Genomic DNA, 57671 nt, shown 5'->3' on the forward strand with positions numbered 1-57671 from the left:
CAGAAAAGCCGACGATAAGTATGGTATGTGCAAACCTTCCTCAACCTGATCGATCATTCCCGCGTCCTGTGAGCAGTCTTCCTGTTGACTTACGTATCAAAACCTACTTTTCCAAAGCCGAATCGTCTTCCTGATCCGAATACTCCCAAGCTAGATCAGCTCGTATTTGGTCGAAAAGAGACTCAAGGTCTTGGTACGGCGATTCTTCCAAATAGCTTCCAATGATGAGGCTTGCTGGGTGAACGCTCATGACAGCGGCGAGATCCCCAACTTTATCAAGCGTAGGTGACCTCATCCCACGCTCAAGCTGACTCATATATCCCCGGCTGGTCACCGTCACAAAATCTTCTTGAGTGAGCTTGCGCCGCTTTCGTAAATTTTTGAGCGCTTCCGCGAACGCGGCGTTCAGTTCCATTTTCTCATCCCGCAAAAGGGATGATGAAGCATGAAATGAGCAGTATAATGCCACGCACTATACTGCTCATTTTCACTTTTAGAGAAATTATATGTTCGAAACATATGAGGCCGCGAGGCTACCGATGCTGCCGTCTTTCGGGCAGAACACCGCACGCTGGGCATTTGTAGCTCAGTCCGCAAACCGGGAATGGTTTTATGTGACGCACGAATATTTCCAGGATGGAGATCCCGATCACGTGTGCGCACAGCAGTTTCTGATCCCGGATGTTCTTGGCCTGATGACCCTGGTGCAGTCGGATTCGGAAAGCGCTTATGTGAGTGCGGTCCAGCTCGTATCGCCGGGATGGTTGAACGGTACGGATGAGTGGCGGATGGAGCCGCTCAAGAGGCTGCTGGCAAGTGCAGGAGAGGACGGCAGCAAATACGTCTACGAGGTCGTGAGTGGCAGCGTTTATCCCGTTTCTCTAGGGAGCGCATCCCAAGCCGGTGGAAAAATCATCTGGCCAATCCAATAGGGGGTATTTCAAGTGAGTCCAGCTCTAGAGCATTTGCTTTGCAAGCCCAACCTCTCTCTCTTTCCGAACGCTACGATTGTCGACGATCACTTCTTTTGGGGCTTTGAGTGTGGGGACGGCTGGTTCGATATCCTCAATCACGCCTTCGCGCTCGTGTCTGCCAGGACGGATATCAGCCCAGGATGCGGTGAGGTCACAGTGGAGGAAGTAAAAGAAAAATTCGGCGGTTTGCGGATTTATTACCGAGGCGGCGACGATTTTGTAGAAGGTGTTTTCAATCTTGCGGAATCAGCGTCGGTCCATATCTGCGCTATCTGCGGTAACCGGGCTCCCAACCGACGCATGCATTACCACCATCCGAGATGTGAGATTCACTATGGGTCGTAACCAATGAAATACAGCATGGCCAACCGCGAAAAACTAATCGAGGATCTGCGTGAGTGGCTCAAAGATGGTGATTCGTTGATTGATTTGGATGACGTAAGGGACGTCGTTTCGTCCCCTAGGTTGTTCGACGTTACCGTTCGAGATCTGAAGGAATCACTGGTTAGCGTAGGTGACACCTTTTTGGACCAAAGAACGATGCTAGCGGATTGGCCGCAACGAACGTATGGAGTGTCTTTGGAGAGTTGGAGAATCTTGTCCTCGAAGACTCAACTGATCGGGGCGTTCCACCACAACGACGCCAGCGTATCGAAGATTCAGGTGTGGTCGTTCGAGCCAGGCAGTCTCACGGAAATGCAGATGCGCCTCGCTGTAGCGTTGACCTACACAAATGCTGAGTTGCGCGCGGAATCCAGAATCGTGGGAGCGTTGAACCACGTACTCAATGATCTCGGGTTTTGTCTGGATGGGGATAGATACTGAGTGACGTGGACGGGCAGGTAGACACGCCAGGAGTAGGTAGTTCTAAGATAAGTCCGCTATGTACTTAGCTAGCTTCGCCTTGCCTTCGTCGCTGAGCCGAAAAAACCGTATTAAAAGATCTGCTTCAGCATCATCCACTGAATAAAAGTATGCGGCGGGAAGATCCAGTTCCGCTGCAATACGCTCGACGAGTTCGGGATCAGGCATCCTCTTACCCAGCTCGTACCTGTTCATTCGGGCACTAGCAGACGCTGGCTCTAACCCAATACGTATACCCAATTCTTCCTGAGAAAAAGTGGTGCACAGCCGTGCCATCTTGAGTCTTCGGGAGAGCGTGTTCGTCTTCATGACGTCTTCTAGGTGCGGAAGGCTGCCATCGTGCTATTTTCGACTTTTCGAAATACTACCGATTTGGTAGTTTGCGGTGTTGGATGAGGAATCCAGGGTGCCCAGGGCTAATTGGCCTGTCGCGGTAGGAAAACAATCAGGAGCAACGCATGAAATTGAGATCGACCTGCGCACCGCGCGGATCTGTGGTGGCAACCGCTATTCTTTTGGGTTGTGTTGGATTAAGTGCATGTGGTGATGGGGCGGGAGAGAAGGGCACCAAGCCTAGTACGGCAAACCACGAATCCGAAATCAAAACCGGTGATGCTCAAAAGGTGGAAAATGAGGCAGTACTCAAGCAAATTGAGGACGAGAACAAACCTCAAAGCGTGATGTTCGCGAACCCAGGTATTGGAGACTTTCGTGAATATCTGGACATGAGAAACCCCATGATTGCCTTCAATTTCTATAACGCAAAACGAGATTGGGAAGAGGGCGCGGATGACATTTCGGATTCTGTCGGGGACGCATTCAATGCGCGTAAAACGAATCCGGAATTGGCGCGTTTGGGAAGTGAACGGCTTTCTAGCTCAGATAATTTCAAGAAAAAAGATCTTGCCGATAAAATCAACGCTATTGCTATAAGTGAAGCGAGTAAATTGAAAGGGAAATCATTGGTGAAATTCACCTCTGATGAATGGGTGCCCGTTAGCCTGTCTGGCTATGATTTCGAAAGAAAAGGCTTTGCTCTGGACAACTGTCTTTTTTCGGACAAGGTGAGTTACACCGATGAGGAGTCACGCAACGCAACGACGCTAGCTCAGGCGCCGAAACTACGCTGCTACCTCAATCCAGGTCCCGTTCCCTACTACATAGGTTTCTCCGGTGGATCAAAGATTTTTTTTGAAATTAAAGATGACGCGAAAGCGAGGCAAATAGAATCGGTTCGGCAGAACGTAAAAATAGAAGTTTATGGATACGTCCAGTCTGTAGAACGTGAGCGTCTAGGTGGAAATCTTGGCCCCCAGCGCTGGGTCCTGATCGCGCCCCAGCGCATAGATGTCATAGACATTACGAGCGGCTCTGTGCTGTTAACGAAAACCATCTGACACGTTCTGACAAGTCACCTAGGAGTTGCGATTGTGGGAATTCTGATTCTCGACGGCGTTGTTGAGGAGATAGGTTTTGGCTCATATTCAGATGGCGAGCGAACGCTCTCGTTTGTGAAGGTCAACGGAACGCGCGTTAAAAACGTCGTCTGCGATGACTATATGAGATCGTTCATAAAAGTGGGACGTACCGTTAAATTAGCTATGGTTCCACGCATTCTGGGCACTCACACGTTGTACGCAGCGCAATTAGCGGACGGGGAGGTCGTGAAGCTATCAGCGGTCAAGCCCGTGGCAATGACGATTGCGATGGCAGTCGGGATTATTGCCCTGCTTAGTCCACTTTTCATTGGGGTTTTGAAAGCAACCCACTCGATAGGATTCGCCCTTTTGATATTCGGGCTCATAGGCTGGAGCCTGGCTTATTTCCTATTGCGTAGCCATTTCAAGGCTCGCCGAGTGTTTGATAAACCTTAAATCTTGCAGGTTCTTCCGGAGAGGCTTCAGTAGGGTTTATGGAGCCTCATCGCTTCCTTTCTACGTTTTGAAATGATTTGTAGGGTCATGAAGACGATCTGAAACACTATAATTTCGAACGACATCATTAGAGTCGCTCGCTATGCAAAATTCCTGTTCTAGTATGAATACTACGCAGTGCATCGCAATTTGGAATCTTTTAACGCTGTCCAGTGTTGGCGAAAAATCACTCGATGCTTTTCAGAGTAGGCAAAAAAAGTGAGTTCCATCACGGACAGGGTTGTCACAGTAGAGACTACAAGCTTCACGGTATCCATTCTCAACCTGAGTAGGGCTATTCCATGTCACGACTTGCCGAGTACAGAAAGCTGGAGCAGCAACTAGCGTCGCAGATGGCGGAGCTGGAAAGCATGAAAAACGATTCGGGCCTTCAGAAGGAGATCGAGTTCGAAACCAAGCTTCGAAAACTCTTAAGTGAATACGGCCGGAGCCTGCCCGATGTAATTTCGTTGTTAGATCCTCAGGCGGGACGTCGCAAAGGAAAAGGCGTCGAACCTGCTCGTGCTACACGCCGGCCGCGGGAGGTTAAGGTCTATAAGCACCCTGAAACGGGGGAGACGGTCGAGACCAAAGGTGGCAATCATCGTCTACTGAAACAGTGGAAGCAGAAGCATGGAGCAGACAAAGTTGAGACGTGGCGTACAAAGTAGCCATTAAGTGTTGAGGGCCCCGCGAGGGGCCTTTTTCATTTATGGTACCTATCAATTCGTTCTCAATTTGAGCAGTGGATGCCCAGTCAGTTGTCATCACTAGTGGGTCTCATCTCATAATCGACTTCACAGACGGATCTCCAAAAGGAAAATTCTGTGTACGATCCTCGTACCTCAAATGTCGTGGAATTCTCACTTTGACCGTCGAGCAAATTTTCAAATACGAAGTTGCACTCTCGTTTGCCGGCGAACAGCGTGCGTACGTCCAGCGCGTCTCAAGATCCTTGAAAGGCTTGGGGGTCAGTTGCTTCTACGACTCAGACGAAATCCCGACGCTGTGGGGAACCAATGGCGTAGAGACGCTAAGCGAAATCTACGGAGCAAGTGCTCGCTACGTGGTTATGTTCACCTCCAAAGAATATGTGGACAAACCTTGGTGCAAGATCGAGCGACGTGCTGCCCTGGCATCACGCATGGATCGAAAAGAGGACTCCGTCCTTCAGGTGGCGTTCGACCGAGTTAAGGTTCCCGGGATGCGGCCCGGCGAGATGTTTGTAGAAGCAAAGAATTTCGAGCCAGAGCAGCTCGCGTTGTTGATATGTAAGAAAATCGGCGTAGACCTCTCGACTCGAAAAGCGAGTCTTGTGGCATCACCGTCTAACGTTGAAGACGCCAGTACTGTGCGGTTCGGGTATGGCACCTACGGAGGACGCACAACGATTGGCGTCGGTGATTGGAGTTTTGAGCTTCATTTCACAAGAGCCGACAGCCAATCCATCCATCTTTACAGCGACACACCATCCGTTCGGGGTATTGCGCTAGTAGATAGTGCGCGTGAGTGCTCAGACGTCCGGGATGCGGACGTGCTTGATTTTTTATCACCCAATCTCACTCCGCACATTGGCTGTCTTGTCGTTTTGCAAAATCATTTCGGGTTTTATGCGTTGATTCGAATTGAATACGTCGCCGACAAGTCGAGAGGTTCGGAAACAGACGAGCTGATATTCAGCTATCGGATTCTGCGGAACCGCGATTCCGATTTCAGGCAGGCGCTGCCGTTTGAACCATTGTTACCCACCATCGCGTTAAAGTTTGACGTAGCCAACGAGGCTCTGAGCATTCAAAACACCTTCAGTGAGCCGATTAAATGGTACCTGACGGCCACCGATAGCTCCGGATTTCCTCCACCTCCGAATGATTATTATCGGGACCAGGTGCCTGTCATTCTGGCCCCCGGAAAATGGACGCAATCCGTCGAACAAAAATTTGAGATGACTGCCATGCCACCGCGGTCGGTTCAAGTCAGCCATCTTCATATGGACGTGTACATCTCAGACATGATGGACGATTTCTATCGTATTCGATTCATTCTCAAGATGACGTGCAGGGGAAAGACATCTGGTGAATCTGTACTGATCAGTGTTGAAAATCGGTGGGACAGCGTGGAAACGCTCTAGCGCTTGCATGGAAAGCCTCGCCGGGGTGCAGGGGGCTATCGCAGCTAAATGATCGGGTAAAAATATCTTTCACAATAACTGCCTGCGGGGTCAAGATAGTCTTGGTAACGACAGCTTTTATCGAAAAAGCGACGAGTTTTGAATCGAGGGTGTTGATTTTATCCCGGCATCTGTCATTGTGGCATTACGAGTGTCATGCTTGGCTAAGAGTTGGCTAAGAGTTGGCTAAGAGTTGGCTAAGAACCGGTTTTCGGTACTTCGTAGTTTTTTGCAATCATTATGCTCGTACTCAAATTAGCTTCCGTAATTCATTTACTGTGACTGTTTTATTACAGTGATCACATGAAATTCTGTGCATGATCTTTTGAGGTGACGGAACTGTCCGCTCTGTCTGGGGACTCCTATCCATACAAAAACAATTAGAGGTGTCAGTACCAATGGCAAAGCATAAGGTTTTTATTAGTTACGACCACTCGGAAGATGCTCATTACAAATGGCTGCTTCAAGCTTGGGATGCAAATGAAGATTTCGAATTTGAGTTTGACAGTCGCGGGCCAGATGTAGCAATTAACAGCACGAATGCAGCAGTTGTTAAAGCTGCTTTGACAAAAAAAATGATGGAGGCGACCCACATCCTCGTGCTTGTTGGTGAAAAGACTCACGAAAGCGATTGGATGGAGTGGGAGATTGACAGAGCGAAAGAGCCTGATCTTAAGCTGAAATTTGCAGCAATTAAGCTCGCTAAGGGAAATATTTCGCCTTATGGAATACTCAACATCGGCACCTCTTGGGCCACTAGCTTTGAAAGAGATCGCATAGTAGATGCTCTTAATGACGCCATAGTCGGATATTGATCACCCAAGTCTGTTGGCCGGATTTTGAGCAAAATGTATTCATAAAACGTTTTGTCTAACTGAACATGCATCGAACCCATGGATAATTTCGAAGTGCTGAGGGCGCTTCGGGATTCTCCATGCTCGCGGATCAAGAGTGTCGTCATGTCTGTAATAGATTTACATCCAGACTCGCAGAAAATGAAAGTTTGTTTCGTCATCATGGGTTTCGGTAAGAAGACCGATTTTGAAAGTGGTCGTACCTTGGATCTGGACGCTACTTACGAATCGATCATTCAGCCAGCTGTCGCAGCACAGAATATGAGATGCATCCGTGCGGATGAAATCGTGCATTCAGGGATAATCGATACCGAAATGTACGAAATGCTGCTGCGCGCTGACTTAGTCATTGCCGATATTTCAACGGGTAACGTCAACGCCGTCTATGAGCTGGGTGTCCGGCACGCTCTGCGGCCGAATTCGACCATTATCATGGTAGAGGATGAAGGGCGCTTATACTTCGACTTGAACCATGTCAGCACCTTCCGATACAACCACATCGGGTTCGATATCGCAGCAAGGGAGGCTAGAAGGGCCAGTACTGCACTGGGCGAATTGATCGCGGCTGTGATGGTTTCGAAGAAGCCAGATAGCCCGGTGTATACCTATCTTCCCCGCCTCCAGCGGCCCCTTCTGACAGATGAGCAATACGCAGAGTTACTTGACGACGCTGAGGCTGCGCAGACCAAGCTTGCGGGACTCATGCACAGGGCGCAGATGTTTACAAACGCGAGCCGGCATGCCGACGCTAAAGAAATGCTGAAGCTTGCAGCGAAGATGAAGCCAGGCGAACCATTTATTCTTCAGCAACTAGCTCTTGCAACCTACAAGGCCCAGGTGCCAACGGTTTTGGTGGCATTGTTTGAAGCGATGGATGTCTTGGATATCCTTACTCCTGAGCTGTCCAATGATCCAGAGACATTGGGCATCGCTGGAGCGATCTGTAGGCGGCTTTGGTTGGAGCTACGCGAGCCGGTATATCTCGATTTGGCAATCAAGCACTATGGCCGCGGTTTTGAGGTTCGTCGAGATTACTACAACGGCGAAAATTTAGCCCTTTGCTACGAGTACCGAGGGGAAAGGCAGACGAACCCCGATGAAATGAAATTTGATTTCATGTTCGCACGAAAAGTCAGAGTTGCTGTTGTAGAGGGATTAGATGACATCCTATCCATGGATGACGCTGGAGATCGTTCCGACATCAAGTGGGTCTATGCGTCACTTTCAAACTGCTTATTAGCACTTGGTCGAGTGGAGGAGGCCGCTGCTTATGAGGCGGAGTTTATGTTCAACATGTCTACCGTCTGGATGATTGAAACGTTTCAGAAGGGCAAGAGCGAAATTTTCAACCTGCAACCTAACAGGAGATCAAACGCTTAGGTTTATGTGAGATATGGCTGGGTGTTACGTTAACACCCTTGACGTGTAAAAGGATTTTTCATGGCTGGCTCCAAAATTATTGTTGCGTTTAGCAACAGTGATCGGCATATGTTTTGCTCTATGCTTAATTGGAAAGATAGCGGGCATAACGGTTTCAATCATGCAATTTGTCAAATTGGCGATGAGTTTGATGCTGATGATGAAGTAACGGTAAAGTTAAAATGTAGCGAACTCATGAGAGCCACCGATACTTTGGTGGTGCTTGTAGGGCGAGATACACGATACAAACACAAACATGTGTGCTGGCAAGTCGAGGTTGCAATCGAGATGGGGTGTCGCATCATTGCGGTAAATCTCGATGGCGCGCGGACGATGACCGAACATACTTGTCCAGCGTTGCTCATCCAGGCAGGAGCAATTTTTGTACCTTTCTCAGAAAAAATCGTCAACTACGCGTTCGAAAATTTCTCAAAAATGTCGAGCAAGAACTACTACTATGGCGACGAAATTTACAAGAAATTAGGTTACTAGGGAGTAGTCGTCGTGCAGGAAAAAGATTTTCCGGCGTTGTACCAGTCAACTGATGAGTTATCTAAAGATCGACAGGGAGATTTTTACAGAGCGTTGGGGGCAAACCTTTTTTTGTTGGTGTGCGCGGCTCTGCTTTCGGTGATCAATTTTCCGCACTGGGCTATGGCTGTCGTCCAGGCAATTGCGCTGCTCGGTGCGTTGGGCTGTTCAATCTTCCTGGCGATTCAGCGCCCTGAGAAATTCTGGTACGCCGGACGGGCTGTAGCGGAATCGATAAAAACACTGACCTGGCGTTATGTCTCGAAGGCGGAACCCTTCAACGTGGACGATGATGCAGCAACAGCTATGTTTCAACGGAAAATGAAAGCGGTTTTTGATCAGAATCGGGATTTAGCTAGCGTACTGACCACGCACGTGGATAGCCCTCAGATCAGTGAAAAGATGATTGAACTCCGCGCTCAGACGCTGAGCGAGCGCAGGGCTGTATATCTGAAAAATCGAATCGAGAATCAGCTTGCATGGTACAAGGCGAAGGCGTCCTTCAACTCTAGCGCCGCCAAGTGGTTTTTCAGGTTATTGATCGCCGTGAACCTAATTGCCGTCATCTTGGCAATCGTCAGGATTGCCTTTTTGACTGTCCCTTACTGGCCCACCGATGTGATGGTTGCGCTCGCTGCGAGTCTACTCAGTTGGATGCAGGCCAAAAGATTCACCGAGCTAGCAGCGTCCTACGCTCTAACGGCCTATGAGATTCAGTTCATCAAGGAGCAGGCTCGGGCCGAAATGGACGAGCAAAGATTTTCTTCGTTTGTTGGAGACGCGGAAAACGCTTTCTCTAGAGAACACACACAGTGGGTTGCACGCAAAGACAACTGATTGGATGGGCTGTGGCTCTGTGCGCCACAGCTATGCTCGGTGCTTAATTATTATCTGCCCCGTCGTTAATCTGGGTGCATCACTTGCATTCCCTTTTTCACGCGCCGTTTCTACGTGGCGTTAGCTAACGTCCTGAGATATCTAGACCAACACCAAACCCCCTCGAATTTGCCGCGGCAATATGGGTATTCAGCGTGCTAGCTTAAGCTCGCCCGGCTATCATGCTGGCCTTTTGATTGGGGGGCTTAGAATGAAGGCAGTTTTTGCGTCTTTGATAGTCGTAGGGCTGACGGGGTGTGGAAGTCACTCATCGAATTTGCAGATTGGAAATGAGCAGAGTTACGCCAATATCAAAGACCAGCGTGAAGCGGTGCGGACGGTGCAGCAATACGAAACGATGCCTGCCGGCGCCCAAGTCTTGACCGAAGTTTCAGCAGGCCGTTGCCATCGCAGCTTTGTCGAGGAGGCTCCCCAGGAGTCGACAGTACTGATCGATCTGAAGGTTGCAGCTTTTGCTCAAGGTGCCGATGGGATCACAGGCGTAACCATTACCAAAGAGTCTGGCTTGAACCGAAACTGCTGGTACGTGCTCACCGGACGCGCTCAAGCGTTTATGTTGAAGCAGGCGCAATAAGAGAGACGGCGTCACTGGTCCGCTGCGGCAGAAGGGCCCAACTGAACACTTCCGATCGTTTCGATTCGAAGCTGGCCACCAGAGTCAGCATACGTTTGATAATGACCTTTCCATATTGGAACTCAGCCGTGGACTGGTCAAACGCATCGTTTGAAGGCGCCATAAAAAAGCCCGGCATATAGCCGGGCAAGTAGGGAGCATCATAACGTTTGAAGCAAGCATTCAGGTTCTGAGAACACTGTAGCTCAAGCGGTACGGTTCTGGATGAGCCGATCAGACCCACCTTCAGCGAGACGGCGCTCTGCTAGGCGATCAGCACCGCCCTCTGCGACACGATTCTGTTGAAGGTGGTCAGAGCCACCCTCTGCAACACGGTTCTGAATCAGGCGATCGGAGCCGCCTTCAGCGAGACGGCGCTCTGCTAGGCGATCAGAACCACCTTCAGCGACACGATTCTGGATCAGGCGATCGGAACCACCCTCAGCGAGACGGCGCTCTGCCAAGCGATCTGCACCGCCTTCAGCGACACGATTTTCGATGAGGCGATCCGAGCCGCCCTCGGCCAAGCGGCGTTCCATCAAACGATCAGAACCACCTTCAGCAACACGACTTTCAATCAAGCGATCGGAACCGCCTTCAGCGACAACCGGCTTCACCGACGTGGCTGCGAAAGCGTTTACTGCGAATACCGAGAAAGCAATGCTGAGGATGATTTGGCGTTTCATGGCTGCGTGCTCCGGGTGTTATTGGTTGGTATGGAGCTGATGTTACGCGGCGGATTTTTTTTGAGAACTTCATTGGGTCGATGGTGACTATCGATGCCAGGAATAACTACTGGTAGTGAAAACCTTCGACGAGAACAGACGCTTTCGTATCAAGCACTGCTAGACACACCAGTGAGCTGCTGAAAATAGTCAATGATCTGTTGGTAATGCGTGTCGCCAATACTCCCATGCATCAGCGTTGAGAACTCCTCGTTCAAATCCAGGCCACCCATTGTCAGATTTGCAGAGCCGATGACCACCGAATAGGTGGTTTCGTACCCAAAATAGTAGAGCTTGGTGTGCAGCCGTTTTTTGTCAGAGACTTCAGTGTGTATCAGCCTCTGCATTCTATCTAGCAAGCGTCGACACCGGGATGGAGTGCGCCTGGCGTCCGTGAAAACTGTAATTGCGGCTCCCCTGTGCAGTGCAGACGCAAGGCTTGGCTTGAGAAGCGTCAACCCACCCAGATCGATCCACCCAGAGCAGAGAATGACTTCTTGCGCTTCAGTAACTAGGTGAGAGAGCACGGAAAAGTGATTTCTTTCACCGCGGTTTGAAATGAATTCCATCCGGGTCAATAGCTCCAAAAAACCAAATTATACAGACCTATCCAGGCGAGAGATTGGGGCTTAATGGTGTCAGTTGAATTTTGAACAAACGAGTAACGAGTCCAGTTCTAAACCACGCACCTTGGTTCCATTCGACGTAGTCGGTTTCGTTGATATTACATTTTAGTCTCTGCGTTGCTTGTTGCTTGTTGCATGTTCTGATTCGAAAAGGACTCGTGATCTGATGCTTCCATTTCACTACATGAAGCCCTTCAATGTAGGCACCTACTGTTCGGTCACTCTTTTTTAGAGCGCTCTTGCGATGGAGTCATACCCTTGACCTGTTTAAACGCTCTATTAAACGCTTGTTCAGAGGCATACCCAACCTGTGACGCGATTTCGCTGATGGTCAGATCTGTCTGTGCTAAAAGCCTAGATGCTATTCCGAATCTCCATCTGGTTAAATAATTGTGTGGTGTCTCGCCCACGGAATCACGAAATTGTTTTGCGAAAGAAGATCTGGAAAGGCCTGCTTGCTGGGCTAGTGCTTCTAAACTCCAATCCTTGGAAGGATCTTCGTGGATGCATGCTAGTGCTTTCGCAATGTTCGGATTCTGCATGGCAAAGAACCAAGTATTAACCTTCGCAGGTGCGGATTCTGCCCACTCGCGTAGAACATAAATAAAAAGCGCGGATAGCAAGTGTCTCGCAAGAATTTGACTGCCGAGTTGTGCGTTCTCAATTTCGCTGCGTAGCTGTTTCAAGGTGGCACTCACAGGAGAGTCATCATCATCCGAGCTTGCCTTTAAGTGAAGTACCGCAGGAAGAGATTGCAGTGCAGGAAGTAGCATAAAGCGATCGACACCAAAAGCCCCACAAATTAAATTAGTTGCGATCGGTTCTTTGCTAAATTGGCCGTTGTGATTCGATAGAAACTGATTCAGGCCTGAAGCAGGGCTTTCTGGAGAATGTGCGATCTTGTGTCCAGAACCTTGGGGCATCAGTACGATGTCCCCAGGTAATAGCTTGATCGGATCCATCCCTTCAACGTCCACAAATGCGTGGCCTTCTACAACGAAGTGAAAATAGGTTCCGTCTCGGTCAAAGAATTGGATCCCCCAGTCACCCGCGATTCGCGTTTGAGCAAGGATCACGCCTTCGGCACTCAGAAATCTCAGCCAGTGGCTTGCATCACTCATCGAACGCTCCAAGAGTGAGACGATTGGTTATTTTTAAGAGACATTTTGTTCAAACCTAAGTCTTCCAACTGTTAAGGATACAAAGCTCGCTATCTATTCCATAAGGGTAGAATCAAGTAGGTATCTCGTAAAGCTACACCGGCTAATCATCCGCACATCCTATCAGTGAGAGCGGAATGAAAGGCGCTGTAAGCGCCGTTTAGCTGTGCAGATGGGTAAGGAGCTTGAACCGTTTTTTCCGAGGCGCGACTGCGCTGGTGATTTGGTGCCGGCTTAGCTGCCCCACCCGAGAATGGATAGGGCAGCGGTTTGCCAAACTAAACATAAAAGGAATATCAATTTTATCGCGTATTATGTCTCGACCAATAACTCTCAGCAGCAGCTGCACCTTGCTTTAAAAAATCCTGCAAAGCTGATTCGTTCACTTCTCCTGTTGGATTAAGTATGATCGTGTCAATAACGTTTTGGAAAATGTCTTTGCCTTGCGAATTATTTGATTTAATGCCTTGTGCAAATTCATCAATTGTAAGGCTGTTTTTATTCATTGTGTCGAATGTTGAGAATAGCTCTTTAGCTTGATCAGATGGCATTCCGATTCGATTCATCAATTCAGCAAATTCTGAATCGTTTAAGTCTTTATCTCCATTCTTATCAGCTAGTACAAATAATTGTGGCCCCCACGCCTCACTTAACGGCATAGAAGATTTCATTGTTCCAGGTTGCACAGAACTCGTTGTTCCATCACTTAAGGTAACTATTGTGGACGGGCGTTCTTTAGCGCTAGTGGAGTTTGATTTAACTGCTGATTCTGTTTCTTGTGAGATTTTACCTGATTGAGCCGCATAGGTTTGGGTGGCGTTGTTAATACCCGAGATAGACATAAAACCGCCTTCTGTTGTAAGTGGATGATCAACTACTATTTTTGGAATTGCTCCGCTGGTTGTCGGCCGCTTGTGAAGAATCTTAAAAATATTTCTCCGTAGCATAAATCGTCTTCGAAACATGACATTTCATCCGCCTTATACGATTATTGATGGTTCCTATTTTGGTTATTCAAAAAAAGCCTTACAAAATGCTGAAATATTTTGTGGCAAGCATTACGGTCGTACGGATCGCCGCTAGCATTAAGCAACAGGGTCAATGGAGTTTTCCGCTTAATTCATTTTTAAGGTGCGGTCATGCTCTAGTGGCTAAACTTCTAGGATTCAATTAAGTGGAGCGACTTTGTAATTAGTTGGTTAAATGATTGCAGGTCGCGTGATCATATCTATTAATCCTCGGTCGCAAGTTAGGTCATCCTAACTTGTGGAAAATACGCGGATTATTGGTATCCGCGCCTATAAAAGCTCAAGAGAGCTGTGAAGGAGCGAAAATGACACGCATCACTCCAAAGCGCTTGACCGCCACTCACTGGGGTAACTATTTCATTCACAGTGATGAAAACGGCGCGATAATCGTTGACCCGGTTCCCAACGATTCTGAGCCTTCCCCAATTGGCCAGTCCCTGGCATCTACCCAGGATTCCAACTGCCGCATATCGCAACCCATGGTGCGTAAGGGTTATTACGAAAATCGCCGAGCCAGCGACACTCAGCAGCGAGGAAAAGAACCTTTTATCGCTGTGAGTTGGGATGAAGCACATGAACTCGTTGCTGAAGCCATACAGGCCGCACAGGCGAAAGGTAATAACTCGATTTACGGCGGTTCCTACGGCTGGGCAAGCGCCGGCCGGTTCCATCATGCGCAGAGCCAAGTCCATCGTTTTTTACGATGCTGTGGTGGCTATACCGATTCTGTAGACACTTACTCGTACGCGGCAGCTGAAGTTCTCATCCCTCACATTCTTGGATTGAACGCCTTCCAAGCAGGCATGGAGGTTTCCACGACCGAGGAAGTTGCCGCCCACTGCAAACGCATTGTGTATTTTGGCGGTGCTGCAACTCGAAATATGCAGGTTAATCCCGGCGGTACCGGGCAACATGACGCCCGTTCTCACTTCAATGCAATTGCGGAAGCAGGCATCGATGTCGTGAACGTGAGCCCTATGAGAGACGACGTTGCAGGCAACCTGAATGCACGCTGGATTCAGTGTCGTCCTAACAGTGACGTAGCCATCATGCTCGGCCTGACACACACCCTGATCCAAGAAGGCTTGGTCGATAAGGCATTCGTAGATAAATACTGCGTTGGCTTCGACGTCTTCTCTGACTACGTGATGGGTATTGGTGACGGCCAGCCCAAAGACGCAGAGTGGGCCCAGAGTAAGTCAGAAATAGACGCGGAAGAGATACGCAAATTGGCACGTCTGATGGCGGCTGAACGCTGCATGATTGGCCTCTCGTTCTCTGTTCAGCGTGCCGAGCACGGAGAGCAAACATATTGGGCTGGGATCGCGCTCGCTTCAGCACTCGGCTACATCGGATTACTGGGCGGTGGTGTTGTAATGGGGGCGGGCGTGGGCAAGATGAGCACCATGCAGCGCCGCATCATTCCGTTCTCGGTAGGATCGCTTCCTCAGGGGAAAAACGCAGTGTCGGATTACATCCCCCTGGCGCGCGTGACTGACATGCTGGAGAACCCGGGCGGGGCATTTACCTATAACGGGCAACATCTTATTTATCCGGATATCGATTTGATTTACTGGGTGGGTGGTAATCCATTCCATCATCACCAGGATATCAATCGACTCCGTAAAGCTTGGACTTGCCCTAAAACCATCGTTACCCATGAAATCAATTGGACCACTACGGCTCGCTTGGCTGACATCGTTCTTCCGTCGACGTCGCATCTGGAGCGGGAAGACTTTGCGGGCGGTAGTCTGGACAACTGGCTCACGCCAATGCGCCAGTCGCTCAAGCCTTATCTTGATGCCCGGAATGACTACGATATTTTTTCTGGCATTGCGGAAAAGCTGGGCTTCAAAGATCAGTTCACCGAGGGACGCGACGCCGCTCAGTGGGTCAAACATTTGTACGGTGTCACTCAGCAGAATGCGAAAGCTGTTGGCATCACGTTGCCTAGCTACGAAGAGTTCAATGATGGGCCACCGATAGATCTGCGCCCCATGTTCTCGGATAGCAAACAGACGCTTGAGCGCTTCCGTGAGGATCCAGTAGGCAATCCACTGAACACGCCTTCAGGAAAAATCGAGATTTTCTCAGAAACTATTGCGGGCTTCGGGTATGACGACTGTGTGGGGCATCCAGCGTGGTACGAAAAGGTCGAATATCTTGGAAGTCCGTTAGCAAAAACGTTCCCTTATCATCTGTTATCCAATCAGCCTGCCACGCGACTCCACAGTCAATTGGACCACGGGATCACGAGTCAGCTTTCCAAGATTCAGGACCGTGAGCCAATCCGATTAAATCCGGATGATGCGATGGAAATCGGGGTTACTGATGGCGATATCGTTCGGGTCTTCAACAATCGAGGTTCCTTCCTCGCCGGAGTGATTGTGTCCGACGCATTAAGACGAAACGTTTTGCAGATTGCTACCGGCGCCTGGTACGACATGTTGGATGTGCACGATCCTATGAGCTTGGAAATCCATGGCAATCCCAACGCCGTAACGAACGACGTAGGAACGTCATCGTTAGCCCAAGGACCATCAGCCAACAGCTGCCTCGTGGACATTGAAAAATTCACCGGGGAATTGCCGCCGCTGACCGTGTTTACACCGCCTGAGATTTTGTACAAGCAATAGGTCTCCAGGCTGTAAGCAAGGGTGACGAGTGCAGGGTGGTGAGCCTGCACTCAGATCCCACCAAAACAAATGTGCGACTTCGGTCTATGGCGATATCGGTGGAGACGATCCGAAGCATCGAATCATGCTGATGCTTTCAAATGCCACCTGTTTGCCGAGTTGTCCGTCCTTCTTCGCAGAGGGATTCATGCGGAGGGTGCTTAGACCGTAGCCCGATGCTTGGCTGAATTTAAAAATATGCACACACCTCTCTCTCTTATCCCGACGGTCGACCTCCTACGGCGGCAGGTGATCAACGCCGTTCCTTCCACGGGCCTACTCGCCGACCAGTTTGCGCGAGAGCTACGCGACCTTCGAATTTCAGTAACGGACCGGTGTAATTTTCGCTGTGTCTATTGCATGCCTAAAGCGGCGTTCGGCCGGGATCATGCGTTCATGGCGCAAAGCTCATTACTCACGTTTGAAGAGATTGAACGCCTCGCACGGATTTTTATCAGGCTTGGTGTCGAGAAGATTCGGCTCACTGGCGGAGAGCCTCTACTCAGGAAGGACATTGAGCGATTGATAGAGCGATTGGCTTCAATGACCACCGCCAAAGGACAGCCACTCGACATCAGCCTCACCACCAATGGTTCTCTTCTCGCGCAGAAGGCGCGAGCCCTTAAAGACGCCGGATTATCCAGGGTGACGGTAAGCCTCGATGCCTTGAACGACTCACTGTTCAAACAAATGAATGATGTCGGATTTCCGGTAGCGGATGTTCTTAAAGGTATTGATGCGGCGCACTCCGTCGGACTCGCCCCAATCAAAATCAACATGGTTGTTAAACGAGGGACTAACGACCAAGAAATATTGCCCCTGGCCAGTCTCTTTAGGGGAAGCGGAATCACGTTGCGCTTCATCGAATTCATGGATGTAGGCACATCAAATCAATGGAAGATGAGTGAAGTCATGCCATCAGATGAGGTGGTTAGCCTCATCAACAATCAGTTTCCTCTGTATGCGCTTGATTCGATGCGCAGCAGTGATACGTCTCAGCGGTGGGGTTATCGCGACGGTAGTGGCGAAATTGGGGTGATCTCAAGTGTCACTCATGCCTTTTGTGGGGCGTGCAGCCGCGCTCGACTATCCGCTGAGGGGCGTCTCTACTCCTGCTTATTCTCAGGGCAAGGTCACGATCTGCGCACGCTGGTAAGGGAAGGGTGGAGTGATGACAGCATTACCACAGCAATCGCATGTGTCTGGGAAGGACGAACAGATCGGTACTCCGCACTACGAAGTAGCGGAAATCCTATGGCCGGCGATGCCGAAATGGTGAAGGTGGAAATGTCGTACATCGGCGGATGAGAGACTAGTTTTTCGCAGGTTAGATCCGCTGGCTGTGCCGCGTGCCAGCACTACGGAAAAAACCATATACGGCTTTCTGTGTAAGTTTTAACAAGATCCAAATCGCAAAGGGACATCGCGGTCTACCTCCAATTCGCATGTGAGGGAGTTCTGTCCATGACTGAGAAATCCAAGACAATTCGAAAGCATTACGAAGCCTCAAAGAAGGACTCCGCCCTCGTAGTCAGCGTCAAACAGCTCCTACAAAAAATGGGGGATGGGCCGCTGACAAGTGCGCAGTTGGCCGGGCTTGATCAGTTCCAAGGGGGCGGCTTGGAGATGACTTCAAACTTCATCAAGCTACTCAAAATAGCCAAGGAGATGCAGGTGCTCGACGCTGGATCGGGTCTGGGAGGGCCCTCACGCTTCGCTGCTGAGCATTACGGTTGCCAGGTGATGGGCGTTGACCTCGTAAGCTCCTTTGTCGCGGTTGCGCAGTTACTGGCCGAGCGAGTTGGTATGAATAGGAACGTAAGCTATCAAGTCGGCAACTTGATGGGGTTGGATTTGCCGGATGAACATTTCGATGTGGTGTACACGCAGCATGTGGTTATGAATATTCCAGATCGAACCCGGGTGTATTCGGAGCTTCGACGGGTTCTCAAGCCGGGCGGCACATTTGGTTTCTACGATGCGTTAGCAACTGATGGCAAGCCTGCCCCCCATTATCCCGTCCCTTGGGCTGAGCACGGAAACCAAAGTGCTTTGCTTACCGAAGCCGAAACACGAGACGTCCTAAAGCGTGTAGGCCTCAGAGTAACTATGTGGAAAGACGTCACAAGCGAAGTCGTTCAATGGGCTGACGTACGACGACTGCTAGCCCCTCAGGCAGACACGCCCGGGCCGAATCTGAAATTGGTAATGGGTGAGCGGCTTGGGCAGATGTCGACTAATTTCGAACGCAACCTACGAGAGGAAAAAGTCCGTCTAGTCATGGCGACGACCACTCGCAGCTGATTATGTCCTCAGCTACACCCCCATCTCCGATCGCGACAGAACCCAGGTCGTACTGCCTACGGCCGGTTTTCCAATGCTCGGTGCTTCCTCCTAATCCCGGCTTTTTCAAACGAAGGGGAGGGAGGTGTCACTGACTCTCCGACAAATGACCGAAAAAAGCTGTTGACGGCATTCATTACGATCGTCATGATCGCCCCATCGAAACCTGATGAGCATCATGCTTAAGCGGATCGAAACACAGCTTTTGCTTGGCCTGGTTTGCGTCCTGAAGTGAGCGGATGACGGTGCCCATAGCGGGCGTGATCACATGACGCTCAGGATGAGCAAAGCGGAGCCGTAGCCTGATTTCGTCTGTTTTTTGAAGGTTAAAAATTTACTGGTTTAGTGATTTAATTTTATTGCAGGGCGTATATCCGCACCCAAAAAATTAAGTCACTTTATTTGCGTAATTAGCTCCACTTCCGTACTGCGACAGTTCGGCTGTTCGCGGATAAATAGTTAATACACTCAAGTTGGGATACCAAAATGACCGAAGTAGCATACCCACGCGATATTTCCGCTCTGATGATCATCGATCCACTGAACGACTTCCTGTCAGAAGGTGGTAAGTTGAACCCAGGTATCAAAGATGAGTTGGATCGCGTTAACTTCATTCCAAATCTGATTCGTCTGGTAGAAGGCGCTCGTAAAGCCGGTCTTCAAATTGTTTACGCACCGCACGGTGTTGATGAGCACAGCTTCGACGACGTACCTTTCCTGCACTCCTATCTGCACAAAAATACTCGCGATCAGCAGTATTTCTGGAAAGGTACTTGGGGCGCTGAGTTCTACGAGCCACTGCGTCCACAAGAAGGCGATATCGTTGCTAGCCAGCACCGCCTGTGGAACTCCTTCCGCGGTACTGATTTGGAAGAGAAGCTCCGCGCACGTGGTATCCAAAAGCTGGCACTGTGCGGTCTGACCTCGCACAAATGCGTTGAAAGCTCCGGCCGTCACGCCTTTGAAGAGGGTTACCACGTAACCTTCATCAACGATGCCACCGCAGAATTCAACCGTCACGAACACGAAGCAGCGCTGGAGCACTCGTTCCCGTTGATCGGTCATGCCGACTTGACCGTGGATCAATTCTTGGCTCTGCTGTAATCCGAAACACGTTTCATCGGTGAATTACTCCTTTTTTAGGTGCCTGGTTCTTGCCTCCTACGGAGATAAGGGTGGGCACCTGTTTTTTTTGTAGTTTTTGAAACCTTACACGTAGCTTTGAATTAATAGGTTTCATTTTCTTATCGAAGAAATTGCTCGTGAAGTAGATTTTATCTTGTTTGAGGCGAGAGGTTTTTGCCTGCCTATTGATATGTAGTTAGTCAAAGTTTTTCGCTTTTCGGAGATTCTCTCTGTTTCCAAATCGAGATGTATGTTGATTATAGAAATCAAGCCTTACGTGTATCATGTATGTCGATAGCGACTTTTGTGCCGATCAATTCGTAGCGAGTGATCGAAGTAAACATAATAAGTCATCGCCCAAGGATAGCCCGGGTGGCCGGAATGCAACTCCGCCTATCGCACCAGTTTGCGACGATGCAATTTGTAACTTTCGCGCCTTTAAAGGCCGGCAAATATTCCATTGATGAATAGGTATTCAAAATGACTGAGACAGCCTACCCACGTGACATTTCTGCCCTGATGATCATTGATCCGCTGAACGACTTTCTGTCGGAAGGCGGCAAGCTGAATCCAGGCATCAAAGACGAACTGGATCGCGTTAATTTCATTCCGAACCTCATCCGCTTGGTTGAAGGTGCACGTAAAGCCGGCCTTCAGATCGTTTACGCGCCTCACGGTGTTGATGAGCACAGCTTCGACGACGTTCCTTTCCTGCATTCCTATCTGCACAAAAACACTCGTGATCAGCAGTATTTTTGGAAAGGAACCTGGGGCGCGGAATTCTACGAACCACTGCGTCCACAGGAAGGCGACATCATTGCCAGCCAACACCGTCTGTGGAACTCCTTCCGCGGTACGGACCTGGAAGAGAAGCTCCGTGCACGCGGCATCCAGAAACTCGCTCTGTGCGGCCTGACTTCGCATAAATGCGTTGAAAGCTCCGGACGCCATGCTTTCGAAGAGGGTTACCACGTGACCTTCATCCACGACGCAACCGCCGAGTTTAACCGCCACGAGCACGAAGCTGCACTCGCTCACTCGTTCCCGCTGATCGGCCATGCCGACCTGAGTGTCGACGAGTTCCTGGCAGCACTGTAATCGACTGAAACAATGCGGGATTCCTACCGGGCATCTCGCGTTTCTCCTGAGGAAATGCGGTCACCTACTGGAACAGGGAGGTACCGCAATTCAAATACGTAAAAGATGCTCGGCACGGCCATCCATGAGGCGAGTGCAGAGCCTGCCCCAAACAATCATTCTGAGTGTGTCCATGAGCAAGAACGTAGAAAGCAAAGTAGTTGTCATCACCGGCGCCAGTAGCGGTATTGGTGAAGCCACAGCTCGCCACTTGGGTGGCCAAGGGCACAAGCTAGTACTGGCCGCCCGCCGTACTGACAAACTCGAAGCAATCGTTTCTGACCTCAAAAGCCAAGGTATCGAAGCCATCGCAGTTGCTACCGATGTGCTTCGCCGCGCCGACCTAATCAATCTGGTGGACAAAGCTATTAGCCAGTTTGGCCAAGTGGATGTGTGGATCAACAACGCGGGGATCATGCCACTGTCTCCAATGAGCAAATTGCTCGTTGATGAATGGGACCAAATGATCGACGTCAACATTAAAGGGGTGTTGTACGGGATTGCTGCCGCACTGCCGCACTTTCAAAAGCAGGACTCCGGCCATTTCATCAGCATTTCGTCCGTAGCAGCTCGGAAGGTCTTCGCGCCAATCGGCACTGTTTATAGCGCTACCAAAACGGCGGTCAGTGTCATTTGCGAAGGTCTGCGCGCTGAGGTTGGTCCAAACATTCGTACCACCGTGATCCTGCCTGGTACCACCCATTCGGAGTTGAAGCACAACAGCACTGATCCTGAAACCGCTGCCAGTGTGCAAGAGTTTTGGAAGACGTACGAGATTCCTGCTGAATCCGTGGCGCGAGCAATTGCCTTCGCAATCGAGCAGCCGGCGAACGTTGATATCAACGAAATCGTCCTGCGCCCTACAGCTCAAGAGTTCTAAACGACTACCGTCCGCAAGCTTGGATTGACGACGGCTGCGCGGGCGTTTCTATACCTCTTTGTCGAGTCGACTCGACTCGACAAAGAGGTTTATTTCGGACAGAGGTCCTTATGATGATTACCGATGAAAGCCGTTTAGCCCGGTTAGATTTGAATCTCTTGATCGTGTTCATGGTGTTGGTTCGTGAGCGCAGCGCAACCCGCGCCGCTCAATGCTTGAACGTCCGTCAGCCCGCGATCAGCAACTCGATCAAGCGCCTACGCGCGTGGTTCGATGATCCGTTGTTCATAAATTTGGGCAAGAATGGGATGCAGCCGACGAGAAGGACTCTCGAAATAGCTGAGATGCTGCAACCAGCGATGAGCATCATTGGAGAAATTGCCGGCAAGGATTAATCGAGGAGCATTGTGACCTACATCTTGAATGGCACCTGGTGCAATGCCAGGCGCCACCCCAGTAATTTACACAGCTGTGTAATGCGCCATAGTTATGATCCCCCGATTGACGGCAAAGCAGATCACGCGACGTCCTCTTCCTACAATCCGCAAAACTAAACGAAATTGATCCCAGCAAGCTTTGCATCTCGCTGACAAGCGATTGCAGTGAGTTCGCACGCGCGCTTCATGATCATCCTCAGCGAGAAAATCTATTCGGCGAGGCCCGTTTCTACAGCCAGAAATCCGGCAATCTCAGAAGCTGGTGAAAGACCTTCAAGCTTCTTTCTTCCTTCCTTTTCAAGACATCGATGACGAACTAGAGTTAGACAACGGCGCCTAGATGGGGCACTGATTTTCATCAGTACGTAAAGCGCCACAGATTTTCGAGTACATATGGGCGGGGGATATGACGAAACGAGTAATCGCCGGTTTACTGGGAATCGTCGGAGTGTGGACGGTGGCGCCAGTTTTGGCTGAGGAAAATATTTTCTTCGTGTGCGTTCCTCTTCACGTCAGCAACTTTATCGCTTTGGTCCAAGATGAAAAGGTTGAGTGCAGAAAAAATGAGACACACAAGGACTGCCAACCCTTTAGGGTAGATATGTCAGAACTCACCGCCTCAGGTGGATCTTATGTCATAGAGGACAGATCCAAAGACGACGATGGCGACGTCACCACGCTAATGCTTACCATATCGCGAGTCGACGGCACCTATAGTGAGTCCACCGAAAAGACGGACATGTCGTTCACAAAGACCGGGAAATGTGAATTGAAGAAAGAAACACTCAAGTATTAGGCACTCTCGGTAGTTGGCCCCAAATTCCAGTCTATACCGGCCTATTCTTGATTCATAAAATTGCAGTACAGGGTTGTATTGAAATTGCCTCCAATTCGGACAAGCACTTCCTGAGACAAGTCTTGTATTTTAGTAGTTAGGGATACGAGAAAGTTGTTTTTAGAGGCAAGCGCGCGCGTAAGATTCCAGATTCGAATAGCCTAAAACCGAAGTGAACGGGCTGCGCATGTACAAAGATACCTCACTACCAGTCGACTTCGGATGCACCTCTAGAACGTTGCTCGCCGCGAGTTTGCTCTGCGCGACCACCGTGTACTGATTGCGATGCTGCGAGACTGTTGCACTCTCAACTTCATCTTTCCATTTTGGAGTAATGCATCGGACATATTGATCAGGAGTTTTTTGCGTGCTGAATACAGCCGTTGGTGTATTCGGCACTGAAACACATCCGGATAAAATCACAGTTGCCGCAATAATCGTGGAGAGCTTTGTCATCTGAAAACCTGGGAGTTTTTTTTGCGCGAGTGCGGAGGCAGTGCGTCCATAACCATAAACTGTGTGTCCTATCTGAAAAGTTTTTGGCACAAATTGCGCTCAGCCTGAGGCAAAGTGAACCGGCTATATTTCAGAGAAAGGAACGTCCACGGAGGGTTGCTCTTCGACGGCGAGGCAGCCATCGCCGACTCGATGCTACGGGCAATCGTCTGATTGCACTCTATATTTCGAGCAATAGAGCCCGCCGATGCCTGGCTATGGCCCAGTATTGACCAGCCATTTGTAAACACAGCTAACGCGCCTGCAACCCACATCGCTCGATTCTTTTTGCGAGGACCGTTACGTTTTTCGCTGGACGCGAGTGAAAAGGGTGGCACGGTCTGGGAGTTAGCTCGGTTGGTTGGATAATGCAAAGTCATTGAGAACCTCCTCGGACCTATATAGCTGTTAGGAAAGAGGCGAATCATGAACGATTGGCGTCGGACTGAATAACGACTATGAATGATTGTTAGTATTATTTTTTTTGATGTACAGGGGCGTCAGAGTAACCACCCTTAACAGGCATGTGCCTAGCATAACAATATGAGGTTCAAAAATTTAACTCTTACGCTCGGCACTGAAAGCGATGGTTTTGGAGAGCCCGGCGGTATAAAATTTGAGAATAACTACGGGAGGATGTTACTTGAGCGAGTCACAAGAGCTTTACAGCAAGCTGATCGAATACAAACGTAGCAGAGATCAAGAAACTAATGCATTTGAGAGGTCAGCGCCGCTCGTCAAGCATCAAAGCGAACTGCTCATGTTGCGGCTTAAAGAAAATTTGCTGGCTGGTATGGGCAATCTCATCGAGATGGAAGAGCGTCTCTTCCCGACCAATCTGAAAATCGGACAACAACGCTTTGATTATTTTATTCAGGGAAAGACGCTACACATGGCCGGAAAGCGGTTTTCTTTTGTCCCATTTGTTGAGTGCTTGAATGGTTGGGATATCGAATTGAACTATAACCTAGAGGGACCAAATCTGAAGGGCTGGGTCGTATCAGGCTCCGGGTACGACTGGCAAATCGCGCAGCACGGCAGAGATTCAGTCGCTCTAAAGCCCGACAGCTTAGCAGCAGTTTTGATGAAAGGTTTGCTCTGAACAGCGGTACTCTTGGTGACGCGCTGGCGATCAGGGCGTCACCAGAAACGTCATGCTGCGGTTGCGGACAACGTCTTGTTCACGGTTTGCAAAACGTGCTGAGACAAAGCTTGGTCATTAACCGCACGAGCAATCAGCGTGGCCCCGGCAATCGAGACAAGAATTTGCAGCGCCTTCTCACTTTTTTCGGCGGCGGTGCCAGTGGGCATATGCAGCATCAACGCATCCAGAAGATCTCGAACGCCATCAGTGAAAGATTTGCTCGCGGAGCCACCGCAGCGTGCAACGTCCGATCCTAGGGATGGAATAGGGCAGCCGTTGCCCCAATCGTCACGATGCTCTTCGGACAGGTAGTACTCAACGATCGCTTGCAGCGATTCTGCGGATTTCCATCCATTCACATTGGGCTCAAATGTCTTGGTAACGGCTTCAGCAATCAGCTGGTCCTTACCACCGGGGAACTGACCGTAAAATCCGCCGTGAGTAAGACCCGCTGAACGAGCCAGTTCGGCAATACCAATCCCTTCAATTCCCTTCTCGCGATAGGAGCGGGCCGCAGCTACAACCATCGATTCCTTGTTCTGAGCAGCTTTCTCCTTAGTGACCTTCATCGTTGACTCCAGACGCCAAGCTGATCGAGTTCGTCAGCCAGGCATTAGTAGATAGGTGGGCAAGCATGATAGCCATCATATAACGGAGTCGCAATACGGGCCGCTGAATGGTCTGCATATTTCAAGCATATATTGAGCATAAAGCCCGGAATAGAGCCATTAAAACGACCAAACATTATGATCATCATTAATGATGATAGCGAACTTCAGGTCATTCGATTCGATGATAGAACGCCGTTAAGCAAGAATTCGCCAACTCCTAAACCAACCGGCGGAATCGATCCATGGAACAGTCACTCAAGCCTTTTCGTTTTCCTTTAGCCGCATTGGCGGTTGCAGTCTTGACCGCTTGTGGTCATGCATCCGATGCCGCCCCGGCTCCTGGTGCTCCACAAGTGACTGTCGCTCAAGTCATTGAGCAACCCATCACTGAGTGGGACGAAGTCACCGCAAGACTTGAAGCACCGGAAACTGTCGAGGTTCGCCCACGTGTATCCGGCCAGATTGATCTGGTTGCGTTCACTGACGGTGCGCTGGTGAAGAAAGGCGATCTGCTGTTCCAAATCGATCCGCGTCCATACGAGCACGAAGTACACCGCATCGAGGCTCAGCTTCAACAAGCTCGCGCTGCGCTGGTCCGCTCTGGTAATGAGGCCCAACGTGGTCAGCGTCTGCTTAGCAGCAACGCAATCTCAGCTGAGCTGGCTGACACTCGGACTACCACCGCTCAAGAAGCTAAAGCCGGTGTTGATGCCATTCAAGCTCAACTCGACCTGGCAAAACTGAATCTCAGCTTCACCCGTGTTACTGCGCCAATCACTGGGCGCGTCAGCCGTGCGGAAATCACCGCCGGCAACATTGTCACTGCCGATATCTCCGCACTTACTAGCGTCGTTTCCACTGACAAGGTTTACGCCTACTTCGACGCTGACGAGCGTGTTTTCCTCAAGTACAGCCAACTCGCTCGCCAAGGCCAGCGCGGTAACACCACACCGGTGTACATGGGGCTGTCGAACGAGGAGGGCAACAGTCACCAAGGTCAGATGAACTTCGTCGACAACCAAGTCAACCCAAAGACTGGCACCATTCGCGGCCGCGCGGTATTCGATAACACTGACGGTCAATACACACCTGGCCTCTACGCCCGCCTGAAATTGGTCGGCAGCGCTTCTTACACAGGGGTGCTGATTAAAGATGACGCAGTGGGTACTGACCTCGGCAAGAAATTCGTTCTCGTTGTTGGCCAAGACAACAAAGCTGTTTATCGCAGCGTCGATCTAGGCCCAAAACACGAAGGCCTGCGCATCGTTCGCAGCGGTTTGCAGAAAGATGATCGCATCGTGATCAACGGCCTCCAACGTGTCCGTCCCGGCGCAGTGGTCGAGGCACAGGAAGCACCGATGGCCAGCCCAGAAATCGTCGCCACGCTGAATCAACAACGTGAGGCGATCAAAGCTGGAAATCTGCCGACATTCCAATCCCCAGCTTCCGTTAAATCACCAGCTTTGGTGAAAACGGACTCTGCTGTTAATTCTCGCGGATAAGGGAACATCGCCATGAAATTCTCTCAATTCTTTATCACGCGACCGATCTTCGCAGCGGTACTTTCGCTGATGATCCTGATCGCCGGCGGCATCTCGCTCTTTCAACTGCCGATCAGCGAATATCCAGAAGTAGTTCCACCGACTGTTGTCGTTCACGCCAACTACCCGGGCGCAAACCCAAAGGTCATCGGTGAAACCGTAGCGGCGCCGCTAGAACAAGCCATCACCGGCGTAGAGAACATGTTGTACATGTCCTCGCAAGCAACCGCAGATGGTCGTCTGACTCTCACCGTGACATTCGCACTCGGTACCGATCTGGACAATGCCCAGGTGCAGGTGCAGAACCGTGTTACTCGTACCGAACCAAAGCTGCCGGAAGAAGTGACGCGCATCGGCATCACCGTCGATAAAGCATCTCCTGAACTGACCCTGCTCGTGCACTTGGTTTCGCCGGACAAGCGTTACGACATGCTGTATCTGTCGAACTACGCGATCCTCAACGTGAAAGACGAGCTTGCTCGCCTGAACGGTATTGGTGATGTTCAGCTGTTTGGTATGGGCGACTACTCGTTGCGTATCTGGCTCGACCCAGAAAAAACCTCTTCGCGTAACCTGACAGCTACTGATGTAGTGAACGCAATCCGTGAGCAAAACCGTCAAGTAGCGGCGGGCCAATTGGGTGCTCCACCTGCACCTAACGCCACCAGCTTTCAAATGTCGATCAACTCCCAGGGTCGTCTGGTTAGCGAAGAAGAATTTGAAAACGTCATCATCCGCAGTGGCTCGAATGGTGAAATTACCCACCTCAAAGACATCGCTCGTGTAGAGCTTGGCTCCAACCAGTACGCCCTGCGCGCATTGCTGAACAACCAAGAAGCAGTGGCGATGTCGATCTTTCAACGCCCAGGTTCCAATTCCATCGGCATCTCCGATGCTGTGCGGGCGAAGATGGCTGAGCTGAAGAAAAACTTCCCAGAAGGCATGGACTTCGAGATTGTCTACGACCCAACCATTTTCGTACGTAGCTCGATCGAAGCAGTGGTTCACACCCTGTTTGAAGCACTGATCTTGGTGGTACTGGTAGTAATCCTCTTCCTGCAAACCTGGCGCGCCTCGATCATCCCATTGGTTGCCGTACCGGTATCGCTGATCGGCACCTTCGCCGTAATGCACTTGCTCGGGTTCTCGCTTAACGCCTTGTCGCTGTTTGGCCTGGTACTGGCGATAGGGATCGTGGTCGACGATGCGATTGTGGTGGTGGAGAACGTCGAACGGAACATCGAGACAGGCTTAACCCCTGTCGAAGCAACGAAGAAAGCCATGAGCGAAGTGACTGGCCCGATCATCGCCACTGCGTTGGTATTGTGCGCAGTGTTCGTACCAGCTGCTTTCATCTCGGGCTTGACCGGTCAGTTCTACAAGCAGTTCGCGCTGACAATTGCCATCTCGACAGTGATCTCGGCTTTCAACTCCTTGACCTTGTCGCCAGCACTGGCAGCGGTCCTGCTGCGCTCCCACAGCGCACCAAAAGATCGTTTCTCTAAAGTGCTCGATCGCCTGCTCGGTGGCTGGTTGTTCAAACCCTTCAACCGCTTCTTCGACAAGGCAAGCAACGGCTATGTGGTTGGTGTCGCCAAAGTGATCCGCGGCAGCAGCGTTGCCTTGCTTATCTACGCCGGCCTGATCGCACTGACCTACATGGGCTTCACTACGACGCCTACTGGTTTCGTGCCAACGCAGGACAAGAAGTACCTGGTGACGTTTGCTCAGCTGCCAGATGCCGCAAGTCTTGACCGTACTGAGAACGTGATCCGTCGCATGAGCGACATCGCAATGAAAGAACCTGGCTTCGACAGCGCGGTAGCGTTCCCAGGGCTCTCGATTAACGGTTTCACCAACAGCCCTAACGCTGGTATCGCGTTCATCGGTCTTAGCAACTTTGAAGAGCGTACCGATCCGAGTCTGTCTGCCGTCGCGATCTCCGCCTCGCTGAATGCCAAATTCGGCGGCATCCAAGACGCGTACACAGCTGTTTTTCCACCACCACCAGTACAAGGCCTCGGCACCATCGGTGGCTTCCGCCTGCAAATCGAAGATCGGGGCAACCTGGGCTACGACGCGCTGTACAAAGAAACCATGAACATCATCAACAAGAGTCACGATGTTCCTGAGCTGGCCAATCTGTTCACCAGCTACACCGTGAACGTACCGCAAGTAGACGCCGCGATTGACCGCGAGAAAGCCAAGACTCACGGCGTGGCTATCAACGAAATCTTCGACACCTTGCAGGTCTATCTGGGCTCGTTGTATGCGAACGACTTCAACCGCTTCGGCCGGACCTATCAGGTCAACGTCCAGGCAGACCAGAAATTCCGTCAGGACGCCGAACAGATCGGTCAGCTGAAAGTCCGTAATGACCGCGGCGAGATGATCCCGTTGTCCACCTTCGTGAAGGTAAGCCCAACGTCCGGCCCAGACCGTGTCATGCACTACAACGGCTTCATTACGGCTGAAATCAACGGTGGCCCAGCTCCGGGATACAGCTCTGGCCAAGCGCAAGCTGCCATCGAAAAGCTGCTGAACAAAGAACTGCCTAACGGCATGACCTATGAGTGGACTGACCTGACGTTCCAGCAAATCTTGTCCGGTAACACCGCACTGTTGGTGTTCCCACTCTGCGTACTGCTGGCATTCCTGGTACTTGCGGCACTGTACGAGAGCTGGAGCCTGCCACTGGCGGTGATCCTGATTGTGCCAATGACTCTGCTGTCGGCAATCGCCGGTGTAGTGATCTCCAAAGGCGACAACAATATCTTCACCCAGATTGGCCTGATCGTATTGGTTGGCCTGGCTTGTAAGAACGCGATCCTGATCGTTGAGTTTGCCAAGGAGAAACAAGACCAAGGCATGTCTCCACTGGATGCTGTTCTCGATGCCTGTCGCCAACGTCTGCGCCCGATTCTGATGACTTCGTTTGCTTTCATCATGGGTGTGATCCCGCTGGTTACTTCCACCGGTGCTGGTTCTGAAATGCGCCGTGCCATGGGTGTCGCAGTGTTCTCCGGGATGCTGGGTGTGACCTTCTTCGGTCTGTTGCTGACTCCAGTGTTCTTCGTACTGATCCGTCGCTTCATTGAGCGTAAGAACGCTCGCATAGCGGCAAAACGTGAACTCGCCCTTAGCTTGGAGGTGTAACCATGAACTCTTTGAAGCTCTTATTGCCTAGCCTCCTGGTCATGGCACTTGCAGCGTGTACTGTTGGCCCTGACTACAAAACGCCTGACACGGCGCCTGTTAGCTCCGTGTCGGCGCAAGCAGCCAACTACGATCAGACCCGCTTTGAGACCGTTTGGTGGCAACAGTTTGAGGATCCGACGCTGAACCAGCTGGTTGGTAAGGCGCTGGACGGCAACCGAGATCTGCGAGTCGCCTTCGCACGCTGGAAAGCTGCTCGGGCAATCCGTGATGACATCAGCAACGACAACCTGCCGGTAGTCACCAGCCGTGCAAGCGGTCAGTTCGGTAAAGCCCAGGCGCCAGGTCAAACTGAGCACCGGGTGAACATCGAGCGTTACGATACTGGCTTGGACATGGCGTGGGAGATCGATCTGTTCGGCCGCATCCAACGCCAATTGGAATCGAGCGAAGCACAGCAGGATGCTTCTGCTGCTGACTTCTTCCAGCTTCGGGTCACCATGATTGCTGAATTAGTAGATGCTTACGGTCAACTGCGTGGTGCTCAACTGCGTGAGAAGATCGCTCGCGAAAACCTAAAAAACCAGACTGAATCCCGGGGCGTCACCGTTAACCGCCGCGATGCTGGCCTGGGCAACGACCTGGATGTCGTTCGCGCCGATGCGCGGTTGGCCGCAGTCGAAGCCACCATTCCACAGTTGCAGGCTGAACAAGTCCATCACCGCAACCGGATCGCTACTCTCTTAGGTGAGCGTCCAGATCAACTGAGCATCAATTTGAGTCCAGCCAATCTGCCGGCGATCGCCAAAAAACTTCCAATCGGTAACCCTGGGGATCTGCTGCAACGTCGGCCAGATATCCTGTCGTCCGAGCGAAAGCTTGCTGCTGCAACGGCTGACATTGGTGTCGCTACGGCGGATCTGTTCCCTCGGGTCAGCCTGAGTGGCTTTTTGGGCTTCACTGCTGGACGCGGTTCGCAGATTGGTTCTAGCGCTGCCCAAGCATGGGGGCTTGGCCCGAGCATCACTTGGGCAGCATTCGACCTTGGCAGTGTTAGAGCTAAGATCCGCGGCGCGAAGGCTGAAGCAGAAGGTGCTTTGGCTGGCTACGAGCAGAAAGTACTACTCGCACTGGAAGAGTCAGAAAACGCCTTCAGTGATTACAGCAAACGCCAAGAGCGCTTGGTGTCGCTCATTCGTCAGAGTGAGTCGAGCCGCTCAGCAGCCAGTTTGGCCGGTGTCCAGTACAAGGAAGGTGTCGCTGACTACCTGATCTTGCTGGACGCAGAGCGTGAGCGGCTTGCAGCCGAAGATGCCCAAGCTGTCGGTGAAACTGATCAGTTCCGCGGTGTCGTAGCTATCTATAAAGCTTTAGGAGGAGGGTGGGACACCCGCGGTGCAGCACCTACGCCTAAGGCTTGAATGGTAATGGTAGGTAGAGGAGAAAGAGGGTATCTGTAGGCGGCTGTGTCTTCGTACCTGCCGCCTTACTCATCAGCTCCAATGCTGGCACCGTATGTGTGAAATCAGCATCGCACTGCGGCTACAATCTGCAAAAGATGTGCAGTTTTAGCAGATAGCCAATCAGTGTTCGTGCGCAGACTTCATGGCTCGAACTTGCTTTTCATAAAATTGGGACGTCCGGCACAGCACCGGCGGGAGTGCCATGGGCTTGATTATTGGTGATGGTTGGGACGATCTTCGCGATAAAATTGCTGATGCTGAAGTGGTCGTACCCAACTGGCATGTAGGAAGCGATAACTGGCTCGAACACGTATTGAAGGGGCTTTGGCCGCAGTTCATCGCATTGCGTGACGAGATCAGAAGCGATACTGCCCGAACCACCGTAGAGGCATGTGGCAAGTATGAAAATTGGCGCATAAGACTAAAAGGACTGAATCCTGAAGCGCATGATCTAGAGATTGAAAAAGAAGCAAAACGGCGATCCGGCATCGACAAATCACCAGAAGAACGTGTTTCGCATCGCTATTATTGGCGGATCATGCCGCTCTACACCGAGGTTGCCATACTTTCCGCAGCACTTTGTGAGGCCGAGATCAATCTTGCGTTGGCATGGGGACTTTCGATGCTCGACAAGGAGGATGAGTTCCAGCGGATCGAATTGAAGCCTACTCCAGAGAAGTGGCTGCATGGCCCCAAAGTAGTCCTACCTGCCTATGAAATCCCTTCGGGCTGTGCGGAGGTCGAAACACTTCGCAAAGTCTTTAGTGAACGAAACCGTCTTGTTCACCCTAAGTCTACGATCCAAAAAGCTGGACAGCAGATGCTCGGTCCCAAGGTGTTGAAGCCCCCCAAGATTAAGGATCTACTCTCGTGGATTGGTCGCTACTTCAGCCTGCCTTTTGATCTAGCCGACTTTTTGCGCACACAGCCGCCGATTAACGGCCACAGGTTTCCCGTTATGACTTGGAGAGATGCAATCGAACGGGCGCCGCAGCATAAGCTTCCGCAGCCACCCGACCGAGCGAGCGAATCCCAGCCGAAATCGTTCTAGGTGTACTCAATTAGAAACTGGGCGTTTGTTCGCATTCGTTTGACCCGATCAGAGAGGAGGCAAGGTGTTATCGATCGGTTTGAGGTTTCAGGAATCGAACCACAACGATCGTTTGCGGCGGTGCGATTTTGGCTGATAGCTTCCATTGCCAGTGGTCGCTAGCGACCCTACGAGGCGCAAGCAGAAGCTCGTCCACGAACGGTTTCAGGCCAAACCTCATGCGTCTTCTGACAGAAGCATGCCTCCCATTTCCTTCAAGAGCATCTGGTCGAGGTAGTAGACTATCTTCTCAGCGGGAATGAAGTTGAGCAGACCTTCGGTGTCGCTCGCGAGAGTCACCATCCCTGCGAATTTCCACTCGTCATTTATCTCCGCCATCACAAACGACCCGCTCATTCCGCGAAATTTGCGAGGCCGTTTACCTACGACTTTCACCCTTATGAGCCCAGGTACTGAAGGATCCGTCAGAACACCATTGACGCACCAGATGACTGCTGAAAGAACGTTTTCGTCGTAGTCATACTCTCTGTTTTGGTCCGGATAGCCAATAATCCGGAAAATCTCGACCTCACTCATCCGGTCGGACTCGATGCAGTCTGTTGCACGCACACATGACAAGCCAGCAGCGAACAAGGCTTCATGCTGTGATTCGACGATGCGCATGATAACAAGGTCGGAGCAAGGGTCTGGATCAGACTCGTCTTGAAAGACAGCGCGGCGGTCAAACTGAATTGAGATGGGGGCGTTGCGAAGCAGAATACGTAAATCGTGGTGCTTCGCATTCTGGCTATTCAGCACATGCTGCGCTGAGATGAGAAAAAGTTCGCCTGCATGCTCAAGCACAAACGCAGTGCCTACACCCTGCGGTTCAGAAAAAAACTCGGTTTCAGTCTCCAAGATAACAGGGTGGACCTGGCCCTCAAGTCGGTCTCCAAGCTCTTCTAGCGTAACGAATTCCTGTTGATGCATGCGATACCTCGTTGCGTCGAAACGACTGCGAAGCTGACGGATCTGATCCGTCGCCATTTTAATTGAGTAAGCGATCAAAAGGGCAGCTATCGGCTATATATGAATTCATTCAAAGGTTCGACTCACCAGCCGCTCAGGGACGAGCTGATTAGGCTGCGACTGGCGAGAAGAACATTGAGATAGTCGCTCAAACGCTTGGCTTGGCTAACCAGAGACGCCATCGACAGTCCGCTATATCCGACTCTGTTTTTACGCCGCGTGGTTGTTGTAGAAAGCGCGGCTTCAAAAAGGTGAAGCCAGAACGGTTTTGAAAATATTGCAAAGCACAACGTATCGATGTGCTAACTCCTGCTCGCCATGCAACAGTGATCCATCCTGCTCATAAAACGCACCTCCAGGACCTATCAGGAGGCGGGCGGCTTCAGCAGCGGACGTTCCCATGATGCTGTCAGCCTTCACAACAATCTGACCATACAGTTTGTCACCGAGAAGAAAAGGTGCGAAGTAAATAGAGAACTCTCTGCCCGCTGCGCATCCCTTCATTTGAGTGCAACCGGTTGGCTGGTTTGGCGTTATCGAGTAGTTGGGCAGCAATTTCTCCGCCATCGCCTCCCAATGTACGGCGACGTCGTCTAACTCGCTGCTGATCCGCTTCCACTCCCTGCCAAACGCTCCCAGCTCTTTGCCAAGGACGTTCTGATCTTTGCTGTACTTCTCCATTTTTGCTCCTGGTGACTTGGGACGATTGCCGAAGGGTTGGGATTATCAATTTTCTTCGCGGCGAATGCATTCCAACTACCTGTCATTTCTAGGCGTCACTCAAGAGAACCACGCTGCGTATAGTCCGTGGGTCAAATACCGGTAAAATGGAGCTAGGATCCAAAAATTCTTAAACGGAGCGGCAGGTATGCCAACCATCGACTTCACCATTATTCGTAGCGCCCCAAAGAGTAAAAACGACAGCTTCGAGGCATTAGCCGTGCAGCTTTTTCGCTTCAGTTGCGATGCTCCCGAGGGTTCCAGCTTTTACAGCTTGCGGGGTGATGGCGGAGACGGTGGTGTAGAGGCCTATTTTCGGACGCCAAACGGGGCCGTCTTAGGAATACAGGCGAAGTATTTTTTTCAGCTGGGGTCCAAAGAGCTTGGACAAATAACTAAGTCGGTCATAGCCGCTCGCTCGAACCATCCGACCCTGACGGAATACTGGATCTACATTCCATTTGACCTAACCGGGAGAGTCGCGGGGGGCAAGCGCGGGCAGGGTGAGGTTGAACGGTTTGAAGAGTGGAAAAAGGAGCTAGAAGAGCGTACCCAAGCTGAGGGCAAAGGCCTCAAAATCACGTTGTGCAGCGCTACAGTTATGCGTGAACAACTCCAGCGTCTGGATACGCATGGAGGGATTCGTCGCTACTGGTTTGACGATTCTGTACTCACTCCTTTGCAGGTTCAGCAATGCTTGGATCAAGCCCGAGAATTTGCTGGTCCACGGTACACGGGCCAATTGGACGTTGTGACCGACGCCCACGACATCTTGGATTATTTTGGTGGCACCGCCGATTTCTCGGACTGGAGACGCCAAGCATTTTCGCCAATCCTGAGCGAACTAAGATCACTCCGCAGACGCACGGACGACATATTTAGCCTGCTCAACGACGATAAAAAAGCAGAAGCAGAAAGCCTACTCCAGCAGTTGTCGACGCTACTGGTCCTGGTTCGGGAGGAAGATAGGCCCGAGCGATCAGTCGCCCAAGGGTTGAAAACGCTCACTCAGTTACAACCCATTTTGCTTACGGCAAGGGAAAGCCAAGAAGCTGCATTTTTTCAGCAGCACGGTCCAGACAAAGATACCCCGAGCTTTCGGCAATTCAGTGCTGAATACATGTGTGCGTTTCCTGCTGGTTCGATGGACTCGGCAAGAGAGCTTTGCCGGCTAGCCGAATCAATCAATGAGGTCCTGACCTCTCCCAAAATGAACGTTGCAGGGGGCAACTCGCTGCTGCTCCTCGGCCCAGCGGGTGTTGGAAAAACTCACGCGATAGTGAGCGCTGCGTATCGTCGTTTCGCAGAAGGCGGAATGTCTCTCGTCGTATTTGGGGATGATTTCGGCGGTGGCGAGCCATGGGAAATTATCCGAAGCAAGCTTGGCTTCAGTGGTCAGATTGGGCGTGATGCACTGTTTCAATGTCTGAGCGCATCCGCCGAGCACTCGGGCCTACCCTTCGTAATCTTCATTGATGCGCTTAATGAAAGTAGGAGTGACGCCCGGTGGAAGGCCAAGCTTCCAGAGCTGATTCAGCAATGTAAGCCATATGCCGGGGTAAAAATTTGCGTATCAACACGTGATACCTATAAAGACTTGGTCACCGATTCCAGGTTTCCAGGCTATGCATTTGAGCACCGTGGATTCAACGGGCAAGGCGTAGAGGCACTTCAAGCTTTTGCCGCTTTCTACGGTCTGGACTCGGAAATCACTCCTCTTTTTTCGGAGGAATTGAGCAATCCGTTGTTCCTTCACTTGGCTTGTAAAACTTTGAAAGAAGAGGGCAGTACAACCCTCGACGTTTCCTTACCGGGCTTTTCTGCTTTGCTTGAGCGGCACCTCAAACACAGCAACACCGCGGTGAAAGAACGCCTCGGCTTTGCAAGTCCGAAAAACTTGGTTCGTCTATCGATGCTCAGTCTGGCGCAAAAACTCACGAGTGCATCAGCAAGCGATAGGCTCTGGGAATCTTGCGCTACTGGCTTGCGCGATGTAGTGGGGCCGGAACTCACGCCTGAGGTTTTCATTCGTGAGCTTCAACGCGAAGGCCTAGTCATCCTTACTGAAGGTCCAGAAGACACGTGGACTGTCAGGCTTGGATATGAGCGATACGGCGATGTCCTCCGTACGACCGCGTTGATCGATGTCTGTATGGATGACTCCGGCAACCTCGATGCAAAAAAACTAGGCGCCAAGCTGGTTTCATTGCCGCCGGAAGATAAGGGACTGTTAGAGGTACTCGCCGCAGTCCTTCCCGAAAAAACGGGAATCGAAATTGTAAATCCCGATCTTGGGTTGGAGATCGAGCTAGCGAATCGATTGTTCGTTCACGGGTTGTCGTGGCGCTCTCGCAAAAGCTTTGAAAATAACAGCTTGGAGGATGAAATCTTAGAGGCTCTGAACGTACCTGGGCTTTGGGAGGATTTGTATGAGGTCTTCATAAAAGTCAGTTTGGTGCCCAATCACAGCCTCAACGCAGAGCAATGGCTGGACAACTTCCTGCTTCGCCAGCCCTTGGTGAACAGGGACGTTTACCTATCGCGTGCAGCATTCAGGTCTTACGACAAAAATGGAGCGGTCAAGTCCTTGCTGAATGCCTCTCTGACCGCTGACATCATGCGTTGGCCATCTGAAAGCAGACGTTTAGCTACCGTTATACTGGGCTGGCTGACGTCTTGCGCGGACCGCCGAGTTCGAGACCGGGCAACGAAAGGCTTAGTACGTCTGATAGTGGCCGATGCCCCTCTCGCAACCGACTTAGCCAGAAATTTCTTGGCGTGTGACGATGATTACATTCTTGAAAGCGTGACTGAAGCCATATACAGCGCCTGCTTAATTGCGCGTGAGCAGCGTTCCGCCTTCATTCCTGCTCTCAGATTACTGGCGTCGCACGGATATGATCGGACTAACGTGATCATTCGAGATTCAATTCGGATGCTCGCCGTGTTACTCAAAAATCACAATATCGACGAGCCATTAGAAGAGAGACTGCGGCGCTTTCCAAGCAAAAGCCCAGCCATCGAGACGTGGCCAACGCTGGAGGATGCCAAGCCACTTCTTGAGCTGGAGCACATTCCTTCGGACATGAAGCTTTGGGGCTCTAACATCGGACCTGATTTTTGGCGGTATCAGGTTGAGGGCAAGGTCTCAGGGTTCGATCTCAAAGCTGCTTCGGTAACGAAGGAAAACATCGCTTGCTGGATCATGACCGAGACCTTGCGGCTAGGATTTCCGGGCTACATGGACGGGGCACTGAACTATGACCGGGCCCTGAACAGTGAATTCGGTTCCGGTCGTGCGCGCGCAGCCTATGCCGAACGACTCGGTAAAAAATACTACTGGATCTCACTCCATAGGTTGCTCGGTGTCCTTTCAGATCACGTTCCACCTTGTGCGTCATATCAAGGCACTGTGCCGGGACCCGAACATTACTGGTCAGTTGAGGTGCGTAAGCGTGATTTAACTGACATGAGAGATGTGATTGTCGACAAGACCTATCCCGACGGTATCTTGCGCCGGCGCGAGTACGAGTTTCCATCCCGAGAAGGTGACACCAAGAAATGGGTGACGACTGATGACTTCGCAACGCACGAGGCGAGCTTATCTTGTACTGATGCGAATGGCGTAACGTGGATAGCTCTGGATCGTAGCGCAAGCGCTAACGATAGAACGGATGAGGAAGATGCATGGGCAACTCCTCATTTCGGCTTTGATGTCTTTTACACGTCGGTGCTTGCCAGTGAAGAAGTGTTCGGAAAAAGACCTTACGATCGACTCGATCGCGCATTTTCCGATCGAGCAAGCTGTTATCGAAGCTTTATAGGGGAGTACCCGGACGGCACTGCTTTTGATCAGTTGGTAGAAGAAGGCACTACCAACACCCATTCTGATGGGTTAGCGCGCACCACAGTGACGCTTAGCAGAGGGAACGAATGGGAATACGAGTTTACATCTGAGACTGACCAACCCAGCTTGGATGTGCCGTGCCAAGATATTGTTAAGGGACTCGGTCTTATCTGGGACCAGCAGCGCGGATGGCTGGATGAATCAGGTTCACTCATTGCGTTTTCATCAGGGTCTTACCGCAACAACGCGTTGTTTATTCGCAAATTGGAGCTGGATTCCTATTTGGAAAAGACTGGACAGAGCCTGCTGTACCGCCGTTTTGCGAATCGTGGTTTTTTTGACTTAAGAGGTGATACTGGCTCTCAGATCGATCTTCGCGCCTTTCTGAAATACAACTCGCAAGGTGGCTTCGAAGTCGTCCATGAAGAGGCGGAAGCGTTCAACTGCTGACACAGCTAATCGGAGTATTGCGGCGACATCAATAGTTTAGGGGGGCTCCGCTGACCATATGGCCAGCCGCCGCCTTAACTTTCCACTGCTAAGACGCATCATGTGAGTGGTGTGACCTTCTCCGGTCACTGGAGTCTAGGTCTCACCTTGGCATGCCGACCCTGGCCGGCAGCTGCCAATGCATTCTGAACTTCAGTAGCGCGCGGTTACGGCGAGGTAGGGTGGGCGGAGCGAAACTTTCATTCTGCCAGCAGCCACTTCACTCAAGGCTCGCTGTAATCACAGCATGCTTCCACCACTCATCTAATGGGTGTGCCTGTGATGGATATCCGGAAAGTGTGGATGGCTATGCCGGATCTGCACATGTTCATGAACATGGCTGTGGGCTCCGGTCCCACTCCAGTCAAACGAATGTTCATGTTGATGGTGCTCATCGTGAATGTGACGATGCCAATGCGTCATCGGCACGTGCTGATGCTCATGCGCGTGCGTTTCGGTAAGGTGGAGCCACACCCCGATCCCCATCAACACAGCTGCTGCCCAGAACGAGAGCGACACGGGTTCGCCCAGAACCAAGATTGCTATGGCCGCACCCAAGAATGGTGCCGTGGAAAAATATGCTCCTGTACGCGCGGATCCAAGGCCTCTTAGGGCAAGGACGAAGAGCACCAAGCTAACGCCATAGCCGAGAAAACCAAGAACCAGTGTCGGGCCAAGCACCGCCAATTCGGGAATACAAGCTCCCAGCAGTAGCGCTAACGAACAGTTGACCAGCCCCGAAACCAAACCTTTGAAGCCAGCCACAAAAAGAGCATCTGACGCCGACACCTTCCGCGTCAGGTTGTTATCGATGGCCCAGCACAAACAGGCCAGCGAGACCGCTATGGGCCCCAGCCAGTCATGAGCTTGAGTGGTTTCCTGTGGCCATGCCAAGACCGCACCACCTGCAATGATGGCCACCATTCCGACCACAATGCGCCGATCAGCGTTTTCCTTAAACACGACCCAAGCCAATAAAGCAGTGAGCACAGCTTCCAAGTTGAGCATCAGAGAAGCTGTTACACCGGACGTCCTGGTTAATCCAAACATGAGTGCAATCGGCCCAAGCACACCCCCGAATGCGATTGCCCCGAGAAGCCAAGGCCATTCAGATGATGATAGGCCGGCCGGTTTCCAGCCATGGTCACGCACAAAACGAACAACTGTCAGACCCAGACCGCTGCCCAAGTAAAGGAGGCCTGCGAGTAATACCGGAGGAATGTTGAGACCAAGCAACTTGGCAAGCGGCGTGCTGGCACCAAATAACGCGGCAGCGGCCAACGCATACAAAACGCTCAGGTTCATCAATAACTCCGCAGCAGAATTTCGCGAGGAGCCATCATACCGCGAGGTGCATGGCTTGCTTCGTTTGCTAAGGTGTTTTGGCTGGACGGCTAATATGGAAGGACCGGTCGAAGTCATCCGATGCACAACTGTCCGAATTAGTTTTATAGGCGATTATAGAGTGACTATAGAGTGACTATAGACCGCAAGACCATCGCCTTTCGGATTGAGATTTCGTCTACGCCGATTAGCCAGGAGGCGCGTGTGAAAAGCTCGGTCCGACTTAAGTTTCCGGTGGATTCCAACCCTCAAAATGCTTGAGCGCGTCCAAATCACCGATCAGATCCTTCGCTTTATCCAACCGATCTAAGACGCTTTGTCGCTGTTCAGGCCCAAGACGGTCGGCGCTGCGCGCTATGTCGTCAAAGAAAGAACGAATGCTGTTTACCTTCGCCCAGGTCTGGATGACCGCTTCAAGGCTATCTCGGCTGTCCTGAATCGCCTTCAGCCGACGCTTCTCAGCTTCCTTACGTCTCCATTCCTCCATCTGCAACTCATGCAGATGTCGTTCCTGTTCGCTCCGCACTCGCTCGATCTCAACCTTACCGGCGAGAATGGGAGCTTCGGCTTTCAGTGACTTCACGATGCTTGGAATTTTGATGAGCAGATCACCAGGCTTGGTCTCGGTCCAGCGTTGAATCCAGTCCACGCCGTAGTATGGCGAATACACCTGCAAGCAAAGCCTGCCAGTCGGCATATCCGCACTCGCCATCCAGCCATCTCGGTAATCGGACCGTCGTTTGGTAACCGGCAGCTCCGTCACCCGGACGTATTTTTTGTCTGGCCGTTTAACGTGTACGTATTCGCTGATCTCATAGATGGACAGGCCAAAGACGACAGTCCCGATGTAAACGATGGTCGGGCGCTGTGGGCGCCATAGGGCAGGGTGAACGTACCTCTTAGATTCTTGCTCTCGGTGATCTACGGAAGCGCGTCCCATATGCGTGGTTGGATCGGAAAGCGCAACCGCGAAGCCCTTTCCCATGAGAGCCAAGTACAACTGGTTCGCAAAATCGACCGCATGGCTTATGCCAGAGCTACTGACTAACAGATCTGCCATAGATCGCTTGGAGGGGCGGAGATAGCCTTCATCGGTTACGTGGGCTTTCTTGAAGTGCTCTTCGATACCCACCAGTAATGGATGTCTCCGGGGAAGCACCGCAACGCGCGTGGACGATTTGTCGCGGTTTTTGTAAGGAGCCTTTGGAAGTGACCGTGAGATCTGTTCAGGCGCGCCGTTCCTACTCCAGGCAATGAGAGCACCTGGCTGGACCTCCGGAAGAGGCGGACTAGCTTTACGCTTTCCAACGGCTACCTGCGCCCAGTAGCCGACAGCAGGGCGGGGAATATTCAGATGGGTGAAAACGCGCGCCAAGTAGCTTGAGGACACTCCATAGCGTTCCGCGATCTTGGTCATCGGCGTTGACCAAGCCTGTTCGTATAGTGACTCCCTAGTGACGGTGTCCTCGGACGACTCATCAATAACTGTTGGAATACGAGGTGTGTCGTCCATTTGTGAGCGCTTATGAGAGGTTGCGGGCAAAGTTCATTGCCAGACAGCCTAGCTCAGGAATGGTGACTCTTGACCAGGGAAATGAGAACCGTCTCTTTAGCCCGTAGCGTAATTCCATCAACGCCGGGTATTAGCATTAACGAGTATGGAGCAGTACTAGATGTGTCCGCGGTAAAGAGGTGTACTCCGCGGGCTTGGCGTATGCATAGAGAGCCTGGCGCTTTCGCCAATCAGCCCTCAGTTTGCTTTGCGATCATCCAGGTCACGATCCGTTCTTTTTATGGTTCGGCGTAGCATGCGTGCACGACTGACGTCAGATGGCGATGGGTTAAAGGTGCCTTCATCCTCATAAGATGTACGGGCTACCGGTAAGGTAAACGCAGAAAATATTACATTCAGACCAAAAACGTTTTTCACAGGAAGCTCCGAATCCAGAAAAGATGGGGCCAATGTAGGGCGCCCCACGAAAAGAATGAAACAAAAGTCAGGCATATCACCTATCGACGTCCGCAATATACGTAACAGCCTGTGCGCTCACGCCAGACTCACTTATAGAAAGTGGTTGTTTTTAAAAATTGTGCGCATGTCCCCAAATTAACGACTGAGTGCACGATGTCATAGGCCTTGACCGCACCGCCCCCTGGATGCAATTCGCGATAGAAGCTATCGCGGTTAGTAATCAAACGAGTTTGTCTGACGGGGGCACGAGACTCACTAGTGCCTAATTTGTCGACTAAAAACCCGCCTTTTCAATAGGCGCTCTACTACCATTCGTCGCCTAAAAAGCTTCTAACCTTAATCATAAATCATTCATTCACATCCCCCGCCATGCAAAATTATCGCTCAGGAGCACAAAACTAGTAATCTCATTTTTTAGGTTGAATTTTAGTATAAGCGAAAAAAATTGCTGCACGGACATAAAGTTATTTGCACTCAGGCATGAGATGAGCGAAGACGCGATATATATAATAAAAGAACAATTATCAAAAATGTTTTTGATGCTGACATCTCAAGAGGTTTAGGTTTTTGATTGCTCTTGTGGTTGGAAAAGTCGATTCGAAAAAAAATATTGACGACATTCAGAAGTTGGTCTCTTCTAACACAAGCAAAGTGTGCCTGAAGTAGAAGAAGTGAAAAACGTTCGTTAACTCGATGTGAGACAAGGTAATCATAGGTGCATCTATTGAGCACACGATGAGGAGGTTGCATGCTCTCGTACGAACACATTCTGAGTGTCCCAATGCGAAAGCTGGACTTAAATTTTTGCACTGAACTTATCGGTAAAATTTATTGTGATAAGATTGCCCAAGTTCGCTGTATCCAAGCTATACATATATTCGATTCGTTTTTCACTGTCATAGATCAGGCGGAGTCGGATCTTCCGAACACTATGCTAATGGCAGCGTTCGTTGGGTATATGGCGACAGATACGGACATCTCTAAGCATTTTGCTTATGAAATACTTCAGCAAGTATGGGCTGTTTTTGAAAAGCTAGGATTGCTTGAAGCTAATGGTTTTAAAGAAGTTCAGAAGATGAGTATGGATGTATGTATAAGCGCCTATTCCCGAGCCGGTCCTGCAACAAAGCTTTTAGAGCGATATAGCGGACACAAAGTTGTTAGTCGTGACAATGAAGAATTCTTTATTGATCTCATAGAAATAGATCGTAGTTTCGGAGAGCCATCAACAAGTTATATTCATAGCCTGATTGTTCCGTATGCAAAAAATCTAAATTCTTATGAGATTAAGACTAATGTCGCGCTAATATCGGCAATTATTAGTGGGTTGAGTCGGCTGACGACTTGCCGTGATTTGCGAAGAATCAAGCTATCTCCAGCTAGGAGTGGAATGTTTATCGGCGACCTGAAGCGCGCTTCTTTGCTGCAAACGCAGAAGGCAGGCTTGCCTCCTCACTGCATCGAATTAAATTGGATTTTCATACGTGACGTAATAGAGGGTTTTTTCTTTCCTTCAGGAATACTTCGAAGTTCATTTGCAAGCAAAAGATTGCTCTCAACGAGAATCAATGATTTGTAAATACAGCCGCTTTTAAAAAAAGGGTTCGCTATGATATCTACTCGGTGGATTACAAACTTTCCATTGGCAAAAAAACATGAGGTTTTTGTCGTTCGTATTGTAGCCCTTATGAATGGAAAAAATCAGTCTTTTAAGTCTAGGTATAATGTTTCATGCAGACTTTACTGTGCGTATCTAACCATCATCGGAGTTGAGATTGAAAACGGCTTTTCCGATTACCTTGTACGAGGATTTAAGGGGTTTCTTCTTTCCTGTACGGATGCTAACGCAAACTGCATTAGATCTTACCTGTTGGCTATATGTAACTTGCTTCCATATATGGGGCTAAAAGCTAAGTACTTCCATATTAACAACTCTCAGCATGAAAATGAAAACTGCATAGCTATATACAATAAGTCTGAGAGGTCGGAGGGGTTGATTAGATATTACAGCGGGTGGCCCGTTCGATCTTCAGACGGAAAAGTTCATCAGCTCAATTTGATTAAAGTTCATAACGTATTCGGCGCTCCCATGGCTGTTTTTTATCATCAGAAAATAGCTAAATACGCTAGAACCAAAATATCTGAAACGTTCGCGCAAAAAAATAGGATTATTTTAAGCGTTCTAGATCACGTTTGCGATGTTTTGCCCACACATGAATCATATGCACTTTTACAAATTCCTCTTGAGGTAAACAATTTTTTCGAAGAGATGCGTGGAATGTATTTGATTGAATATTTGGCGAAAAATAAAAGGTCGGCTGACATAAGAAATTTCGAAAAGTGGTGGGCTACAGTGTGTGTTGTCATTAAGGATTTTTTCGTAGCATGGGAAATCATCGCCGAGCCGCTTTACGACATCTGCAAAGGCCGAGCTGCAAACGTTTTAGTAAAAGGTAACCTCAGAGCCGCGCTACCAGATAAGTACGTCAGATTGCTAACGCCTATGCCACTTTGGTTAGCTGACGAAAAAGTGGCAACGAAACTTTTCGCAGATATCGTTGGCGATTATGACAATGTTATTAGTGTTTGTCGTGCAACTCGTATTGAAATACTTGCTGCTTACCAGGGGAGAATTACGGCAGCAGCTAGTGGTGTAGTCTCCAATGCCACCAGTACGCGCAGGGAGCGTTGTGTGTTTGAAAATCGCTGTGCTACTTGGCAGGTTAATAACTACTACGTGTTAGATGGAAAATCTCGTTACGCGTTATATGGTGATCACCGTGGATTACCCAAGGAAATGGCTCTTTTAACGGCTTCCACATTGCTGCCATTTTATTACCTGCTTGTCAGTGAACATCTTGAGATCACTCCGTCATGGCTTCTCAACTTCAAGTTATACGATAAGGAAGGAAACCTATATGGACTGCAAGATAACGGAAGAAGGGCAGTTAGCGTTAAAGGAAGAGCGCGCAGAGAGCAGGCGATAGTGCTCACACCATTTGCGCAACAGCTTTTTCAAGAAATACTTATGTTGACGAAGCAAGCAAGAGAATACATGCAAGCTAAGGACAATGATGACTACAGGTATCTCTTAATTGCGGCGGATCGCGTCAGTGAGCCTGCTCGCGTTCAATTGATAGCCCCAATCAACTCTTTGATTTATCGATCATCGAAGTTTTATAAAAATTTGATGAAGGAGTTTTCTGAAAATCATCAGGATACATCCATGATCAAAAGGATAACCCTCTCAAGTGTGCGTAAAACTGGAGCGCTTAAAGTGTACCTTCTTACTGGTAGGGTTCATATGATGTCCGCTGCATTAGGGCATGCAAAATACAAAAAAGATTTGCTGAAGCAGTATCTTCCAGAACAGATAAGGATGTTTTTTATGCATCGATGGGTGCGCATCTATCAAACGGCATTAACCTTCGAGGCGGTACGCGGTAGAGATTGCATGCTTGAGGCTTTGAGCCTTTCGAGTATGGAGGAAGCTGATGTTTTTTTCAAAAATCACGGACTCAAACCGTTGCCAAAATTCCTCCGGGTCGGAACTTATGGGTTGCCAGATAGTTTTGAAACACAACAAGAATCGACAGAGAAAATCATCGTCCCAATCTCCACTGAGGTTTGCACGGTACTAATAACAATGAGTCATGTCGTTGATAAGCTCAGGGCTGGAGGGTTGACTATTACTGAAGACGCAGAGACATGGTATCAAACCGCTAAGTTTATAGATATATCGATAGGGTTAAGTAGTGAGGGAAAAATAGATGGTATTTCAGATGAGGCGAGCAAAATTTTTCGGGAGGCGAAGTATTCCCATCAGTTAGGTTCGAAATTTGAGGCCTTTCTTTCTCAGTGAGCCAGATCTTTTCATGGTGAGCGTAAATAACGAGTCGGGTAACTTACGCCATTAGGAGTGAATCGTTCATGAACAAAGATGGACCCAATAACGCCAATTTTGAAGTAGATGTCGAGCAGCTTAAAGTGCTTCTTGAGCAGACGAAGGTACTTCCATTAGGGGAGCGTCGATTAGCTATACGAAAAATTATAAATATGGGTATTACTGGGGAGGCAAGCATTGACACTCCTCCGTGGATCGAAGATGGCGCAAATTTCCTGGATAATATTTGGCCGTGTAATTTTGGCGCCCATAGGGGTACTGACTATCGAAAAATAATTGATTTCAATGTGAGTCTTTCTAACGGATCACTGTTGACCGATTGCGTAAACCACAAACTTCTTAAGTGGATTAAAACTTTCATCTGTGTCCAAGTGCATCCAAGGTACAACGGTGGAACTCGGAAGAAACCCACATATGAAGTTCAGCAAGTAATGCTGGTCTTGCAATTTTTTGATTGGCTGCTCATGAATGACGAAATATTCAATATCGGAGAGTTTGGACTCAGCCAAGTCACCACAGATAACATCAAAAGTTATTTGATAAAGAACACTTCGCCGCCGATTTCAACTTATCTATATGACTACCCTAATCGGCTAGCGAACTGGTTAAGAAAGCAGTTTAGCAGTCTTACCGAAGAAGATTTTATGAATGCAGCCGTTATTTGGGAGGGCATCCATAATGTCCCACCGATGGCAGAAAGAATAACTGATCTTAATGATTTTGAAGTGGTCTGCGCACGAACACTTATGATCAAGCAGGGTTGGTACGTCAAGGTATATGACTCCATACGTTTCAACAGCAAATATTTCGTATCGTTGGAGTATAAGGATACTTTGCATGGCGCAAATCTTGTCGTTACTCCGCCTGTAGAACTCTGTTCCTCTGCGTATTTTCTCCGGGAATATCCGGCCATTCCAGTAACAGCGCCGACAGCTAGGGGAATTGAAATAACTACTTTTCGGGCCTATGTCAGGATGATTAAAAAAATAGCAATTGTAGATGCTAATTACTGCGATGGTGTGATTGCAGCAACTAAAGTTAATGGCATAAACGCAAAAAATTTGTATGCGCAAGTTGTGCAAAAGAGCCGCGGAAGATTTGTTACACTCCCTGAGTCCGTCACTCTTGATTTGCTGGGCGACTCCTTTGATTTTTTTTTCCAATACGCTCAACCAATTTTCAAATGCATGCTAGATGTCTTAGGGTGGGGGCAACGTCTCATATTTCGTCAGTATATGAAAATGGATCAGATTGGAGAGGCCACGACTCGATTTATTACTCCTGAGCTTCGTCAGTTGGGTGTGACAACCTGGTCGATAAGGCAGCTCCGCAATAATCCAGAGCTTTATGCGCAATTAAGGAGTGGTAAAGGTTTGAATGAGTGCTATCACACTCTCGTTGGTGCAATGCTCGTGATTATCGGAAGCTTAGCTGCAAGGAGACAGTCCGAAATCATGCTCCTTGAGAAAGAAACATGCCTATTACCTTTCAAGAATCCTTATCTGCCTGAAAACGCGAATGTAAGTTATTGCCTCTACTATAAAGTTGCGAAAACTGGCACGCGAGAAGAGAGAGAAAGCAACACTGCCGGTATTACCTTGGCAATGGCCAAGATAATCTGGCAGTTTATTGAGTTTCGTGATGGCTGTGAGAAACTTGGCGTAATTGGCGAAGATGGTCCGCTAATTTTGTCAATCGCGAGATCTCTGGAAGCGCGTCCTCTAATCCCGATCAGTTACAATCGTTGTCTTGATACGCTTTGCGATTACGTTCAAACCCCTGTCATCAATTTGAATGGTGTTCCGTCAAGATACTATATCCGGCAACACCAGTTGCGCAGGTTTTCACTGTTGGCGTTTTTTTATGGTTCCGCTTCTGCTAGCCTAGAAAATCTACAATTGCTCTCGGGGCATTCAGATCCTCGCCATATATTCGATTATCTTACGGAGCCAATGTCAGGGGTAATCATTCGTTCGGCAAAGGCAGAAGTTATCACAAATTTCATTGTTAGTGATCGACATGATATTGAAAACCTAGGATTAGTAAAAGCTCATCTATTAAAAAAATTCAGCGTGGAGAACATCACACTTAAGACGTTGAATGAAATAAAAGAAGATTATCAGGGCTTGGCTTCTGAAGGAATAGTCACTCTCAGCTTAAGTGATGCAGATATTGAGGCGCAGTCTTTTCTGTACCGAAATGCTTTGCAGCTTATTGAAACGAAAGTTATCGATCTTCGGCCAGATTTCTTTTCATATACAAATGCACAAGGAGAAACGATCGACACCTATAAAATTGTTATCAGGATAGGGGAGGAGGGCTTGTGAAAGGCGCGTCCAGGCAAAGTGCCGCCAACGTAGTAACTTTGCTTTATGAAATAATCGATAAGCCCGGCAGCTATTTGGAGGATCCCAAATGGACGTTAATGTTAGCCACTCAAAGAAGCCTCGCAGAGTTCACTTGCTCGGAGCTTGAGATTTATGGCTGCTCGCTAAATACGTTTAAAAAACTGATGTCTACGACAGTGGGAGTGGGGTTTCATGGCGTAAATGCTCTCCGTGCCAGAGCCAGGTCCGCGATAGAAGGCACTAAAAAAAAGGAATCCTCGCGTAAAATTAGTTCGAGAAGAAACTACGTGGCTCAAATCAATGAACTGAAGTTGCAAATTCAAGAGCAGAATACATGTTATCAGCAGTTGGTTGTAGTGATCAGCAAGTTAAAAGTACTAGCTAAGGACCTTGCGCTGAATGAAAGCATCGTGAGTCGCCGACACTATTGGGAAAAAGAATCTAAGGATATTGATATGCTTGTTCTGTACGGTCGGAGTAAAGATGATGAGAAAATGGGCAAAGCTCCATAGTAATCTTCCAAAAGGCACGCGCATTGCTACAGGTGTCTATATAGACGCCACATTATTAGTAAAAGATGCAAGCGGCCTACCTTGCATGCACTTTCCCGATGGCACGCTGTGTTACGAGGCGAATGCTTATTTTGTACATGGCCTGATGAGTAAAGCACTCTCAATGCGAAATAAAGGAGGATCGGCCAGTCAGTATGCTTTTGCTCTGAGTGAGTTGGTTAGATATGTATTTTACAATCGTATCAGTTTTTTAGAAATCACAAATACTCGCTTTGAGCAATTTATACTGTCGTTAGGCGTTGCTCGAAATGAAAAAGGTTCAATTCGAAGAAATAACGAAACCATAAGGGCTATTGGATCTCGCGCATTGGACTTCTTGGCGTTCGTAGGGGAGCATTTTGGATATGAAATGTTGGTCGGAAAAAATGGAATAATCAAAGGTTTTCGCATTGAGCCGGGCGACCATGAAATTATTCGTAATCGGGGATTTGGAATTTCTTGGTATCATCCCTGTTTTCCAGACCCTTCATCAGCTACTCACAAAGCTAGATATCCAGTAAGTGATGACGATATCAAAGCGCTGAAGAGCATACTTCCAAAATTCACTCGCAGTCTTAGTCGCCGGTACTCCACGCTCTTATCTGTGCTTGAGCACACTGGTGCAAGAATTGACGAGGCATCTTGTATGTTGGTGCCTGATATCGTGGAGGCCTATAGGAAGGGCGATACGGAGGTGTCGATTAGGGTTGGGACGCTAAAAAGGGGAGACAACCACACACGTCTTGTGCCGGTTCCCAAGGTAATAGTCTCTCAGTGGATTGACTACATTGACACGACTAGACGAAATATCGTCACGGGAAATTTAGGTGTTGGGTTTGATCATGGTTTTCTTTTCATTAATCAATATACGGGTGCGCCGATTAGCGTTGATACACTCAAGAATGATATCAACGATATCAAAACTAAGGCAGGTATCACCGGTCAAGCCCATGCTCATTTGTTCCGCCACCGGTTTATTACCGAAAAACTAAAGATGCTAATAATGAGATATGATTATGAGAATCAAGATGCTTTCAAAAGAGCATTAATAGATCCCATGACGCTCAAACAGCAGGTTCAGCAATGGACGGGGCATAAGTTACTTGAATCTTTGGATCCTTATATTCATCTCGCGTTTAAAGAAATTGCACAGATGGGTAAGTCTGTGAAATCCGCGCTTTTTTTTGAATCAGTCAGCGCTGCTTATAAATATATGGAGGACGCTAGGCTAGAAATGGAAAGAGGGGGAATTGGTGAGGATGAGTACCGAGTTCGTGTGAAAGCTGCATGCATAAATATGTTTTCATTAAAGCCTGGTACGCTTGATTGATTAGTGATGAATCTCCATCCGGATTTTATGTCGGATCAGTTGTGAAACCACACGCGGCTGTCCGATAATGGCGATTTGATTTGTCTGGTGCTCGTTATGGATTTTAAACGTGGTCGAGACAGCTACGCATACCCATGCGTAGGTCTCGCGATGGAAGAAGGGACAAGAGCTTTTGTTAGCTTTCCCACAACCATGAAACTCGATGAGTACCATCGCACGCTTCTCCGTTCTAAGCAGGATGAGAAAGCTCTTTTGGGCTACCTCAGCGTGCTTTACTGGGGTCACTACAGCGGAGCCGCAGGTATTGTAAAGGCGAACCGTGCGTTAGCAAAAACCACTTTGGCAGTTGATGGTCGTGATTACGTCCGTAAAGGGCGACGTCAAAAGATTCGTGGACTGGTAGATTTTCAACCTGGTGAGGCAGTGGCCGTCATACGCTGCGCAGTTGACGAGATTGATGCGGGACAGTTCGGAAAGGGAGTCAAAACGCTTTGTGCGCTACCTCAGCTCCAATTCGCGTTTGCATCGAAGCTCGCGGCGTTCATCGCGCCAGACAAATGCGGCGTGATCGATTCCGTGATCGTTGAAAACAATCCGAGCTTGGGGTTTGCGTTGAGCGGCGGATACATCAGTGGTGCCAAGGGCAATTATTCTCTGTACCAGAAGTATTGCGAGCAGCTTCAAGGGACTGCTTCTTCGCTAAATGAGCAGGGCGAAACGGCTCGTTGGCTTGATCGTGACGGACAGACCTACGCTTGGCGAGCGATAGATGTGGAGCGGGCAATGTACGCCCAGAAAAGCGCCTAACCCTGGCGTAATTCTGCGGGAGCAGGCCAGCGTTGAATTGGTAATTATTCAAGTTTCTCACATGAACACGCTGGTGCTGTTCGCTTAAGGTAACATTTGTACACCCATCGACCCTAGGAACGGGCTTGGTGGGTTGTTAAACCTATCCGTCTCACACACGTACATCAGAAATTTCTTCGCTCTCGTCACACCTACATAAAACTGACGTTTTTCTGCCTCGATGTCAGTCGCTTTAAAGTGAGGAAACGTCCCTTTCTTCATTCCGATTATCGCTACGGCCTCGTACTCCCGTCCCTTAGCGTAGTGAATCGTGGATAGGTGTAATGCGTTGCTTGAATCAGCGAATATCCCCAAATCGTCGATAGTTAAAGCGCTCAGATCGGCGTTCTGCTTTTGCATGTCGGCCTTCATTTCCTGTACTGACGCATAAAGCATCTTTGCCTGCTGATCGCTTACAAACTCCGAATCTCGGAGTATTTCGCCGGTGCGAATCGACATTTGATCAAGCCATGCAATTGCGCCATTTGATACCTGAGAAAGACGGTAAGCTTCCCGCAGCAATCTTATAAGTACCACTCGGCCGCCATGGGAAAATACATCTGTCCCGTATCCTGTGAGATCCTGCACCGTATGAAACAGTGCGCGCTCTAGCTGACGAGAGCCTTTACCGGAGGTGCTTGTCAACGCAAAACAGAGCTGTTCAGCAATGTGAGCGAAGAGCCGCGAACGTCGGTATGGCCTAGCTCCTGGTCCAACGATCGGGATATGCGCAGCCCTTAATAGGCGTCCAAGGTTATAGAGGGAGTTCCAGTCCTTCGCTAGTACAGTGCAGTCACCTATGGCGATTCCTGCCGCAGCAGCGCGCGGTAAAAACACTTTCGTTATTGCGTCGAAAACACTGCCGCCTCGAACCAAATCAGGCATCAACGCGAAATCTTTATTAGGTCCTGATGCCACCATGGGTGGAAAACGAGGAAAAAGCTTCTCTGCGTGGGAAACGATGCGTTGGCTAGAGCGGAAATTCTCAGAAAGCGACAAGCGTGTCTCTGCCCCAATATGCTCCCCGAATGGCTGGACGAGTTCGGGACGGGCACCCGCAAACGCGAAGATTGATTGAGCAATATCCCCCACGCAGAAGAAAGACGAACGCCCAGAAGCATGGAGTAGTTTTAAAATTTCTATTTGCAGCGATGTCGTATCTTGGAATTCGTCAACTAAAAACCACTTGTATCGAGCGCCTAGAGATTTTGCAATCTGTGGTTTATCTCGTAGTAGCTGGTACGCCACATAGATAATACTGCCGAAATCCGTGTAACCCAGCTCAGTACACCTCGCCCAAAAATGCGGTGCTGCCGCTTTTACGGTGCGATTCTCCGCAGCCATCCCTATCAGCTGGCCGTCTGCGTCGACTCCGATACTTTCAAAGGCGTCATAATCCTCGCGCGTAACGCCGGCACCCCCTGCCTGGGCAACTGCATAACGGCAAATCGATTCAAAATCTTCATTCTCGCGGGTTAAAATTTTCGCCGTGCCCTTGAATCCAGGCATCAACCAGCCGTATGGGCGAACAATTTCGTTTAGACAAAATGAATGGATCGTTGAAATACTGAAAAAACGATCGTCGCCAGCCAACAACTGCTCTCGGGCCCTACGCTCGATTTCCTGAACGGCTGAGTTGGTATATGTGATGCAACACAACGCCCGTGGAGAGTCGCGAACGTCCTCCACCTCGGTGACCAGCTTTGCGATCAACGTTCTGGTCTTCCCGCTCCCAGGGCAAGCAGTCAGAAGAAGATTTCCAGGATGTTTGATGGCAGCGAATTGTTCTACTGTGAGGTGGCTCATATTTCACGTAACCATTCTACTGCTCGAATAACGTATGCAGGCAACTCACCAGCTAGGTGAGCATGGCGGGCAGCGGTCTGCGCAAATCTCGCCTTTCCAAATCTTTTCGCTGTTCGAAGGATTTGCGCTTTCAGTGCATCTGGAATCGGTCCACCAACCAGAATTTGGCCTTCGATCGCTCCCAAAGCCTGAGGTGCGCCAAGATCTCGAATCGTTTCGGCGAGCATCTCTAAATTTCCGGGAAGGGTGATCTCGCGTTCGAATGTGGTTGCGCCTGCAAAGGAATGGACGTAGGGACCATGTAGAGCAGAGAGGTGGATATTTATAACTGGGTCGTCTCCCGGGAATAGAAGCTCCGGCACTAAATCAGCATCAGCGACAATTGCGCAACGCTTCGGGAGACCGCCGACTGAGAACAGCCGCGCGAAAGCGCCGAAATGCACTCCGTGAATGGCGACAAGCGTTATACCCTCACGTTCTAAATCTATCTTCAGCACTTGTTTGATGAGTGGTGGCAACAACAGCAACTCTGCGGCTCCTTCCACGAGCATAACGCGCCGGGCGAACAGTAAGTTTGATTTGGTTGAGTCGAGGTACCGTTCTAGATCGAGCTGATCGTATGGTGTCAGTGCCGGAATGGATCTGACAGTACCGACGTAAGGCGGCAATCCTGGCTTGTGCGTGAACATCACCAGTGAGGAGAGGGGCGCTTTTGAGGTCACTTGTGTGCTGTGTGTCGTCGCTATTACCTGAAAAGGCAACTCACGCAAGGCTTCAACCAAGGTTGCTTGCATTTGCGGATGGAGATGGGCTTCTGGCTCTTCAATGAGAATAAGCTCGCCAGACGACTTTCCTCCCGCTGCTCGTTTTCGGAAGTGTTCGATCAATATCGCTATGTAGAGGATGTTGTTCAGTCCAAGCCCGTTTCTGCGTGGCTCAAACTGAGAAAATGTACTGCTCGAAAGTAGAACGATCAGATTACGGACGATCGCTTGGAACGTTGGAGAGGAAAGACCTAGGTCGACATCGAGGCTGAATGCAGGGCCTGTGATGCTTTTTAGGGAATTATCGATAGCTTCAGCGACGGCTTGGATAGTTGGAGATGCTTCGATTTGAGCATTGGCTGCCATCACAGCGTTTATGAGTGCTTGTTGTTCCGCATCTGATATTCCGCATGATTCAATCAGACGAGTAAGCAAGGATCTTCGGTTCTGCTGTAATTCGGCTTCGACGTCTCGTAGTGCTGGTAAGAAGACCACGAGGTAAGACTGAAGGTATTGGAGACCCACAGGGGTTGCTCCGAAATCTGCGTTTTCGACATTCCAACTAATCGCTGTCAGGTCTACAGCCGAATTTCCTCCTCCAAACAGCTCCCAACCGAAATCTTCCAATGTGAGTGCGTTAGTCAGATGTCCAATGGAATGAAGCTCACGAAATTTTTTCTTGGGACGGAAACGGTAAAAAATTCTCGCCCGATCCGGCCCGATCTGCGTTCCGTGAAGAAGAGCCTCTTCGTTTTCATTCCCCTCGAATCCTGAGAACTCTATGCCTACAAAGACCTGGAAGGGGAACGATTGGATGATTGAGGAATGGATATCATCTTTCAAGAGCGCCCTGTAACTGGAGGAAAGGCCTACGTCCAAACACAGCCGCAGAGCGTGAATGAATGCCGATTTTCCAGTGTTGTTCTCCCCGATTACTAGCGTTGTCGCATCGGTCAGCAACACATCGACACTTTGGAGAGAGCGGAGGTTTTGGATGACTACTCGACTGATACGCAAGAGAGACGATCCTTGTTTGAGGTTAGGGGCTGAAAATCCTATTTTCGTAGCCTAGCTCAAACCTAAAGACATCACTCATTGACGCTTTCCTCGCCAAGGGCTGCTATCTACACATAGAAAGCGGGCGACATCTCGGAGGTAGCCAAAAACCTATTGGTCTGTTCATCGACAGATGTCAGGAGTGAAAGCAACTCTGCCCACTCCCAATCAAGAGATTGAATGATGTTCTTATAGGTTTGAAACGTAACGCCCTATGATCTTGCTGGTCATCAATAATCTGAAGACGAGGAAAGGATATTTCCCATAGGTTACAGGCACCTAGAACGGGTGGGCGGCCTGTACTGGATTCTGACAATTTTCCAGGATATTGGTAACTCTAACAAAACGTTGAGGTCTTGCATGGCTGAAATCCAACTGTTCTATCAATGGGACAAACTATCGCATTTCAGGCGGCTAATCATCCATTGGTTTCTTGCGTAGGATTGTCTCCATTCCGTCGCCACCGGCGATTCATTCCAGGAGATTCCACATGAAACTGCTGCATATCGATTCGAGCATTCTGGGCGACAACTCGGCTTCCCGTCAGTTGAGCAGCGAAGTCGTCAAAGCCTGGCAAGTCGCCGAGCCAAGCGCTGTCGTGACTTACCGCGACCTGGCAGCCGACGCCATCAGCCACTTCTCGTCGACCACTCTGGTGGCGGCCGGCACCACTGCCGAACTGCGCAACGCCGCGCAGCAGCACGAAGCCGAACTGAGTGCTTCGACCCTGGCCGAGTTCATCGCTGCCGACGCCGTCGTCATCGCCGCACCGATGTACAACTTCACTGTGCCGACCCAACTCAAGGCGTGGATCGATCGCGTTGCCGTCGCCGGTCAAACCTTCCGTTACACCGAAGCCGGCCCAGAAGGCCTGTGCGGCGGCAAAAAAGTGGTGATCGTGTCCACGGCTGGCGGCATCCACGCCGGTCAGGCCAGCGGCATCGCCCACGAAGAATACTTGAAGCTGGTTCTGGGCTTCCTCGGCATCACCGACATTGAAATCGTCCGTGCCGAAGGCCTAGCGTACGGCGACGAAGTCCGTAACAACGCCATGACCGCTGCTCAGGCGAAGATCAGCGAGCAATTGTTCGCCGCCGCGTAAGGCTTGCGTAAAGAACAGCTGAGGTTCAGGTAATACCCAAAAAACTCTGTATTCTGGTTCTGCAAGGGCCGAATACGGAGTTTTTTGTTTCTGACTGTTACATAATCTGGCCCGGGTTATGCAGTCAAACGATCAGCGTCTGAATGCATTGTCGTACCGCAGCGCCGAATCCCCGGCGTTTCTGGCCCGCAACGCAATGGATCTTTCGATTGAGTAACAACAGGGTGGGGCATCCGATGATGCGTCTTTGTGCAACGTTACTGATTTGCCTGATCGGCAGCCTGAATTCAGTGCAAGCTGCGCCGGGGCGACATCCTGTCTGGAGCGTCGGCTACCACGAGATGACGTTCCTCGATCCGCTGGACCTGCAGCCGATGCGGGCCATCGCGTTCTATCCCTCAAGCGATCGCGAGCACATGAGCCTGCTCGAAGGCTATTCCGTCGAGGCCGGCGAGGACACCAAGGTCGCGATCGGCCGCTTTCCGATGCTGATGCTCTCGCACGGCAACACCGGCACACCACTGGCCTTGCACGACCTCGCCACATCGCTGGCCCGCAAAGGCTTCGTCGTGGTCGCGGTGATTCATCCCGGTGACAATTCCAAGGATCACAGTCGGCTCGGCACCTTGAGCAATCTGTACGGGCGGCCGATCCAGATTTCCGAAGCCATCACCGCAACCCTTGGCGACCGCATGCTGGCGCCGTACGTCAACCCCGAACAGGTCGGCGTGATCGGTTATTCCGCGGGCGGCGAGACCGCGTTGATTCTGTCCGGCGCGCAGCCGGACCTGGATCGTCTGCGGCGTTATTGCCAGGAACGCCCGGATGACCGTGACGCCTGCAACACCCAGGGCGAACTCATCGTTGATCGCGACGATTTGCAACCGGTGGCCGATCCGCGCGTCCATGCGTTGCTGCTGATGGCGCCGCTGAGCCTGAAGTTCGGCCGCCACACCCTGGCCGACGTGCATGTGCCAGTGCTGCTCTACAGTGGCGATGGCGACAAACTCGTCGCGTTCGACAAAAACGCCGCTGCGCTGGCGCGCAAACTGCCGACCGCGCCGGACTTCAAATTGCTGGCCGGGGCAGGGCACTTTGTGTTCATGGCGCCGTGCAATGAAGAGCAGATCCGCGCCATGCCGGCGCTGTGTACCGACGCTGACGGTGTCGACCGCGAAGACATCCACCGCAACCTCATCTCCGAGGCTGGACGCTTCTTCTCCCATGCGCTGGGCCAAGCGACACGCGCCGGCATGCAGACTGCCGATCAATAGATCAAAAGATCGCAGCCTTCGGCAGCTCCTACATGATCTGCGCTATGCCCATGTAGGAGCTGCCGAAGGCTGCGATCTTTTGACTTTGCTTTTCAGTTCGTGGCCCGACGCATCAGCAGCAACGTCAGCCCCAGCCCGATCACTGACAACAAAGCCGCACTGAAGAAGATCCACGAATACCCCAGGTTCAGCGCCACCGCGCCCATCAGCGGCCCGGCAATCGCCAGCGCCAAATCGAAGAACACCGCATACGCTCCCAGTCCCGAGCCACGGCTGGAACTCGGCACCTGCTTGATCGCCTCGACCCCCAACGCCGGATACACCAGCGACAGGCCAAACCCGGCCATCCCCGCACCGATCAGGGCGAACGCCGTGGACGGCGCCAGCCACAGCATCACCAATCCGACCGTTTCGATGCTCATGCAGGCGATCGCCGAGCGGAAACCACCAAAGCGGCTGATCGCGGAAATGAACAGCAGTCGCGACAGGATGAAGCACACGCCAAACACGGTCAGGCAGTAAGCCGCACCGCTCCAGCCGCGGTTGAGGTAATAGAGGGTGATGAAGGTGGTCAGCGTGCCGTAACCGATCGAGGCCAGGGTCAGACTGGCGCCAAACGGTGCGATCCTGCCGAACACTGCCCAAA

Annotated in this window: 48 protein-coding genes (2 of these 48 only partly in view); 32 read left to right on the forward strand and 16 right to left on the reverse strand. The window is 50.3% G+C overall.

Annotation, left to right across the window (positions count from 1 at the left end; translation table 11 throughout):
- Both PMI37_RS30905 and PMI37_RS05985 read right to left on the reverse strand, forming a co-directional pair.
- Positions 1–57, reverse strand: the start of a protein-coding gene (locus PMI37_RS30905; protein ID WP_008079029.1) for an antitoxin Xre/MbcA/ParS toxin-binding domain-containing protein. It extends 393 nt beyond the left edge of the window; 57 of the gene's 450 nt are visible here — the first part of the coding sequence; its start codon is at positions 55–57; the stop codon falls past the left edge of the window.
- 46 nt (positions 58–103) lie between these two features.
- On the reverse strand, positions 104–415 hold the full coding sequence (locus PMI37_RS05985; RefSeq protein ID WP_008079031.1) for a helix-turn-helix domain-containing protein: 312 nt from the start codon (positions 413–415) through the stop codon (positions 104–106).
- A 124-nt stretch (positions 416–539) separates the two neighbouring features.
- On the opposite strand from PMI37_RS05985, the gene PMI37_RS05990 reads away from it, so the two are divergent.
- Entirely contained in the window at positions 540–932 is a 393-nt protein-coding gene (locus tag PMI37_RS05990) for a hypothetical protein (RefSeq protein WP_008079032.1), read from the forward strand.
- 402 nt (positions 933–1334) lie between these two features.
- Positions 1335–1799, forward strand: a complete 465-nt coding sequence (locus PMI37_RS05995) for a hypothetical protein (RefSeq protein ID WP_052635263.1) — start codon at positions 1335–1337, stop codon at positions 1797–1799.
- Between the two features lie 42 nt (positions 1800–1841).
- Here PMI37_RS05995 and PMI37_RS06000 read toward each other — a convergent pair whose 3' ends face one another.
- Positions 1842–2147 carry a helix-turn-helix domain-containing protein gene (locus tag PMI37_RS06000; protein ID WP_045123005.1) on the reverse strand — a complete coding sequence of 102 codons (306 nt, stop codon included), beginning with the start codon at positions 2145–2147 and terminating at the stop codon, positions 1842–1844.
- Between the two features lie 149 nt (positions 2148–2296).
- Between PMI37_RS06000 and PMI37_RS06005 the strand changes: the two genes are divergently transcribed.
- The 9 genes from PMI37_RS06005 to PMI37_RS06050 all read left to right on the forward strand — a co-directional run bounded on the left by PMI37_RS06005 (position 2297) and on the right by PMI37_RS06050 (position 10193).
- Positions 2297–3235 (forward strand): hypothetical protein, encoded by a 939-nt coding sequence (locus PMI37_RS06005; RefSeq protein WP_008079034.1) that lies wholly within the window; start codon positions 2297–2299, stop codon positions 3233–3235.
- Positions 3236–3268: 33 nt separating this feature from the next.
- On the forward strand, positions 3269–3712 hold the full coding sequence (locus PMI37_RS06010; protein WP_008079035.1) for a hypothetical protein: 444 nt from the start codon (positions 3269–3271) through the stop codon (positions 3710–3712).
- 341 nt (positions 3713–4053) lie between these two features.
- Complete coding sequence (locus PMI37_RS06015) at positions 4054–4422, forward strand: histone-like nucleoid-structuring protein, MvaT/MvaU family (RefSeq protein WP_008079037.1); 369 nt, start codon at positions 4054–4056, stop codon at positions 4420–4422.
- 197 nt (positions 4423–4619) lie between these two features.
- Positions 4620–5879 (forward strand): TIR domain-containing protein, encoded by a 1260-nt coding sequence (locus PMI37_RS30910; RefSeq protein WP_008079038.1) that lies wholly within the window; start codon positions 4620–4622, stop codon positions 5877–5879.
- Between the two features lie 437 nt (positions 5880–6316).
- Positions 6317–6733 carry a TIR domain-containing protein gene (locus PMI37_RS06030; protein WP_008079039.1) on the forward strand — a complete coding sequence of 139 codons (417 nt, stop codon included), beginning with the start codon at positions 6317–6319 and terminating at the stop codon, positions 6731–6733.
- A 144-nt stretch (positions 6734–6877) separates the two neighbouring features.
- The gene (locus tag PMI37_RS06035; protein ID WP_008079040.1) at positions 6878–8152 is read left to right on the forward strand and encodes a tetratricopeptide repeat-containing protein; all 1275 of its coding nucleotides are present in this window, start codon (positions 6878–6880) and stop codon (positions 8150–8152) included.
- 60 nt (positions 8153–8212) lie between these two features.
- On the forward strand, positions 8213–8683 hold the full coding sequence (locus tag PMI37_RS06040; protein WP_008079041.1) for a TIR domain-containing protein: 471 nt from the start codon (positions 8213–8215) through the stop codon (positions 8681–8683).
- A 12-nt stretch (positions 8684–8695) separates the two neighbouring features.
- Positions 8696–9559 (forward strand): DUF4231 domain-containing protein, encoded by an 864-nt coding sequence (locus PMI37_RS06045; RefSeq protein ID WP_008079043.1) that lies wholly within the window; start codon positions 8696–8698, stop codon positions 9557–9559.
- A gap of 250 nt (positions 9560–9809) precedes the next feature.
- Positions 9810–10193, forward strand: coding sequence for a hypothetical protein (locus PMI37_RS06050; protein WP_157173073.1), 384 nt, complete (start codon positions 9810–9812; stop codon positions 10191–10193).
- A 245-nt stretch (positions 10194–10438) separates the two neighbouring features.
- Here PMI37_RS06050 and PMI37_RS06055 read toward each other — a convergent pair whose 3' ends face one another.
- The 4 genes from PMI37_RS06055 to PMI37_RS31810 all read right to left on the reverse strand — a co-directional run bounded on the left by PMI37_RS06055 (position 10439) and on the right by PMI37_RS31810 (position 13708).
- Positions 10439–10918, reverse strand: a complete 480-nt coding sequence (locus PMI37_RS06055) for a hypothetical protein (protein WP_008079045.1) — start codon at positions 10916–10918, stop codon at positions 10439–10441.
- Positions 10919–11067: 149 nt separating this feature from the next.
- Positions 11068–11526 carry a phospholipase D-like domain-containing protein gene (locus PMI37_RS31165; RefSeq protein WP_081500495.1) on the reverse strand — a complete coding sequence of 153 codons (459 nt, stop codon included), beginning with the start codon at positions 11524–11526 and terminating at the stop codon, positions 11068–11070.
- A gap of 275 nt (positions 11527–11801) precedes the next feature.
- Complete coding sequence (locus PMI37_RS06065; protein ID WP_008079049.1) at positions 11802–12704, reverse strand: AraC family transcriptional regulator; 903 nt, start codon at positions 12702–12704, stop codon at positions 11802–11804.
- 341 nt (positions 12705–13045) lie between these two features.
- Positions 13046–13708 (reverse strand): hypothetical protein, encoded by a 663-nt coding sequence (locus tag PMI37_RS31810; RefSeq protein WP_008079051.1) that lies wholly within the window; start codon positions 13706–13708, stop codon positions 13046–13048.
- Between the two features lie 368 nt (positions 13709–14076).
- Between PMI37_RS31810 and PMI37_RS06075 the strand changes: the two genes are divergently transcribed.
- The 7 genes from PMI37_RS06075 to PMI37_RS06105 all read left to right on the forward strand — a co-directional run bounded on the left by PMI37_RS06075 (position 14077) and on the right by PMI37_RS06105 (position 22326).
- On the forward strand, positions 14077–16407 hold the full coding sequence (locus tag PMI37_RS06075; protein ID WP_008079052.1) for a molybdopterin-dependent oxidoreductase: 2331 nt from the start codon (positions 14077–14079) through the stop codon (positions 16405–16407).
- 237 nt (positions 16408–16644) lie between these two features.
- Entirely contained in the window at positions 16645–17754 is a 1110-nt protein-coding gene (moaA, locus tag PMI37_RS06080) for a GTP 3',8-cyclase MoaA (protein ID WP_045123008.1), read from the forward strand.
- A gap of 156 nt (positions 17755–17910) precedes the next feature.
- Positions 17911–18750 carry a class I SAM-dependent methyltransferase gene (locus tag PMI37_RS06085; protein WP_008079054.1) on the forward strand — a complete coding sequence of 280 codons (840 nt, stop codon included), beginning with the start codon at positions 17911–17913 and terminating at the stop codon, positions 18748–18750.
- A 525-nt stretch (positions 18751–19275) separates the two neighbouring features.
- A complete protein-coding gene (locus PMI37_RS06090) occupies positions 19276–19893 on the forward strand; it encodes an isochorismatase family cysteine hydrolase (protein WP_008079063.1) in 618 nt (205 codons plus the stop codon).
- 501 nt (positions 19894–20394) lie between these two features.
- Complete coding sequence (locus PMI37_RS06095; protein WP_008079065.1) at positions 20395–21012, forward strand: isochorismatase family cysteine hydrolase; 618 nt, start codon at positions 20395–20397, stop codon at positions 21010–21012.
- A gap of 172 nt (positions 21013–21184) precedes the next feature.
- On the forward strand, positions 21185–21931 hold the full coding sequence (locus PMI37_RS06100; RefSeq protein WP_008079066.1) for an SDR family oxidoreductase: 747 nt from the start codon (positions 21185–21187) through the stop codon (positions 21929–21931).
- Positions 21932–22041: 110 nt separating this feature from the next.
- On the forward strand, positions 22042–22326 hold the full coding sequence (locus tag PMI37_RS06105; RefSeq protein ID WP_008079068.1) for a LysR family transcriptional regulator: 285 nt from the start codon (positions 22042–22044) through the stop codon (positions 22324–22326).
- 997 nt (positions 22327–23323) lie between these two features.
- Here the strand turns inward: PMI37_RS06105 and PMI37_RS31815 are convergent.
- Complete coding sequence (locus PMI37_RS31815) at positions 23324–23659, reverse strand: hypothetical protein (RefSeq protein ID WP_045123010.1); 336 nt, start codon at positions 23657–23659, stop codon at positions 23324–23326.
- A gap of 682 nt (positions 23660–24341) precedes the next feature.
- On the opposite strand from PMI37_RS31815, the gene PMI37_RS06120 reads away from it, so the two are divergent.
- Positions 24342–24800, forward strand: a complete 459-nt coding sequence (locus PMI37_RS06120; protein ID WP_008079071.1) for a hypothetical protein — start codon at positions 24342–24344, stop codon at positions 24798–24800.
- Between the two features lie 50 nt (positions 24801–24850).
- Here the strand turns inward: PMI37_RS06120 and PMI37_RS06125 are convergent, their stop codons facing one another.
- Positions 24851–25411, reverse strand: coding sequence for a TetR/AcrR family transcriptional regulator (locus PMI37_RS06125; RefSeq protein WP_008079072.1), 561 nt, complete (start codon positions 25409–25411; stop codon positions 24851–24853).
- 284 nt (positions 25412–25695) lie between these two features.
- Here PMI37_RS06125 and mexE point away from each other — a divergent pair, with 284 nt between their 5' ends.
- The 4 genes from mexE to PMI37_RS06145 all read left to right on the forward strand — a co-directional run bounded on the left by mexE (position 25696) and on the right by PMI37_RS06145 (position 32664).
- Entirely contained in the window at positions 25696–26955 is a 1260-nt protein-coding gene (mexE, locus tag PMI37_RS06130) for a multidrug efflux RND transporter periplasmic adaptor subunit MexE (protein ID WP_008079073.1), read from the forward strand.
- A gap of 12 nt (positions 26956–26967) precedes the next feature.
- Entirely contained in the window at positions 26968–30150 is a 3183-nt protein-coding gene (locus tag PMI37_RS06135; protein WP_008079079.1) for an efflux RND transporter permease subunit, read from the forward strand.
- A 2-nt stretch (positions 30151–30152) separates the two neighbouring features.
- On the forward strand, positions 30153–31571 hold the full coding sequence (locus tag PMI37_RS06140; protein WP_008079081.1) for an efflux transporter outer membrane subunit: 1419 nt from the start codon (positions 30153–30155) through the stop codon (positions 31569–31571).
- A gap of 244 nt (positions 31572–31815) precedes the next feature.
- Positions 31816–32664, forward strand: coding sequence for a hypothetical protein (locus PMI37_RS06145; protein ID WP_008079083.1), 849 nt, complete (start codon positions 31816–31818; stop codon positions 32662–32664).
- 216 nt (positions 32665–32880) lie between these two features.
- Here the strand turns inward: PMI37_RS06145 and PMI37_RS06150 are convergent, their stop codons facing one another.
- Together PMI37_RS06150 and PMI37_RS06155 are read right to left on the reverse strand one after the other, a co-directional pair.
- Positions 32881–33633 (reverse strand): hypothetical protein, encoded by a 753-nt coding sequence (locus tag PMI37_RS06150; protein WP_008079085.1) that lies wholly within the window; start codon positions 33631–33633, stop codon positions 32881–32883.
- A gap of 282 nt (positions 33634–33915) precedes the next feature.
- On the reverse strand, positions 33916–34353 hold the full coding sequence (locus PMI37_RS06155) for a hypothetical protein (RefSeq protein ID WP_008079088.1): 438 nt from the start codon (positions 34351–34353) through the stop codon (positions 33916–33918).
- 187 nt (positions 34354–34540) lie between these two features.
- On the opposite strand from PMI37_RS06155, the gene PMI37_RS06160 reads away from it, so the two are divergent.
- Positions 34541–38689, forward strand: coding sequence for an ATP-binding protein (locus tag PMI37_RS06160; RefSeq protein ID WP_008079090.1), 4149 nt, complete (start codon positions 34541–34543; stop codon positions 38687–38689).
- 303 nt (positions 38690–38992) lie between these two features.
- Here PMI37_RS06160 and PMI37_RS06165 read toward each other — a convergent pair whose 3' ends face one another.
- Together PMI37_RS06165 and PMI37_RS06170 are read right to left on the reverse strand one after the other, a co-directional pair.
- Entirely contained in the window at positions 38993–40033 is a 1041-nt protein-coding gene (locus tag PMI37_RS06165) for a DMT family transporter (RefSeq protein WP_008079092.1), read from the reverse strand.
- Between the two features lie 262 nt (positions 40034–40295).
- Positions 40296–41585, reverse strand: a complete 1290-nt coding sequence (locus PMI37_RS06170; RefSeq protein WP_045123011.1) for a hypothetical protein — start codon at positions 41583–41585, stop codon at positions 40296–40298.
- Positions 41586–42792: 1207 nt separating this feature from the next.
- Here PMI37_RS06170 and PMI37_RS06175 point away from each other — a divergent pair.
- The 6 genes from PMI37_RS06175 (at position 42793) to PMI37_RS06200 (ending at position 50984) form a co-directional block, all read left to right on the forward strand.
- Complete coding sequence (locus PMI37_RS06175; RefSeq protein ID WP_008079094.1) at positions 42793–43623, forward strand: hypothetical protein; 831 nt, start codon at positions 42793–42795, stop codon at positions 43621–43623.
- A 510-nt stretch (positions 43624–44133) separates the two neighbouring features.
- The gene (locus tag PMI37_RS06180; protein WP_157173074.1) at positions 44134–45906 is read left to right on the forward strand and encodes a hypothetical protein; all 1773 of its coding nucleotides are present in this window, start codon (positions 44134–44136) and stop codon (positions 45904–45906) included.
- A gap of 68 nt (positions 45907–45974) precedes the next feature.
- Positions 45975–48275 carry a hypothetical protein gene (locus tag PMI37_RS06185; protein ID WP_008079096.1) on the forward strand — a complete coding sequence of 767 codons (2301 nt, stop codon included), beginning with the start codon at positions 45975–45977 and terminating at the stop codon, positions 48273–48275.
- Positions 48272–48808 (forward strand): hypothetical protein, encoded by a 537-nt coding sequence (locus PMI37_RS30915; protein ID WP_008079100.1) that lies wholly within the window; start codon positions 48272–48274, stop codon positions 48806–48808. Before PMI37_RS06185 ends, PMI37_RS30915 begins: the two co-directional genes overlap by 4 nt.
- Positions 48783–50177 carry a tyrosine-type recombinase/integrase gene (locus PMI37_RS31170; RefSeq protein ID WP_157173075.1) on the forward strand — a complete coding sequence of 465 codons (1395 nt, stop codon included), beginning with the start codon at positions 48783–48785 and terminating at the stop codon, positions 50175–50177. Before PMI37_RS30915 ends, PMI37_RS31170 begins: the two co-directional genes overlap by 26 nt.
- A gap of 96 nt (positions 50178–50273) precedes the next feature.
- On the forward strand, positions 50274–50984 hold the full coding sequence (locus tag PMI37_RS06200) for a hypothetical protein (protein WP_045123014.1): 711 nt from the start codon (positions 50274–50276) through the stop codon (positions 50982–50984).
- An 84-nt stretch (positions 50985–51068) separates the two neighbouring features.
- Here the strand turns inward: PMI37_RS06200 and PMI37_RS06205 are convergent, their stop codons facing one another.
- Together PMI37_RS06205 and PMI37_RS06210 are read right to left on the reverse strand one after the other, a co-directional pair.
- Complete coding sequence (locus PMI37_RS06205; RefSeq protein WP_008079106.1) at positions 51069–52829, reverse strand: UvrD-helicase domain-containing protein; 1761 nt, start codon at positions 52827–52829, stop codon at positions 51069–51071.
- The gene (locus PMI37_RS06210) at positions 52826–54610 is read right to left on the reverse strand and encodes an ATP-dependent nuclease (protein WP_008079108.1); all 1785 of its coding nucleotides are present in this window, start codon (positions 54608–54610) and stop codon (positions 52826–52828) included. Before PMI37_RS06210 ends, PMI37_RS06205 begins: the two co-directional genes overlap by 4 nt.
- Before the next feature lie 529 nt (positions 54611–55139).
- Between PMI37_RS06210 and PMI37_RS06215 the strand changes: the two genes are divergently transcribed.
- Positions 55140–55751 (forward strand): FMN-dependent NADH-azoreductase, encoded by a 612-nt coding sequence (locus PMI37_RS06215; RefSeq protein ID WP_008079110.1) that lies wholly within the window; start codon positions 55140–55142, stop codon positions 55749–55751.
- Between the two features lie 236 nt (positions 55752–55987).
- Positions 55988–57025 carry an alpha/beta hydrolase family protein gene (locus PMI37_RS06220; protein ID WP_008079112.1) on the forward strand — a complete coding sequence of 346 codons (1038 nt, stop codon included), beginning with the start codon at positions 55988–55990 and terminating at the stop codon, positions 57023–57025.
- Between the two features lie 92 nt (positions 57026–57117).
- Here the strand turns inward: PMI37_RS06220 and PMI37_RS06225 are convergent, their stop codons facing one another.
- Positions 57118–57671 carry the 3' end of an MFS transporter gene (locus PMI37_RS06225; protein ID WP_008079114.1) on the reverse strand. It continues 634 nt past the right edge of the window, so only the last 554 of its 1188 coding nucleotides appear in the window; its start codon lies off the right edge, out of view — the gene reads right to left on this strand; its stop codon occupies positions 57118–57120.

Source organism: Pseudomonas sp. GM80 (assembly GCF_000282515.1).
GTDB lineage: Bacteria > Pseudomonadota > Gammaproteobacteria > Pseudomonadales > Pseudomonadaceae > Aquipseudomonas.

What these genes read in the sequence shown, in the direction of transcription:
- PMI37_RS06135 (WP_008079079.1), top strand. Translation starts at nt 26,968, where the DNA reads ATGAAATTCTCTCAATTCTTTATCACGCGACCGATCTTCGCAGCGGTA.
- PMI37_RS06090 (WP_008079063.1), top strand. Translation starts at nt 19,276, where the DNA reads ATGACCGAAGTAGCATACCCACGCGATATTTCCGCTCTGATGATCATC.
- PMI37_RS06155 (WP_008079088.1), bottom strand. Translation starts at nt 34,353, where the DNA reads ATGGAGAAGTACAGCAAAGATCAGAACGTCCTTGGCAAAGAGCTGGGA.
- PMI37_RS06050 (WP_157173073.1), top strand. Translation starts at nt 9,810, where the DNA reads ATGAAGGCAGTTTTTGCGTCTTTGATAGTCGTAGGGCTGACGGGGTGT.
- PMI37_RS06215 (WP_008079110.1), top strand. Translation starts at nt 55,140, where the DNA reads ATGAAACTGCTGCATATCGATTCGAGCATTCTGGGCGACAACTCGGCT.
- PMI37_RS06125 (WP_008079072.1), bottom strand. Translation starts at nt 25,411, where the DNA reads ATGAAGGTCACTAAGGAGAAAGCTGCTCAGAACAAGGAATCGATGGTT.
- PMI37_RS06085 (WP_008079054.1), top strand. Translation starts at nt 17,911, where the DNA reads ATGACTGAGAAATCCAAGACAATTCGAAAGCATTACGAAGCCTCAAAG.
- PMI37_RS06175 (WP_008079094.1), top strand. Translation starts at nt 42,793, where the DNA reads ATGCTCTCGTACGAACACATTCTGAGTGTCCCAATGCGAAAGCTGGAC.
- PMI37_RS06065 (WP_008079049.1), bottom strand. Translation starts at nt 12,704, where the DNA reads ATGAGTGATGCAAGCCACTGGCTGAGATTTCTGAGTGCCGAAGGCGTG.
- PMI37_RS06075 (WP_008079052.1), top strand. Translation starts at nt 14,077, where the DNA reads ATGACACGCATCACTCCAAAGCGCTTGACCGCCACTCACTGGGGTAAC.
- PMI37_RS06100 (WP_008079066.1), top strand. Translation starts at nt 21,185, where the DNA reads ATGAGCAAGAACGTAGAAAGCAAAGTAGTTGTCATCACCGGCGCCAGT.
- PMI37_RS06150 (WP_008079085.1), bottom strand. Translation starts at nt 33,633, where the DNA reads ATGCATCAACAGGAATTCGTTACGCTAGAAGAGCTTGGAGACCGACTT.
- PMI37_RS05985 (WP_008079031.1), bottom strand. Translation starts at nt 415, where the DNA reads ATGGAACTGAACGCCGCGTTCGCGGAAGCGCTCAAAAATTTACGAAAG.
- PMI37_RS06180 (WP_157173074.1), top strand. Translation starts at nt 44,134, where the DNA reads ATGGCTGTTTTTTATCATCAGAAAATAGCTAAATACGCTAGAACCAAA.
- PMI37_RS06040 (WP_008079041.1), top strand. Translation starts at nt 8,213, where the DNA reads ATGGCTGGCTCCAAAATTATTGTTGCGTTTAGCAACAGTGATCGGCAT.
- PMI37_RS06000 (WP_045123005.1), bottom strand. Translation starts at nt 2,147, where the DNA reads ATGAAGACGAACACGCTCTCCCGAAGACTCAAGATGGCACGGCTGTGC.
- PMI37_RS31810 (WP_008079051.1), bottom strand. Translation starts at nt 13,708, where the DNA reads ATGTTTCGAAGACGATTTATGCTACGGAGAAATATTTTTAAGATTCTT.
- PMI37_RS06160 (WP_008079090.1), top strand. Translation starts at nt 34,541, where the DNA reads ATGCCAACCATCGACTTCACCATTATTCGTAGCGCCCCAAAGAGTAAA.
- PMI37_RS06165 (WP_008079092.1), bottom strand. Translation starts at nt 40,033, where the DNA reads ATGAACCTGAGCGTTTTGTATGCGTTGGCCGCTGCCGCGTTATTTGGT.
- PMI37_RS06030 (WP_008079039.1), top strand. Translation starts at nt 6,317, where the DNA reads ATGGCAAAGCATAAGGTTTTTATTAGTTACGACCACTCGGAAGATGCT.
- PMI37_RS31170 (WP_157173075.1), top strand. Translation starts at nt 48,783, where the DNA reads ATGAGAAAATGGGCAAAGCTCCATAGTAATCTTCCAAAAGGCACGCGC.
- PMI37_RS06105 (WP_008079068.1), top strand. Translation starts at nt 22,042, where the DNA reads ATGATGATTACCGATGAAAGCCGTTTAGCCCGGTTAGATTTGAATCTC.
- mexE (WP_008079073.1), top strand. Translation starts at nt 25,696, where the DNA reads ATGGAACAGTCACTCAAGCCTTTTCGTTTTCCTTTAGCCGCATTGGCG.
- PMI37_RS06095 (WP_008079065.1), top strand. Translation starts at nt 20,395, where the DNA reads ATGACTGAGACAGCCTACCCACGTGACATTTCTGCCCTGATGATCATT.
- PMI37_RS06145 (WP_008079083.1), top strand. Translation starts at nt 31,816, where the DNA reads ATGGGCTTGATTATTGGTGATGGTTGGGACGATCTTCGCGATAAAATT.
- moaA (WP_045123008.1), top strand. Translation starts at nt 16,645, where the DNA reads ATGCACACACCTCTCTCTCTTATCCCGACGGTCGACCTCCTACGGCGG.
- PMI37_RS06205 (WP_008079106.1), bottom strand. Translation starts at nt 52,829, where the DNA reads ATGAGCCACCTCACAGTAGAACAATTCGCTGCCATCAAACATCCTGGA.
- PMI37_RS05995 (WP_052635263.1), top strand. Translation starts at nt 1,335, where the DNA reads ATGGCCAACCGCGAAAAACTAATCGAGGATCTGCGTGAGTGGCTCAAA.
- PMI37_RS06055 (WP_008079045.1), bottom strand. Translation starts at nt 10,918, where the DNA reads ATGAAACGCCAAATCATCCTCAGCATTGCTTTCTCGGTATTCGCAGTA.
- PMI37_RS06170 (WP_045123011.1), bottom strand. Translation starts at nt 41,585, where the DNA reads ATGGACGACACACCTCGTATTCCAACAGTTATTGATGAGTCGTCCGAG.
- PMI37_RS06185 (WP_008079096.1), top strand. Translation starts at nt 45,975, where the DNA reads ATGAACAAAGATGGACCCAATAACGCCAATTTTGAAGTAGATGTCGAG.
- PMI37_RS06220 (WP_008079112.1), top strand. Translation starts at nt 55,988, where the DNA reads ATGATGCGTCTTTGTGCAACGTTACTGATTTGCCTGATCGGCAGCCTG.
- PMI37_RS06140 (WP_008079081.1), top strand. Translation starts at nt 30,153, where the DNA reads ATGAACTCTTTGAAGCTCTTATTGCCTAGCCTCCTGGTCATGGCACTT.
- PMI37_RS05990 (WP_008079032.1), top strand. Translation starts at nt 540, where the DNA reads ATGCTGCCGTCTTTCGGGCAGAACACCGCACGCTGGGCATTTGTAGCT.
- PMI37_RS31165 (WP_081500495.1), bottom strand. Translation starts at nt 11,526, where the DNA reads ATGGAATTCATTTCAAACCGCGGTGAAAGAAATCACTTTTCCGTGCTC.
- PMI37_RS06015 (WP_008079037.1), top strand. Translation starts at nt 4,054, where the DNA reads ATGTCACGACTTGCCGAGTACAGAAAGCTGGAGCAGCAACTAGCGTCG.
- PMI37_RS06005 (WP_008079034.1), top strand. Translation starts at nt 2,297, where the DNA reads ATGAAATTGAGATCGACCTGCGCACCGCGCGGATCTGTGGTGGCAACC.
- PMI37_RS31815 (WP_045123010.1), bottom strand. Translation starts at nt 23,659, where the DNA reads ATGACAAAGCTCTCCACGATTATTGCGGCAACTGTGATTTTATCCGGA.
- PMI37_RS06035 (WP_008079040.1), top strand. Translation starts at nt 6,878, where the DNA reads ATGTCTGTAATAGATTTACATCCAGACTCGCAGAAAATGAAAGTTTGT.
- PMI37_RS06200 (WP_045123014.1), top strand. Translation starts at nt 50,274, where the DNA reads ATGGATTTTAAACGTGGTCGAGACAGCTACGCATACCCATGCGTAGGT.